Origin of the sequence: Phaeobacter italicus, assembly GCF_001258055.1 — a bacterium.
GTDB classification, from domain to species: domain Bacteria; phylum Pseudomonadota; class Alphaproteobacteria; order Rhodobacterales; family Rhodobacteraceae; genus Phaeobacter; species Phaeobacter italicus.
In genome coordinates this window covers 284,047-341,717 of the sequence record NZ_CVRM01000031.1, presented here as the reverse complement: position 1 = coordinate 341,717, position 57,671 = coordinate 284,047, and the positions used below count along the sequence as shown (strand labels likewise).

Here is a 57,671-nt window from a genome sequence, read left to right as displayed (position 1 = left end):
CAAACCAGTGTTCTTCGAGATTGGCGCCGTCCCCTATGCGATCAACAACGGCAAAAAGCCCGGGCGCATGAAGCGGCGTCAGCACACCGTGCCAAGTACCCCGATGAAAGTTGATCGCCTGCCCCGGTGCCGTTTCAAATGCCAGCGGCTGCCCCGGCTTTCCCGCATCGTCCGGCGCCACAATCACCAGAAAGCCATGTTCGCTCATGGGGATGAAGGCCTGACTGCCCTCTGGGTGGCGCTCTACCATTTCAAGCGACAACGGCAGATGACGCGGCTCGGCACGAAACAGGCTGATGCCTGCGCGCCCGTCGGCAAAATCCATCTGCGCGCGGTCATGGAACCGACCGCACAGGCCCTGATTGATGATTTTGTCAGCAGCGCCGGAACAGTCGATCAGATCTCCAAACGGCGCAAAGGCCGCTGCGATCATCGGCTGGATTACGATTGTCTGCATGACGCCCCCTGCACGCTGGAAACCGGCCACCGATCCAATTGCTTCATGGCAGCAGATCCATCAGACGAAACTCTGCGATGCGCTCTACCTGCCTGCAAGCCTCGTCAAATTCTGTCGCACGGTCATTCTCGATGCGCTGAACAAACGCCTGCAAAATAGACGCCTTATCGTGATCACGCACCGCAATGATAAAGGGAAAGCCGTGTTTTTCGACATAGGCCGCGTTGAGCTCACTAAAGCGGGCGCGCTCCGCGTCGGTCAGCGCATCCAGCCCGGCAGAGGCCTGCTCTGACGTGCTTTCTGCTGTCAGGCGCTTGGCCGCCGCCAGTTTCCCCGCAAGATCGGGGTGAGCGCGCAAAACGCCCAGACGCTCGTCTTCGCTGGCAGAACGGAACATCCGGCACAGGGCATTATGCAGCCCCGCTGCACGGTCATGGGCTGGTCCCAGTTCGAGATCAAAGGCGCGTTCCGCGATCCAGGGAGAGTGTTCAAAGATACCGCCGTATGCGGCGACAAATTCGTCTCTCGCCATCTTGCTGGGCCGGTCCCGGCGCTGGTGGGGGTGGGTCGCTGCCCAATGTTCTGCAATATCAATGCGGCGCGGGCACCACACGTCAGAGAAACCGCTGATGTAGTCGAGAAACCGCTTCAGCCCTGCTGCTTTGCCCGGACGGCCAATCAGACGGCAGTGCAACCCGATGGACATCATCTTGGGGGCCCCGGCCTCTCCCTCGGTATAGAGCAGATCAAAAGCATCCTTGAGATACTGATAAAACTGCTCTCCGGTGATGTAGCCCGGCGCGGTTGCGAACCGCATATCGTTTGCCTCAAGCGTGTAGGGGATAATCAGCTGGTCGCGATCGCCAAATTCCATCCAATGCGGCAGATCATCGTCATAGGTATCAGAGACGTAGTCGAAACCGCCCTCTTCGGCCACCAACCGCACCGTGTTCTCGCTGCAGCGTCCCGTGTACCAGCCACGCGGCCGTTCACCCACGACCTCGGTATGGAGCCGAACGGCCTCTGCAATCGCCGCGCGCTCATCTGGCTCGGGCATGTCCTTGTGCTCGACCCACTTCAACCCGTGAGAGGCAATTTCCCAGCCCGCAGATTTCATCGCGGCCACCTGTTCGGGAGAGCGGGCCAACGCCGTCGCAACACCATAGATGGTGACCGGGATCCCCGCAGCCGTAAACATCCGGTGCAGGCGCCAAAAACCGGCACGCGCGCCGTAATCGTAGATCGATTCCATGTTCCAATGACGCTGCCCCGGCCAGGGTGCTGCACCGGCAATATCTGACAGGAACGCCTCAGATCCCGCATCCCCATGCAGGATATTGTTCTCGCCGCCCTCTTCGTAGTTCAGCACAAATTGCACCGCGACCTTGGCCCCACCAGGCCAGGCGGCATCCGGCGGTGTCGCGCCATAGCCGATCATGTTGCGGGGGTATCTGTTCATGGAAAGGACGCCTCTTTTCAAACGGTATCAGGACATTACTATGGCAGAAGATCACAGCCATTTTTCAAATTTTCCCGAATACACTATCAGAACACGCATGTTTGCAGCGCCTCGGCGCATCAGGCAGATGCAAAGGGCCCAGCAGGAGGACACTGACGATGAGCACCCAATCAGACGCCGGCTATCTGACCACCCATGTTCTGGATACTTCACGGGGTTGCCCTGCTGCGGGTCTGCAGATCCGCCTGTACCGTCTCGATGAACGCGGCCGGACCGAACTGGCGCGGATGCTGACCAATGCCGATGGCCGCACCGACAGCCCCATCTTGCCGAAGAAGGATTTTGTGACCGGAACCTATGAGCTGGTATTCGAAGCCGGAGAATACCTGCGCGCCAGCGGTCAGGCATCGGGGGAACTTTTGTTCCTTGATGAAGTCCCGATCCGCTTTGGCATCACCGACGGCAGTGCCCACTATCATGTGCCGCTGCTGCTGTCGCCCTTTGGCTATTCAACGTATCGCGGCAGCTGATCCACGGGTTGGGCGAGATCAGTCTGCCCCCGCAGCACCAGACTGGCGCAACACCTCGCTGAGTTGTGCAATCATGTATTCCATGAACAGCCGGGTTTTCGGATCCTGGTGGCGGCGATGGGTGTAAAGACAGGCCAGTTGAACCGGCACAGGTGGGGTTTGGGTGGCGACGGGAACTAGCCGCCCAGAGGTCAGATGATCGGCAACCTCAAACTCCGGCTTGAGGATGATCCCCTCACCCGCCAGCGCCCAATCGGTCAGCACATCGCCATCATCGCATTCGTACCGCCCGCTGACGGCAAAGCGTCGTGGGCCATCCGCTGTCTGCAAGAGCCATTGGAATTCACTTGCTCCCGGATAGCGCAGATTCAGGCAGTCATGGCCATCCCGCAACAAGGCGCTGCCGTCCTGGGGCATTCCGCGACGCGCAATGTAGTCGGGTGCTGCACACAGCACACGCGGACAATCCGCGATCTTGCGGATGCGCAGATTGCTGTCCTCCGGCTGGCCGAGGAAAAAGGCCAGATCCAATCCTTCGCTCGTCAGGTCGACGGCTCGGTCTGACAGGCGCAGGCGCAGGTTGATTTCGGGATATCTGTCCAGGAACTCTGGCACTTGCGGAGCCAAAAGGCGACGCCCCAACCCGAGAGGTGCAGCCACAAACAACGTCCCGCGCGGGGTTTCGGTCAGATGCATGACCTTTGCCTCGGCCTCATCCACCGCATCCAGCACCGCAACGGCCCCATCGTAAAAGGCGCGCCCCTGTTCGGTTGCAGTCAGGTTGCGCGTGGTGCGCTGGAACAGGCGCACGCCAAGATATTCCTCAAGCTGGGAAATTCTGGCCGAGGTCACCGCCGGCGATACCCGCAGATCCCGCCCAGCCGCAGACATGGACCCCAGTTCGTAGACGCGAACAAATGTGCGGATGTTATCGAGATAAGACATGACGCGACCTGCGATTGTTCCAGTTTTTTTGATACAGTTTGGCAGTATATGGGAATACCGAAGAAACACGGGTTTGCCTAGGGTGACGGAACTGCCCTGCCCTCATTCCGCCTAGCCAAAGGCGAGACTGCGCGGGCAGGCCTCATAGCGCAATGCCAAGGATACGAAGGACAAAGACGCAATGTTTGAGCTGTTGATGATGTGGGATTGGCTAGGATTTGCCATCCGCTGGCTGCATGTGATCACCGCGATCGCCTGGATCGGCTCGTCTTTCTATTTCATCGCGCTGGATCTTGGACTGCGCAAGGCACCAGATCTTCCGCCCGGAGCCCACGGCGAGGAATGGCAGGTGCACGGTGGTGGGTTTTATCACATCCGCAAATACCTCGTCGCTCCGGCAGAGATGCCGGATCATCTGACCTGGTTCAAATGGGAAAGCTATTCGACCTGGCTGTCCGGCTTTGCCCTGCTGATGGTCGTCTATTGGGTCGGCGGCGAATTGTATCTGATCGACCAATCCAAAGCGGATCTGGCGCTTTGGCAGGGGATCCTCATCTCGGCGGCGACGCTGTCGATTGGATGGCTGGTCTATGACCGTCTATGCAAATCCGGCCTGGCCGAACGCCCGACGCTGTTGATGGTGCTGCTGTTCGTGATGCTGGTTGCGATGGGCTGGGGGCTGAACCAGGTCTTTACCGGGCGGGCCATGATGCTGCACCTTGGTGCCTTTACCGCGACCATCATGACAGCGAATGTGTTTTTCATCATCATGCCGAACCAGCGCATCGTGGTGAAAGACCTGCAGGAAGGCCGCACCCCCGATGCCAAATACGGCAAGATCGCCAAACTGCGCTCCACCCACAACAACTACCTGACACTTCCCGTCGTGTTCCTGATGCTGTCCAACCACTACCCGCTGGCCTTTGCGAGCGAATACAACTGGGTGATCGCGGCACTTGTGTTTCTGATGGGGGTTACGATCCGGCACTATTTCAACACCCGTCATGCCCGCGCGGGCAATCCGACCTGGACATGGCTTGCAACAGCACTTCTGTTTCTGGGGGTGATCATCCTGTCCTCCCTTGGGCTGGAACATGAAGGCGACGAAGCATTCGAAGAGGCCACGTTGAGCGGCACCGCTCTCGTCATGGCCAACGCCGAGGGTTTCGAGGACGTCCATGAAATCGTCCTCGGCCGCTGCAGCATGTGCCATGCCCGCGAGCCATTCTGGGACGGCATCCGCACCGCCCCAAAAGGCGTTTTGCTGGAAACCGAAGCCGATGTCGCGAGCCGGGCGAATGAAATCTATCTGCAAGCGGGTGTGACCCATGCCATGCCACCGGCCAATATCACCTATATGGAACCCGAAGACCGCGCCGCAATTCGGGCCTGGTTTCGCGCCGCTCAGATGTAGGCACGGACCCGCAAACACCTGCAGTCTCAAGTTATTGTCGTTTTACCGAACCCGGGCCCTATGTTAGCTGTGTTCCTGCCCGGTCGCAGCTGACACAGCGTCACCGCTTCGGCAGGGAAAGGCCATTTCTGCACCCTGCCCGGAGCACCCATGTCACTTTATCGAGTTCAGCGGCGCCGCACCCTTCAATCGCCGAAACATCTCTGGTCCGGTGGGGCCATCGCTCCCCGTCAGGGCTGGGTTCGTACTCTGTGCTCGCTCGCTGTTGCGGCGCTGCTCCTTTGTGGCGGCGCGGGCAAGGCGCTTGCGGTTGAGGCCCGGCTGGATGCGCCGGGTTCGGACGGGGATCTGCGCGACCGGCTGCGCGCCGCCTCTGCCACCCTGTCTGCAAGCGCACGCGGCGAAACCGGGGTTCAGCCGCTTCTCGCAGCGGCTCTCTCTGATTACCGGACCCTGGTGCAGGTGCTTTACGATCAGGGTTATTTTTCTCCCGTCGTGCAGATCCGCATGGATGGTCGCGAGGCAGCCTCCATCCAGCTGCTGAACCCGCCAAGATCCATTGATCAAATTGCCATAACCGTGCGCCCTGGTCGCCAGTTCACTTTTGGGCGGGCAGAGATCGCGCCACTGCCCTCACCGCAGGAAGTGGACATCCCGGAGGCGTTCGCGTCAGGCCGCACCGCAACCACCGCCGTACTGCGCGATGCCGCCAACGCCGGAGTAGAGAACTGGCGTTATGCAGGCCACCCGCAGGCAGATGTCGGTGGGCAGTTGATTACGGCAAATCACGTCGAAGCGCGGCTGAACGCCAGCCTGCGCCTTGCCCCCGGCCCCCGCCTGCGCTTTGGCCAGCTGAAACTCGCCTCGGCCTCTGCGGTGCGCCCCGATGCGATCCAACGCATTGCAGGCTTTCCAACCGGCGAAGTGTTCCACCCTGATCTTTTGTCGCAATCTGCCACTCGGTTGCGCCGCACCGGTAGTTTCGCATCCGTCACCATCCGCCCAGAAGAGCGCGCCAATCCAGATGGCACGCTGGACTATGTCGCAACGATTGAAGACCTGCCCCCACGCAGGCTGACCTTTGGTGCCGAAATCAGCTCGTCTGATGGGTTGGAAGTCAGCGGCACCTGGACCCACCGCAATCTCTTTGGCGGGGCCGAGCGGCTGCGGTTTGAAACGCGTCTTTCCGGCATTGGCAGCGCCAATGATCTGGACGGACGAATTGCGGTTCGGCTGGACCGCCCTGCGGCATTCGGGCCCGACGACAGCCAGTTCTATCTGCTTGAGGCCGAAAAGCTGGATGAAGAGCATTACACCGCCACCCAGGGCTATGGTGCCTTTGGTGTGCGTCGCGTCTATTCCGACAAGCTGTTTGGCGAAGCAGCGCTCGGTTTTGCCAGCACGCTTGCAGAAGACGTGTATGGCAAACGGCGGTTCAAGTTCCTTCTGGGCCGGGTGCGGGTGGAATATGACGGCCGTGACAGCAGTCTGAGCGCCACAAGCGGCTATTACCTGGATGCACGCGTCCTGCCCTTTGTCGGCGTGGACGGAACAAAGTCTGGGGTCCAGCTGCGTTTCGATGGGCGTGCCTATCGGTCTCTTGGCGGTTCTGACAGGATTGTGCTGGCCGGCCGGATGCAGCTTGGTTCCGTCATTGGCCCCAGCGTGTCCGAGGTCTCTCCGACACTTCTGTTTTATTCTGGTGGTGCGGGATCCGTGCGCGGACAGGAATTCCAGTCGCTCGGCGTTCCTGCCGCTGGCGGTATTTCCGGCGGCCGCGGATATCTCGCGCTGTCCGGTGAGATCCGCGCAAGGGTTGCAGAGAAGATCACGCTTGTCGGGTTTTACGACGTGGGGTTTGTCGACAGCGAGAGTTTCGTGTCGTCAGATTCCGCCAGACACGCAGGGGCCGGGGTTGGCTTGCGTTACGACGTGACCGGCATTGGCGCAATCCGACTGGATCTGGCCTATCCGGTCAACGGTGACACGGAAGATGGGCTGCAATTCTACATTGGCATAGGACAGGCATTTTGACCCGCATTCCCGCATATCTGCGCCCGGCCTCCGTGCTCGCCCCCGTGTTGCTGAGCACAAGCCTGATCGGTTCAGCCCCTGTGGCCATAGCCCAGGAGAGCGAGAGCTCTGGCGGGCTCCTTGTCGATTTTCTTGAGGATACGCTGTCAGGGGAAAGCCGGGCAATCCGCGTCACGGGTCTTGAGGGCGCGCTTTCTTCCCGTGCAACATTGGACAAGCTGACAGTGGCAGACGCCGATGGCGTTTGGCTCACCATCGAAGGAGCAGAGCTGGATTGGAACCGCCTGGCGTTGCTGCGCGGGAACTTCTCCGTCAACGCGCTCAAGGCGGATCGCATCCACATCGAACGTGCACCCACAACGCCGCTGGAAGACCCGGATCTGCCTGCACCCGAAGCCACTCCTTTTCAGCTCCCCGAACTGCCGGTTGCCATCAAGATCGGCGAGCTTTCGGTGGCAGAGCTGACGCTTGGAGAACAGCTCGCCGGGGTGGCCGCGGTTCTGGATGTGGATGGCACGCTGACGCTTGCCGATGGTGCACTGGACAGCCAGCTGACCATTACCCGATTGGACCGCGCAAGCGATACGCTCGATCTCCGCGCAGGGTTTGCCAACGCCACGGGCAACATCACGCTGGACATGACCCTGCACGAAGATAATGGCGGCCTGGTATCTAGCACGCTGAACTTGCCGGGGGGGCCGGATATTGATCTGGTCCTGACCGGCAAGGGCCCCGTGTCCGATTTCAATGCGGATCTTGTGCTCAAGACAGATGGCAGCGAACGTCTGACAGGTCAGGTTGTACTGGCCGCAGCAGGAGAGCCCCCCTCGGAGGGAGAAATCGACGCCCGCCCGATCGAGTTCTCTGCGGATCTGACCGGCGACATCACCGAACTGGTTGAACCTGTCTACCAACCTTTCTTTGGCCCCGACATGCAGGCACGGTTGCGCGGCCAGACCAAAGCTGCGGGTGGCCTTGTTATCGACAACCTGCTGCTCAGCACCCAGGCCCTGAACGTCAGCGGCGGCGTTGAAATGGCGGCTGGCGGTATGCTGCAACAGGCGGACATTCGCGCCGATATTACGCCGCCCAACGATCAGATTGCTGTCGTTCTTCCCGTATCTGGCGGATCGACCACCGTTTCTGCCCTGTCACTGCACGCCCGCAAACCCGAAGGTCGGGAGTGGGTGATTGCTGCGCAGGCCGACCGCTTCAGCACGCCGGACGTTTCGCTTGCTTCGGCAGAACTGCAAATGACAGGCACATTGGATCAAAGCCCGGCCTTTGCATTGGACGGGCAGATCACCGCCTCGCTGAACGGTCTTGCCCTCACCGACCCGGCTTTGGCGCGTGCTATTGGCGACAGCCTGCACTTTGAGGGGCGGGTCACAACTGATGGCCCTGGGGCAGTCCGCATCACCAGCATGGATTTGTCCGGAACAGACTATCAGGCCAGTGGCGATCTGACGCTTGAAGGATTGGAAAGCGGCCTTCGGGTTGCTGCCGATTTGCGGGCAGGATTGCAGGATATTTCGCGCCTCTCCGATCTGAGCGGTCAATCCCTGTCAGGGCGCGTCACGGCAACCGTTTCCGGCTCTGCCACCCCTCTTTCTGGTGCTTTTGACGTCGACCTTTCCGTGCTGGGGCAGGATCTGTCTTCCGGTCTCGCTCCGGTCGATGACCTGATCGGTGGCACCAGCACAATCGCCTTGCAGGCGGGTCGCGACGAAAACGGACTGCGGATCGACCATTTCGATCTCGCGGCCAAAGCCCTGGCAGCCAACGCCCAGGGAACCCTTGGCAGCACCAGCGGGCAACTGACCTTGGGCGCCACGCTAAAGGAGCTGGAGAAGATCCTTCCGCAGGCCCCCGGCGCGCTGGAGTTTTCAGCGGATATCACGCGTGATCACGACATCTTTTCCGGGGTCGCACAACTCCGCGGCCCACGGTCGTCGCTGGCAACGCTATCGGGCGATGTAAACCTCAATGGTGATAGCAACCTGACAGTTGATGCGGCAATCAACGCATTGGAACGCTTTATCCCGACGCTCGCTGGCTCTCTTGAGGTCAAGGGCACCGGCGCGCGCAGGGCTGGCGTCTGGACCTTTGACGGCAACGCTGATGGCCCTGCGGGGTTGTCAGCGCAGCTTGAGGGCCGGGTGAGCGAGGACAAGGGCGACGCTGACATTTCGTTTGACGCCCTGGTCGCGCAGGTTCAGCGGTTTGTGCCCGAGCTGGCAGGCCAACTGACGGCAACCGGCACCGCCGAGAGACGCGCAGGGGTCTGGACCATCGACAGTCGCGCCGAAGGCCCGGCCGGCGTGACCAGCACAGTGCGCGGCACCTGGGACGAAGTCGCCGGAACCGCAGATATCGATGCAAACGGTCAGCTACGGCTGGAAGGGATCAACCCGTTTATCGCGCCAAACCTGTTGCGCGGGGCGGCGCAGTTCGACCTGGCACTGAACGGCCCCCCGGGTCTTGGCGCGCTCAGTGGTCAAATCAGAACCAGTGATGCCTCACTTGCTATTCCTGCTGCAGCCCAACGGATAGACGGCATCAACAGCACTGTCTCGATCGCAAACTCGCGCGCAAGCATCACCCTGAGTGCGCGCCCCCGTGACGGCGGCCAGCTGCAGATTTCCGGCCCCATTGGCCTGACGGCCCCGTTTGACGCCGGTCTGAATATCTCCCTGTCTGACGTGGTGCTGAGCGACAAGCTGTCCTACGACACACGGCTGTCCGGCGCTCTCTCCCTGCAAGGCGGGCTAATCGGCACCAATAGGCTGTCTGGTCGCATCAATGTGGGGGAAACCAACATCAACCTCGCCACCGCCGGCGGCTCTGTCACCGCAGCCCCCATTCCCGAGATCCGCCATGTTTCTGAACCCAAGGCTGTCCGCACCACCCGCGCGCGTGCAGGCCTGCTGAACAGCGGCAACAATGCAAGCGGTGGCAGCGGTCGGACGCTGCTAGATGTGATGATCAGCGCTCCAAACCGGATATTTGCGCGTGGCAGGGGCGTACGCGCCGAACTGGGGGGCCAGATCCACCTGCGCGGCAGCACCGCCAACTTGGCACCGGCAGGCCAGATCAGCCTTATTCGGGGCACCTTTGACATTCTGGGCCGTCGGCTCGCGCTGGACGAGGGGCAAATCACCCTGCAAGGAGATCTGCGCCCATATCTGTTGCTGCGCTCCTCTGCCACCACCTCGGAAGGCACCGCGACGCTTGAAATCTCAGGTCTGATCGACAGCCCGCAAATCAAGGTGACTTCTGACCCTGAACGGCCAAGCGAGGAAGCACTGGCGCTCTTGCTGTTTGGCGACAACATCCAAGATCTGTCGCCACTCGCGCTTGCCCGTTTGGCAGGCTCTGTCGCCCGCCTCAGCGGTCAAAGCAGCGGAGTCGAAGGCGCACTGAGGGACGAAACTGGCGCCAGCAACGTCGAAGTCGGGCTCGACAACCTCGGATCCGGCCTGCTGGATATCGGCGGCTATATCTCTGACAACGTCTACACCGACTTCAACGTCAACACCCGCGGCGAAAGCGAGCTGAGCATCAACCTCGATGTCAGCAAGAGCGTCACCGTCACCGGCAAGGTTGATGGCGAAGGTGAAACCGGGTTTGGCCTGTTCTTCAAGCGGGACTACTAAACCCGGGGGCATTCCCGCAGGTCACAAAAAATCCCGGTGGATGCCACCGGGATAATTCACCCCAAGCCGAAGCGGACAGATCACTCTGCGGATTTGGCGGTCTCGATTGCAAAACGGGCCGCACCGCTGACCCCGGCGGCATCATCTGTGATCACCCAAAGTGGTGTGGTTTCGCAGCGCGCCTGAACACCTGTTGCCGGCTGCAGGAACTGCTCCAGAAACACGTCGCGCGCAGCGGTTCCCAGAATGCCGCGCGCAACACTTCCTGCAAAGAAAATCCCCATGCCGGGCATGTAGGTCGGCACCAGTTCCCGCGCGAACTGCCCCAGCAGCTTTGCCCAGGTGATGACGGTTTGTGCCTCTGGGCTGTTTTCGTCTTCTAGGAAACGTGCCACGATCTGCGCGCCGCCTTCGGGTGCGGTGCCATGCATTGCCTGGTGATAGCGCACCAGCCCCCGACCAGAGAACAGATCTTCGTTGGTCGCGAACCCAGCGGCCCGGTCATCGCCCAGGATGTTCCTCAGCAGGTCAGCCACGGGCGCTGCGAGGCTCGCATGGCCCATCTCAGCCTCAGCCGTGTTGCCATCCGCAGTAAGGGCAACGTTGAAGCCCGTTCCAATCCCCGCAACCAACGCCTGATTGCCCCGCTGGTGCCCTGCCCGCAGCGACGACAACTGGCCCGGAATAAGCGCAGGCACTGAATGGCCAAGCGCGGCAAGATCATTGATCACATCAACGCGCCCGCCCTCACCCAGGTTCAGCTGTTTTGCCAGGTCATCTGCCGTGCCGTGCCAGTCGCGGTTCGTCAGACGGTATTCATTGCCGTAAACAGGGCCGGCAACTGCAATGCAGGCGCCAGCCAGGGGCGGCAGATCAGGCTGTGCACAATAGGCGGCAAGCACATCATCAAGGCTCGCGAAACTGTCGTTGGCAAAGCTCTGCAGGGCGGTCACACCAATTTCAGGCCCGGCAAGGGCCAGCCGGGTATTGCTGCCACCCACATCGCCAACCAGCACTGTCACGTCCGAGCTCATATGCTCTGCCTTTCGAATGTACGAATTTTGCGAGACAGTGCAGTATTCGGCGGTTAAATGCAATTGGACGCAGGGCAAAAGTTTTAGCGCTAACATAAAAAATGTAGCGTGAGACTGCGGACCAACTGCTAAACCGAAGAAAGCAACAGATCGACGTACCGCGACCAACAACAGGAGAGACAGATTTGAGCGGCAACAAGGACATCGCAGGCCACCCCGATTCCGACGCCATGCAAGTGCCCGGCCTGGCGGCGCGGGCGGTTGATCGGCTCGGGGGTATTCTGCAGCGCCATGTCCGGGCCCGGATTGACCAGCTCAGATTTGACCGCTCGCTGCGCCATCTCTCCGGCCCCGTTGACCCGCAAGGAATGGCAGACGATGTCACCGTGGTCGCCCTCGTACGGGATGGAGCCTATTATCTGGATGTCTTTCTTGACCACTACCGCAGCCTTGGCGTGCGCCACTTTGTGTTCTGCGACACGGGATCAACAGATCAAACCCTGTCACGGCTAGCCGCTGAACCGGATGCAAGCGTCCTGCAATCCACCCTTCCTTGGGGGCGGTTCGAGAACCTCTTTCGCGGGCATGCCGCGACCCGGTTCAGTCGCGGACGTTGGTGCCTTTTTGCCGACATGGATGAAATCCTCGACTTCGACGGCCGCTCCGAGCGCGGGCTGCGTGGGCTGACGGGGTACCTGGAGCGGTACGGCTACACTGCGATGATGGCGCAGATGCTGGAGATGTTCCCCCGATGCGCGCTGCGCGACACTGCAGACCTGACCTACGCCGAGGCACAGGATGAGTTCTGCCACTACGATCTCACGGCAGTGCGCAGTTTGGCCTATCGTGATCGTGCAACTGGGCTTTCCGATCTCTTGCGCCTCAACACAGTGCCGGATACCGCCGCCCCCCGGTTTCAGTTTGGCGGCATCCGCGCCAGCGCCTTTGGTGAAAACTGCTGCCTGAGCAAGCACCCGCTGGTCAAGGTCGTGCAGGGCGTCGCGCCTGCGGTGCATCCACATCTGTCGACGGGTGTCAGAGTGGCAGACGCCATGGCCGTGCTGAAGCATTACAAATTTGCAAATGACCCGATCGGCCGCGATCAGGCGAGCCTTGCGAGCAAGTCCATTGGCCACGGAGAGGACGCATTGCGCCTGGCCGGTTTTGATGCCCGACCAGACCTTTCCTTGTGGTCTGAACACGCCGAGGTCTACGACGGACCCGCTGCCCTGCGGGCTGCGGGCTTTTTGCAGGTGTCCGCGCGTTTCGTGGAGGAGATGTCGAATTGACCACCGATCCCGACCTGCCGGTCAAGGCTGCCCCCCATATCGATGCGGTCGTCATTGGCCGAAATGAGGGCACGCGACTGATTGCCTGCCTGACCAGTTTGCGAGGTCAGGTGCGGCGCCTGATCTATGTTGATAGCGGCTCTACCGATGGTTCAGTTGAAGCCGCCCGCGATCTCGGGGCCGAAGTGGTCAGTCTGGATATGTCGCAGAAGTTCACCGCCGCCCGCGCCCGCAACGCGGGTCTGGCCCATCTCGATGGCGACAGCACATACGTGCAATTGGTAGATGGTGACTGCGAGATTGTGCCGGGCTGGATCGACGCTGCGGTCACCAAGTTGGAGAGCGACCCAAAACTCGCCGTGGTCTGCGGGCGTCGGCGCGAACGCCATCCAGAGGCTTCGGTCTACAACCGGCTTTGTGATCATGAATGGGACACGCCTGTGGGCCCGGCAAAGGCCTGCGGGGGGGATGCAATGATGCGGCTTTCAGCCCTGCGCGAAGTCGGCGGTTATCGGAATGATCTGATTGCCGGGGAAGAGCCGGAACTCTGCCTGAGTCTGTCGCGCGCCGGATGGGGGATTTGGCGTCATGAAGCGGAAATGACGTTGCATGATGCGCAGATGATGCGGTTTGGCCAGTGGTGGCAGCGCAGTCGGCGTGCCGGATTTGCCTTTGCCGAAGGGGCCGCTCTGCATGGCAACGCGCCTGAGCGGCACTGGGTGCGCGAAACCCGCCGCGCGTTGATCTGGGGCGCTGGATTGCCTCTTGCCGCGCTGGCCCTGTCCGTGGCCTGCACCGCTTGGGCGGCAGTGCTGTTGCTCGCGTATCCTGCGCAGATCATCCGGCTGTCCCGCCAGATGGGACTGCAGCGGGCGTGGTTTTCTGTCATCGGTAAATTTGCCGAAGCCCAAGGCGCACTGGAATATCACTGGCTGCGGATGCGCGGCCGATCCCGTGGTCTTTTGGAATATAAGTAGCGCGTCTAAGGATGACGCAGTCTCAGCGCGTGCAGCAGCTGACCGGGCAGGATCGCAAGGCATTTCAGATATCTCGGGCCTAGCCGACGCGGGCTCCAGAGCCAACGCCACGCCCATTCCAGCGCAAGATCCCGCACCAGTTTTGGTGCGCGCTTCTGGTGCCCGCCCAGAAAATCCAACCCGGCCCCGACAGAGGCAAATCCCACCTCGGGCGAAAGGGCACGACCGCGCGCGGCCATCGCCTCTTGCTTTGGGGCTCCCAGCGCCAGAAAACAAAGACCGATCTTCCGACGGGCGAGCTCTTGCAGGATGTCGGCAGCTTCATCGCTGGCAGGATCAAACACACCCGAGGGCGCATGACACCAGTTGACCTCCAGCCCCGGCACTTCAGCTTTCAGCGCCTCGGCAGCGTCGCGAAGGGCAACATCTGTGCTACCCACGAATGCGACCGGCACCCCGGCCCGAGCGGCCCACTGGCACAATGGTACCACCATGTCAGACCCCGGCATGAGCGACACGGGCCGCTGCGCGAGCCGTGACAGCCAGACGATCGGTCGACCATCTGCCACCACGAAATCCTGCGCGGCATAGGCTTTCAGAAAAGAGTCCGAGGCCTTCATCTTGACCAGATGATCGAGATTCACCGTGGCAAGAGCAAACCCGCGGCGCGTCTGGAAATGGCCCATGACCGCCTGCTCCAACCGGGTGCGGTCAGCGATATTGACGTCAATCCGAACGTCCTTGAAATCAAAATACACGACCTTGCCCCATTTTCTGCCCCAGAGCCTGCATCCGACACGTCCTCGATCACACGGACACCACATCCGAGCAAGAGTTTACCTCTATAGACGAATGCGCGCGACAGATGCGGGAACTATGGTTAAACTTAACGATTGAAACGGCCAGATTGCGCCAGAACTGAGCCCATACCGAGACCATTCGGCCCAGCGCCTGTTAGGTCGGACAAGACGAGGCCACAAAGACGAGCAATGCCCAATGCGCTGGCATATCTGATGCTGATCGCCTGGCCGGCGGTTGCTTTTGGCTTGTTTCAACGGCTGTCGCTTCAGCACGCCATTTTGTGGACAATCATCGGTGGCTATCTGTTCCTGCCCCCGATCGCCGTATTCGACCTGCCGTTGGTTCCGGACATGGACAAGGATTCCATCCCGTCTGTCGTGGCCTTTGTCATCTGCGTCTACCTATTGGGCAAAAAGGTCGAAATCTGGCCCCGCCAGCCCATCATGCGTGCGCTCGTCGCGTTGTTTCTCGGCTCTGTCATCGCGACAGTATTGACCAATGGGGATCCGATCATTTTCCGGGTTCTCGAGGATGCGGCGCCTATCGTCTTCCCGACCTACGCTCTGCCCGAACTCCGCTGGCGGGATCTGGGGTCGGTGATGATCAACCAGTTGATTTTCCTGCTGCCTTTCTTTCTTGGCCGCCGCTATCTATCAAGCGAGGCCCAACAGAAAACGCTTGTGATGACGCTGATGGTGGCTGGGTTGGTGTATTCCATCCCCTCACTGTTCGAAGTCCGTTTCAGCCCGCAGCTGAACACCTGGATCTACGGTTTTTTCCAGCATGACTTCAGCCAGACCATCCGCCAAGGTGGTTTCCGACCCATCGTGTTCCTGCCTCACAGTCTGTGGCTGGCACTGTTCGTCCTGATGACCCTTTTGTCGGCCACCGCTCTGGCCCGGGCGGCCGATGGGCCAGACAAACGTCGCTTTGCCTTGGCTGCTGTCTACCTTTTCGGTGTTTTGATCCTGTGCAAGAGCATTGCATCCCTGGTTTACGGCCTGATTTTCACACCCTTTGTCGCGATGGCCTCTTATCGTTGGCAGATGCGGCTCGCGCTGACGCTGGGCATCATAGCGATCGTCTACCCGATGTTGCGCAATTTTGGTGTGGTGCCCGTTGATGCCATTCTCGCCAAGGCTCAGGCCTTCAGCCCCGAACGGGCGCAGTCGCTCGGCTTTCGTTTCACCAACGAAGGCCTGATGCTTGATCGTGCAGCAGAAAAGCCGTGGTTTGGATGGGGCGGCTGGGGCCGCAATCTGGTACGGCACAGCGAAACAGGCGAAATCGTCTCAATTCCTGACGGGCGTTGGATCCTGGTCTTTGGCACCTACGGCTGGGTGGGCTACATCGCGGAAATGGGGCTCTTGGCTGGCCCACTTGTGCTGCTCTGGAGCGAGATCCGCAAACGCGCGCCTGCCGATGTGTCTCCATATGCGGCGCCGCTGGCCCTGATGCTGGCAGCCACCCTGGTGGATATGCTCTTGAACGCCACGCTGACACCGGTGACCTGGCTGTGTGCGGGATCTGTGCTCGGCTACGCAGAACGATTGCGATACCCCGGCCTGTTCGAGCCGAAGCGCGCGTTGTTCGAGGGCCAGCAGGCAATGGCCCAACAAGGGGTGACAAACAAGCCCCGCAGCGTGATCTGACTCCTCGGCTGCGGCGCCTTAAACTCTTCGTTTTTTTGGCGCAATTGGACACATTTCGTCCCTAACGTTACCGTATAATTTAGGCACGGTGCGCTATGCGCTCGGGGTGGATGTCGGCAAGGGGGCTGACGTGCGTACGCTCTGTTCACATGTTGGGGACCAATTTGTGCCACCATTGCTGGATCTCTGCAGAGGTCTGGCCTGTGTTGTTGATTGGTAGCGAACCTGCCGCGACCGGCACGCCGGATCGGGGCACATGATTTAAAGGCGATTGGGGCATTGGGAAATTCTGGATCCAAACCGTTTGACGACACGCGCTACAGCGGCGACATCGCTATTGTCGGTATGTCCCTGTGCGTGCCCGGAGCGGCGTCTCCGGCTGAATTCTGGAACAATTTGCGCGATGGAATCGAGTCCATCCGCCCCGTCACCGATGAAGAGCTGATCGCCGCCGGGGAAGACCCCGACACGCTGAGTGACCCCAATTATGTCCGCGCCACTGCATCACTGGATGGCTATGCGGAATTTGACGCAGACTTCTTTGGCTTCAGCCCCAAGGAGGCCGCAATCCTTGACCCTCAGCACCGCAAGTTTCTTGAAGTTGCCTGGGGGGCTATGGAAAACGCAGGCCACCCCCCAGAGAGCCTGAACGGCCCCATCGGGGTCTATGCGGGCTGTGGCATGGGCAGCTATTTCTATTTCAACATCTGCTCAAACCGTGGATTGGTCGATGACGTCGGCATGTTCCTTTTGCGTCATACCGGCAATGACAAGGATTTCCTGTCCACCCGCGTCAGCCATGTCTTTGATCTCAGCGGCCCTTCGGTCAACATTCAGACCGCGTGTTCCACGTCTTTGGTCGCGGTCCACTACGCCAGCAAGGCCCTGCGCGAAGGCGAGTGTGAAATGGCAATCGCCGGTGGCGTGACGATCGAACTGCCACAAGGTCGGGGATACCTGTTCAAGGAAAACGAAATCCTTTCACCCGACGGGCATTGCCACGCATTCGATCACCGCGCGCAGGGCACTGTGTTCGGTTCTGGCGCGGGGGCGGTTGCCCTGCGTCGGCTGGAAGACGCAATCGCAGACGGTGACCACATCTGGGCCGTTATCAAAGGGTCGGCGATCAATAACGACGGGGCCGATAAGGCGGGCTACCTTGCGCCCTCTGTCGGCGGCCAGGCCAAGGCCGTCCGCAAGGCGCTGGATACAGCAAAAACACCGGCCGAAACCATTGACTATGTCGAATGCCACGGCACCGGCACCTATCTTGGCGACCCGATCGAGGTTACCGCTTTGACGGAAGCCTACCGCGACAGCACCGACGCCGCGGGCTTTTGCCGTATCGGGTCGGTCAAAACCAACATTGGCCACCTCGATACCGCAGCGGGGGTGGTCAGCCTGACCAAAACCGCACTGGCACTGCACCACGGCGAAATCCCCCCATCGTTGGGGTATGAGGCCCCCAACCCAGCCATCGACTTTGATGGCTCCCCGTTTCGCGTCAATTCTGCGCTGACGGCCTGGACGTCCCATAAGGGACCGCGCCGCGCCGGTGTCAATTCTCTCGGCGTGGGTGGCACGAACGCCCACGTCATTCTGGAAGAGGCCCCTGCCCGCCCGCCTTCCGAGGAAAGCGATTTCCCATTCCACATCCTGTGCATTTCCGGCCAGTCCAAAGCTGCGCTTGATGCAAATGCCAATGCCCTGGCCGACCACCTGAAGGCCAATCCCGGTCTTGATCTGGCAGATGTCGCCTACACGCTAAAGGAAGGGCGACGCGGTTTTGCCAAACGCCGCACTCTGGTTGCGGAAACCGCCGAAGAAGCGGCCGCGCTGCTGACAGAGGCTGATCCCCGCAAGGTCTTCACCCATGACCGTCTGGACGGCACGCCAGAAACCGTCTTCATGTTCCCGGGAGGCGGCGCACAATACGCAGGCATGGCCCGCGATCTTTATGAGACAGAACCGGTCTTTGCCGATTGGATGGACCGGGGGCTCGACCATCTGCAAAACCAGCTGGACTATGACATCCGCGCAATTTGGCTGGCAGAGGATGGCGACGAGGCGGCAGCAAATGCCCGCCTGCAACAACCCTCCGTACAGCTGCCGCTGATCATGATTGTCGAATACGCCCTTGCTCAGTTGTGGATCAGCTGGGGCGTGCGCCCGGCGGCACTGGTCGGGCATTCGATGGGCGAAAACACAGCCGCCTGCCTTGCCGGCGTCTTGTCGTTTGAGGCCTGCATCGACCTGATCCTGTTGCGCGGTCGTCTCTTTGACAATGTGCCCGAAGGCGGCATGCTTTCGATTTCTCTTCCGCTGCAGGATGTCGAGGCCCTGATCAGTCCTGATCTTGATATTGCCAGCGTCAACGCCCCCAACCTGACAGCCGTGTCCGGACCGCAAGATGCCCTTGATGCGCTGTCTGCGCAGCTGACGGCCAAAGATATCGATCACCAACGCATCCAGATCGACATCGCTGCCCACAGCCGGATGTTGGACGGCATTCTGGAGGAGTATCGCCAGTTCCTGAAGGGTTTGACGCTCACGCCGCCAAATCTGCCGATTATCTCAAATCGTAGCGGCAAGGCGCTGACCGCGTCAGAGGCGACGGATCCGGACTATTGGGTCGGCCAACTGCGCAACACTGTGATGTTTGCCGATTGCATCGACACGCTTGCCGCGGTTCCCAACCGCATCTTCCTTGAGGTTGGTCCCGGCAAAGCGCTGTCATCACTGGCTCAGATGGCGCCACAGGTAAAGCCGGGACAGGTGTTATCCTCCCTGCGCCACCCGGAACAGGACGTCGCGGATGATGCCTACTTCTTTGGTGTGATCGGCCGTTTGTGGGCCTGCGGTTACGAGGCGGATTGGGATCAGATCTGGGGCGATGCACGCCGCAGCCGCCTGCCCCTTCCCACCTACGCCTTTCAGCGCAGTCATTATTTCATCGAACCGGCCAAGGAAAAGGCAGCGGAACAGACCTATAGCGCCCCCGCCCGCCACGAGGACATCCGCGACTGGGGATATCGCCCAGCCTGGCGGCCTGCCTTTGCAAGCTGCGATATTGATGTCGAGGACGATCTGAACCGCCACCCTGAAACCTGGCTGTTCTTTGAGGATGACACCGGACTCGCCGCAGCGCTTGCCAGCAGGCTTGAAGACGCGGGACACAGGGTCGTGCACGTGGTTCCCGGCGACACCTACGCAAGGCTGAGCGAAACCCGCTTTATGCTTGCTCCCGAACAGGGACGCGCAGGCTATGACGCGCTGTTCTCCGATCTGGCAGATGGCGATCTGATGCCAACCCGCATTGGCCATTTCTGGCTGGTCACGCAGAAAGAGAGCTTCCGCCCCGGTGCGTCCTTCTTTGACCGCAATCTGGAGATGGGGTTTTACGCCCTGACAGCACTTGGTCAGGCGCTTGCTCAAATTGATCTGCCCCATCCCATCCACCTCTGCGTCATGACCACAGGCGCGGCCCAACTGCGCGACGAACCCCTGCCCTATCCGGAAAAGGCAATGATTGCGGGGCCCGCAGGTGTTCTGCCCCGCGAGGTGGCCGGGCTCACCTGTGCAGCGTTGGACATTGAGCTGCCACAGCGGCCTACCGGGCTGCGCCGACTGTTGTCTGATCAGGAAACAGAACTGCCATTGTCGCCACTTCTGGAGGATCTACTGGCAGAGCCTGCAAATGACATCGCGCTGATCCGGGATGGGCGGCGTCATTCTCTGCGCTGGCGAACCATTCCTCTTGCAAAAGCGGATGAGACGGACACGGACGCACCCTGCTTCCGAAATGGTGGCACATATCTGATTACCGGGGGCTACGGCGGTATTGGGCGCACGATCGCAGCCGATCTGATGCGGAACTATGCCGCGAATGTGGTGCTCATTTCGCGTGCGGGCCTGCCCCCGCGCGAGACTTGGGATACCCATCTGAACCGCCACAGCCCCGCCAATGTACAATCCCAGCGCATCCGCGCAGTGCAGCAGCTGGAAGCGATCGGCAAGGGACGTGTCCTGTCGCTGGCTGCGGATGTCTGCAACAGCGAACAGATGCGCGCGGCCGTCGCCAGTGCAGAGGCCGAATTCGGTCCCATCACGGGCGTCATTCATGGCGCAGGTCAGATCAACGATGCGCCGGTTCTTGCCAAGACCGAGGAGGACATCGCACAGGTGCTCGCCCCGAAGGTGAGCGGGCTGCGGGTCATCTCGGACCTGTTTGGTCCGGATCAGCTGGAGGTCATGGTCCTGTTTTCCTCCTCCTCTGCGGTGACGCGACCCATCGGACAGGTCGATTATGTGGCGGCCAACGAATATCTCAATGCCTTTGCCCGCCACCATGCCGCGCGCCGTGACAGCAAAACCAGAGTGCTTGCGATCGATTGGGGGGTCTGGGCGGATGTCGGCATGGCCGCAGACGCGATGGATGCGCGCTCGGGAAGCGAGACACCACAGGAACAGCCATCCAGCCAACCGCTGTTTGACAGCCGTCAATTTGCCAGCGATGGCGCTGTCCTGTTCCATCGCCGCCTGACAGACGATCAATGGCTGCTTGCGGAACACAGGACAAGGGAGGGCACCGCATTGGTGCCTGGCACCGGCTATATCGAGTATGCAGCCGAAGCCCTGGCAGAGCTGGGCCACGAGGCGCCATTTGAGATCCGTGAGCTGTATTTTCTGCGCCCGCTGATTGTCACGGCAGCCCGCCCTGTCGGCATTGTCGTGCGCCTGACCGCGGTTGAACAGGGCTATGAGTTTGCCGTGTTCAGCGAAGTTGCTGAAGGCTACGCCCTGCACGTCCAGGCGGTGCTGGTCACCGACGCAGCACCGGAACACCCCGCCCCGCTGCCGATTGCTGAGATCAGCGCGCGCTGCAGCGCAGTTGCCGATGCCGCTGGTGATCGACTGATGGCCCCGCAAGAGGCCAACCTTGACTTTGGTCCGCGCTGGCACGCGCTGCAGGAGATGCGGCGCGGCAACGGCGAAGGTCTCGCGCGTCTGCGCCTGCCGGATGCTGCCAGCGCAGACGCCACCTTGCTACCACCTGGCTTGATGGATCTGGCCACTGGCTGGGCCATCGACCTCGCGCCGACTTACCGCGATGCTTCCCTGTGGGTGCCGGTGTCCTATGACAGCCTGTGTATCCATGCCGCCCTGCCCGCCACCAAAGGGTCCGAGATTGTCAGCCACATGCGCCTTCGCGACAGCGCAGCTGGCGCCGCGCGCTTTGACATCACCCTTTGCGCCCCGGACGGCGCTGTTCTGGTCGAAATTCACGGCTTCCGAATGCAACAAATGAGCGGGCCGGTTGCCTCTGCGCCTGTCAACACGGTGGATGCCACAACAGCGGATCTGGGGCTGGCCAGCGCCAATCACGCGCAGCCCCTTTCCCCCGAGGAACGTCGTCTGCACCGCAATATCGCAAACGGCATCCGCGCCGAAGAGGGACCAGAGGCACTGCGACGCGCGCTTGCGACCGACCTGAGCCAAGTGGTCGTCTCTTCGCTTCATCTGCCGGACCTGATTGCCGAGGCCGATCAACCACCCAAGGCACAGGCCACAACCGATCAGAGCTTTGCCAGACCGCAGCTCGATACCGACTACATCGCGCCTCGCAACGCGGTAGAAGAAGACATCGCCGCACAGTTCGCCCGTCTGCTCGGCGTCTCACAGATCGGGGTGGAGGACAGTTTCTTTGACCTTGGCGGGCACTCGCTGATTGCCGTGCGACTGTTTGCGCAGATCAAACGCACCTTTGGCGTCGATCTGGCCATCTCCACCCTCTTTGAGGCCCCATCAGTGGCAAAACTGGCCGAGATCATTATCGCCCGAACCGGCGGGGGGCTGACAACAGATGCATCCTCTGACGATGAAGCCGGATCGACACAGGACGCGGCACGCCACACCCATCTGGTGCAGCTGCACCCCGGTGATGGCACCGGCCGGCGGCCTTTCTTCCTTGTGGCGGGCATGTTCGGCAATGTCCTGAACCTGCGCCATCTTGCCCTGATGGTTGGCAAGGACCGCCCGGTCTATGGGCTGCAGGCCAAGGGCCTGATCGGAGAGGAGGCGCCGCATGACCGTCTCGACGATGCTGCGCGCGACTATCTCGCTGAAATTCGCAGTGTCCAACCCGAAGGCCCCTATCTGCTGGGCGGCTTCTCTGGCGGGGGGCTGACCGCCTATGAAATGGCGCAGCAGCTCAAGCAGGCAGGCGAGGAAACCGATGCCCTGATCCTGCTCGATACACCGCTGCCGATGCGCCCTGAGCTCAGTCGTCATGACAAGGCGCTGATCAAATGGGCTGAACTACGTCGCAAGGGACTGGGCTATCTCGGCGAATGGCTGAGCAACCGGATCGCATGGGAGATCGAAAAGCGTCGCGACCGCCCCGCAGAAGACGGCACTCTGCCCGCTTTCAACAACCGAAAGGTCGAACTGGCGTTCCGGGCCGCGCTGCCGGTTTACGATTTACGCCCATGGGAAGGACCGCTGACGCTGTTCCGTCCGCCACTGGATCGTCATTGGCCGGTGTCCGGGGGCAATTGGGTCAGTGCCGAACGCGAATATGTCTTTGAAGACAACGACTGGACCCGCTTTGCCCGCAACATCGAGGTGGTCGAGGTGCCGGGTGATCATGACAGCATGGTTCTGGTTCCAAATGTCAGCGTACTGGCCGCAGAGGTAAAAGCCCGCCTCGACGCTGCCGACCGGGATGCGTTCCGACAGTCCAGTGCCTCCCGACAAGCGGAGGCCGCAGAGTAGCCTATGCTCGACACCACGCACGATATCCGGATCCTCACGATTATCCTGAACTACAAGACGCCACAGATGACGCTGGATTGTGCGGCGGCGGCGCTGGTTGAAATGGCGGAGCTGCCAGGGGAAATCGTGATCATCGACAACGGGTCGGGCGATGGATCGTATGACACGATACTGGCCGCTGCCAAGGATCGCGGCTGGCTGAACACAGGTCGCTTGCGTGTCATTGCCAGCGACAGAAACGGTGGCTTTGGCGCGGGAATGAACATCGGCTTCCAGCTTGGTCTCTCGGATGGCAGCGCACCTGCGTTTTACTATCTGCTGAACTCTGACGCCTTTGTGCAGCCTGGCGCCATTCGCTCCCTGCGCGACTATCTCATTGCCACACCACGGGCCGGGCTGGTCGGCTCTTATGTGCGCGGCATGGACGGCGAACCGCACTGTACGGCGTTTCGCTTTCCCTCCATCGCTGGAGAGTTTGAAGGCGCCATACAAACCGGGATCATCACACGCCTGCTGCGCAACTCTGTTGTGCCGATGGCGTTGCCAAAAGAACCGGCACAGCTGGACTGGACCGCGGGAGCCAGCCTGATGATCCGACGAGAGGTGATTGAGGCCGTTGGCGGATTTGATGAGGCCTTCTTTCTTTATTTTGAGGAAACCGAGCTGTGTCACCGGGCTGCTCGCGCGGGATGGCAGACGCATTACCTCCCCGCGAGCGAAGTCGCCCATGTCGGGTCGGCATCCACTGGCATGAAGAACTGGCAGCGCACACCACGCTACTGGTTCGACAGCCGCTTGCATTACTTTATCAGCACCCGTGGCCGCACCTATGCAGCGCTTGCCACGGCTGCACTTGTCGCAGGCAGTCTGCTTTATCGTCTGCGACGGGTTATTTCGAACAAGCCTGCAACAGATCCCCCCCATTTCCTGCGGGATCTGCTTGCCCATCACACACGTGCGCTCTTTCGTCCGCATGTGACCCGTCTTATGGAAACGCGCCCCACCCCGTCTTCTGCGGAGGAACCCAAATGACACCCTTCTCCTGTATCGTGCTTGGCAATGAATCACTGCTGATCGCCTGTGCGGACAGCCTGCTGGCAAGAGGCCATCAGATCAGCGCCGTTGTCAGCCGCGACGCCGAAATCAGCGCCTGGGCTGAAGGCAAGGGGCTGCCGGTTCTAACAGATGCGCGCACGTTTGAGGGGGACGTGGACTGGCTGTTGTCGATTGCCAATCTCGACATCATTCCAGCCCCCGTGCTGGCCCGTGCTCGCAAGGGAGGCGTGAACTTTCACGACGGCCCACTGCCGCGTTATGCCGGTCTCAACACTCCGAACTGGGCCCTGATCGAGGGTGCCGATAGCTATGGCATCACCTGGCACATGATCGAGGGTGGCGTGGACGAGGGGGATATCCTTGCCCAACGGTTGTTCGATATCGCAGAAGACGAAACCGCCTACAGCCTGAACGCAAAGTGTTACGCCGCTGCGATGGACAGTTTTGGCGAGGTGCTGGCGCAACTGGAAAGCGGCGCACTGGACCGACAGCCGCAGGATTTCACGACACGCAAGCTATATACCCGCGCCGATCGCCCCGCAGCCGGCGGTGTTCTGGATTTCGGGCAACCGGCAGATGATCTCCTGCGTCTGGTTCGGGCTCTGGATTTCAATGGCTACTGGAATCCGCTGTGCACGGCCAAGATCATGGTTACCGGTACAGATGGGCAGGCTGACGTCTTGAGTGTTGGCACCGCAAGCCGCGCAGAGGGCGCAGGCGCTGCGGGTGAGGTTCTGGCTGTCTCGCAGGACCGGCTGACGGTGGCCTGCGCCGAAGGGGCGCTGCATCTCAGCGCAGTAAAACGCAGCGATGGCTCTGACATCGATCTCGCAACCGTGGCCAAGGTGGGGGATATCCTGCCCCAGCTTGATGCGACGGCGCGCACGACATTGGGCGATGCGCTCAGTTCGACCCAGAAAGGCGAAACGAAGTGGCGCGCGCGACTGGCAGATCTGCCAGCTGATGATTTCGCGCTGATCTCCGCTCAGGCGACAACAGGCCACGTCAACCATGTGATCCCCGTTCCCGCCGATGCAGCGCTGACGCCGGCGGACGCGGTGCTGGCAACCGCCGCGCTGAGCCTGCGCAGCAGTGGGGCAGAAACAACAGGTATTGCCCTGCGCACCAGCCGCATTGCGCAAATGGCGCGTCCCGGTTTCATCAGCGACTGGGTGCCTGCCCAGATCGCGCGCACGGACGATCTGCCCACGTTGCGCGCAGGGCTTGCAGCTGAGGTCGAGACCGCAGATCAGCTGGGAGGCTTTGCAGTCGACCTGCAGCAACGCGCACCGGAACTGCGCGCCCGCGGCCCCTTGCAGCCGACCTTTGGCTGCGCCCTGGACACAAACGCACCAATTGCAGGCTGTGCTGTGACGCTGTGCCTGACGGATGCCACGCTGACCTTGATCCTTGATAGCAGCCAGTTGGACGAAACCGCCCAGGAGCTGTTGGTGGCGCGCGCCAACCTGTTGGTCACCGCATTGCAGGAGGGGTCATGCCGCACCATCAGCGACCTTCCTGCCCTGCCACAGGACGAGCGTCGCAAACTACTGGTTGAGTGGAACGCCACAGCGTTTGAGGGCACAACAGACAGCACAATCCCGGCAGAGTTCGCAGCCCAGGTGGCTCGCACACCTGACGCAACTGCGCTGGTTTTTGAACATGACAGCCTGAGCTACCGCGACCTTCAGGAGTGTGTTGACGCGCTGGCTGCTGTGCTGCGCCAACAGGGTGTCACACGCGGGGACCGGGTCGGAATTTATCTGCATCGCAGCATCGACCTGGTGGTTGCCGCGCTGGCGGCCATGCAAACCGGCGCCGCTTATGTGCCGTTGGATCCGGCCTATCCCGCCGATCGCATCGCACATTTCATCACCGACAGCGGCGCATCCGTCCTGCTCACCACCAGCGCCCTGCAACCACAGCTGCCGCATCGCGCAGCTGCAATCGTTGTGGCGCTGGATGACCTCCCATCGCGCACAGTGAACGGGCAGGACGCAGGCGCCCAGCCCCCCCGGCCAGAGGATCTGGCCTATCTGATCTATACCTCCGGCTCTACTGGCACCCCCAAAGGGGTGATGGTGCGTCACGGAAATGTCGCCAACTTCTTTGCCGCAATGGACAGGAAAATCCCGCATCAGCCGGGGGACTGTTGGCTTGCAGTGACGAGCCTGTCGTTTGATATTTCCGTGCTGGAACTGTTCTGGACGCTGTCGCGCGGGTTGAAGCTGGTGTTGTCCAGCGATGAAAGCCGGTTGCAGCTCTCAAACGGGCCGATTTCCACCAGTGATCGTGGCATGGACTTCAACTTGTTCTATTGGGGCAATGACGATGGTCCTGGCCCGCGCAAATACGAACTGCTGCTGGAGGGCGCGAAGTTCGCAGATCAACATGGGTTCAACGCGGTCTGGACACCAGAGCGGCATTTCCACGCCTTTGGGGGCCCCTATCCGAACCCATCCGTGACCGGCGCCGCGGTTGCAGCTGTCACGCAGAATATTGGCGTGCGGGCAGGATCCTGCGTCGCACCACTGCATCACCCCGCTCGGATTGCCGAAGAATGGTCTGTCATCGACAACCTGACAGCAGGGCGCGCAGGTATTGGGTTTGCCTCTGGCTGGCAGCCGGATGATTTCATCCTGCGGCCTGAAAACACCCCGCCCGCAAACAAGCCCGCAATGTTTGAAGCCATCGAAACCGTACGCAAGCTGTGGCGCGGCGAAGAGGTGAGCTTTGCGCGCAAGGATGGTGCCTTGCACAGCGTGATGACGCAGCCGCGACCCGTCTCCAAAGAGCTTGCCGTCTGGGTCACAACCGCCGGCAACCCGGACACCTGGCGCGAAGCAGGCAGCATCGGGGCCAACGTATTGACCCATTTGCTCGGCCAGAGCATCGAAGAGGTCGCTGGCAAGATCACCATCTATCACGACGCACTGCGCGCTGCGGGATATGATCCGCGCGACCACAAGGTCACCCTCATGCTGCACAGCTATCTTGCCCCGACACGGCAAGAGGCGCGTGAGACCGCGCGCGAACCGATGAAGGACTACCTGCGCGCGGCCGCCGGGCTCATCAAGCAATATGCCTGGGCCTTCCCCGCCTTCAAAAAACCCAAGGGCGTCTCAAACCCGTTTGAGATGGATCTTGGCATGCTCTCGTCAGACGAGCTCGAAGCCATCCTCGAATTCGCCTTTGAGCGTTACTTTGAGGATTCGGGATTGTTCGGCACGGTCGAAGACGCGCTGCAGCGGGTTGAACAGCTCAAACGCATCGGGGTGGATGAAATTGCCTGCCTCATCGACTACGGCATCGCGCCGGAGGTCGTTTTGGAAGGGTTGAAACCGCTGGCTGAGGTGCTGCGCCTGTCAAATGCACCACAGGAGTTGGCGGCTGATGACGTATCGCTCGCGGCGCAGATCCTGCGCCATGGCGTGACCCATATGCAATGCACCCCGTCGATGGCACGGATGATCGCGGCTGACAGTGATGCGCGGCCCGTTCTGGGACGGCTTTCCCAGCTGCTGGTTGGTGGCGAGGCCTTGCCGGGTGATCTGGTTGGTGACCTGCGTGGCGCAACCGAAGCCACCATTCACAACATGTATGGCCCGACCGAAACAACGATCTGGTCCACCATGCAAACCCTTGGCGATACGCCAGCAGGCACCGCCCACATCGGTGCCCCCATTGCCAATACCACCGTTTATGTCGTGGACGATCAGCTAGAGCCGCAGCCGGTTGGTGTGCCGGGGGAGTTGATGATTGGTGGCGCAGGGGTCACGGCGGGCTACTGGCAACGGCCGGAGCTGACCGCCGAACGCTTTGTTACTGATCCTTTTGCCAAGGCTGCAACAACCGGCGTTGCCTCCTCTCATCTGTACCGGACCGGCGATCTCGTGCGTTGGCGCAGTGACGGCCAATTGGATTTCCTTGGCCGCAGCGACCATCAGGTCAAGATCCGCGGCCAGCGGATCGAGCTGGGCGAGATCGAAGCAGCGCTGGCCGGGCTGCCGGGTATCACCGCAGCGGTGGTGGTTGCGCGGGACATGGCCACCGCTGGTGTGGCGGCTTCTGACACACGGTTGATTGCCTATGTCACCGGACAGGCGCCATTGGATCAGGCCGCGATCAAGGCCGCCTTGGCTCAGCAGCTGTCCGAGGTCATGGTGCCAAGCCACATTGAGCACCTTGATCATTTCCCTCTGACGCCCAACAAAAAAATCGACCGCAAGGCATTGCCGGATCCGACCCCCGTGAAGATCGCCGTGCCCGTCCACTCTGCGCCCCCATCGGGGGGTACGCAGGCCCAGATCGCCGAGATCTGGGGCCGCATTCTGGGGCTGGAAGGCATTGGCGCCGAGGACAATTTCTTTACGCTCGGGGGGCATTCGCTGCTGGCGGTTCAGGCGCATCGCGACATTCGGAGCACACTGGATGTACCAAAACTGTCGATCACGGATATTTTCCGCTTCCCAACGCTGTCTGGTCTGGCGGGCCACATCGCCACGCTGACCGGTGACAGCCCCCCTGAAGCAGAGCCGACGGCGACCGCTGTTGATGCGGCGACCAAGTCCGACATGATGTCAAAACGCCGCGCGATGCGGGCCAACAGGCGGGCGCGTCAGGGATGACGGCCACTCTGGACAGCCAGCGCAGCGCCCGCCACCAGGCGCTGATACGGCCCTTGTTTGCCGCATCTGTTGCGGTGGAAACCTGCGATCCGCAAGACGACCCGCCCGCGCCCTTCCCGTCTGAAGCTGCATGTCTTTCGCCAAATGCCGTCGACAAGCGGCGGCACGAATTTGCAGCGGGGCGCGCTGCAGCGCATCGGGCGATGGCGGCGCTTGGTCTGACAGCTGAACCGATATTGATCGGCCCCAAACGGGCGCCAATCTGGCCAACCGGGCTCATTGGATCCATCAGCCATTGCCGCAGCGCTGCCGTCGCCGTGGCAACCAAAGGAGAGGACATTCAGGCCCTTGGGGTAGATCTGGAAGAGGACACACCGCTTTCCGATGATCTGATACCGCAGATCTGCCGGCCTGCAGAACGCGCCTGGCTCAGCAGGCAGGCCAATCCCGGTCAGCTTGCCAAAGTGATATTCTCCGCCAAGGAAGCCGCCTATAAATGTCAGTATCACCTGAGCCAGCAGTTTTTCGGATTTGAGGGAATGGAACTGGACGTGACATTGGATAACAGCGCCTGTGCGACGTCACCACACGCCCATGTCACGCTTTGTGGCCGGTTTTCGGCGTGTTTCACAGCGGAGCGTGCACCATTTTTGACCGGTGACCGGATCGAAGGGCGCTTTGCTATTGGGGAGGGGTTGATCGCAACTGCGGCGCAGCTCCCGCGGGTGCGATGATCGGACGTCGCGGTTTTCTTGCATTTCTGGCTCTGCTGCCGCTTGGCTCTGTTCAGGCGACCCCTTTCGCCGTACCCGAACTTGCCCCGCCATCCGGTGCTATGACGGTCTATCATCTGGGGCATTCACTGGTTGGGGCCGACATCCCACATATGCTCGCGCAACTGGCCCCCAAGGAACATGCCTACAACACGCAATTGGGGTCCGGCACACCGCTGCAACAGCATTGGGAGCCAGATCAGGACATCCTGCATTTCGATCAGGTCAACCACCCTCCAATCTGGCGGGATGCCCGCGAGGCGGTGGGCTCGGGTGATTATGATGCCGTCATCTTGACCGAGATGGTCGAGCTGCGGGATGCCATCCGTTATTTCAAAGGCGCGCGCTACTTCCGCCGGTGGGCTGATCTGGCACGGGCCGGGTCTGCCGATACACGTCTCTATCTCTATGAGACATGGCACCCTCTGGATACGCCCGATGGCTGGCTTGCTCGAATTGACACTGATCTGGAACAGCTATGGCTCGGCGGATTGGCGGGCTCAGACACCCGGCGCAACCCGAACCGCCCGGCCTATCTGATCCCCGCAGGTCAGGTCATGGCCGCCGTCGTGCGCGCGATCGAGGCGGGAGAGATCCCCGGCCTGTCACGACGCGAGGATGTGTTCGCCATCACCCCTGACGGAGCGCAGGACCAGATCCATATCAACGATCTGGGCGCCTACATTGTCGCACTGACCCATCTAAGCGTGCTCTACCACGTGAACCCGGCAGGGCAGCCCCATCAGCTGACACGCGCAGACGGTAGCCCAGCGCAGGCCTTTTCTGCAGAGGCTGCACGCAAGGTTCAGGAAATTGTCTGGACGGTGGTGACGTCCCATCCCCGCACCGGGGTCCGCAGATGACACTGGCAGAGCTGGTCACAAGCGTCGTGATGGTCGGCCATTCCCTGTTTGGGCCGGACAATCCCGTCATGCTGAACCAGCTTTTGTCAGAACAACCCGGCCGCGAAACCACACAGCCCGTCACGGTTGAGGCGCAGATCATCAACGGCGCTCCTCTCAGTTACAACTGGACCCATGCCGCACGTGCGGAAGGCATCAACGCCCGCGAGCGGCTTCAAGAGCCCGTCGATGCCCTGATCGTGACCGAGGCCATCCCGCTCGCAAATCACCTGAAGTGGAGCAACACCGAGGCTGCGCTAGGTGATTTCTATACCCTTGCCAAAACGACCAATCCGGAGGTGGAGGTCTACCTGCAGGAGACCTGGCACTCGTTGCTGAGCGGCAGCGGGACAGAGGTGCCTTTTGACGCTGACGCCTCTATCCCGTGGCGCGACCGGTTGGAGGCAGACCTGCCCCGCTGGCAAGGCGTGGTTGACGCCGTCAATCGCGAGACCGGAGGGAATATTCGCCTGCTCAAGGCAGGTCAGGCGATGGCGCGGCTGGATGACGCCATTCGCGCGGGAACAGTTCCCGGGCTCAACCGGATTGAAGATATCTTTGACGATGACATTCACCCCAATGATATCGGCTTCTACTTTCTCTCCGCTTTTCAATATGCCGTTCTGACCGACCAGTCCCCGGTCGGATTGCCCCATCAGCTGCGTAATCGATGGGGGCAGGCATACGCGGCCCCCACCCCGCCCCTTGCCCGGCGCCTGCAAATGATTGCATGGGAGGCAGCCCAAGAAACGTCTATTCGCGCCGCCCTGCCCGCTGACCCTCTGCCGATGCCCACTGACCCGACGCTGCCGGTTCTGAATGCCCCGGTTCAGGCAAAGGTTGGCGCCACGGGCGAGGCACCCACTCTGGCGAAATCGGATCCTGTCCCGCGCCAACCGATTGCCATGAACCTCGCGGCAATCGCGGACTGGAGCCCACAGGCCCCGTTTCTGGACCACTTCAAAACCGCACGCCCCTGGATCGGTCACCTGCCCGGCCAATGGGGCGGGGTCGATCACCCGGATTTGGCCGCTGCCGGATACCTGGACGAGTACGGCTGGCCCACATCGCTGCCTCCTGAGTTGGGGTCAATCGGCACATTGATCCTGACGGATCTGCCGCGCACGGCAACAACGCTGGCGGGGCGCTATGTCCTCCAGTTTGACGGCGACGGGATCATCGAGGTCGCAGGCCGCGCCGAAAACATCCGCTACGGGAGCGGTGAGATCCGTTTCGACTATACTCCCGGCCCCGGTGCAGTGGACATTCGCATCCAGCGCAGCGACCGCCGTGGCACTGGCGATTACATTCGCAACATTTCTGTCGTGCAAGAACGTCACCTGCCTCTGTGGCAGCGGGGAGAGCTGTTCAATCCCGATTGGCTGTCTTTGATGCAGGGTTTTGCGGCTCTGCGGTTCATGGACTGGATGGCAACGAATGACTCCTCACAAATCGGCTGGGAAGACCGCCCGCACCCGCAGGATTACACGTGGGCCCAAGCAGGTGTCCCCGCCGAGGTTCTGGTTGCATTGGCAAACCAGCTGAAAACCGCGCCTTGGTTCACCCTGCCCCATATGGCGGATGACAGCTATATCCGGAACTATGCCCGGCTGGTGCAGGATCAGTTGGATCCGGATTTGCGCGCCTATGTGGAATACTCCAACGAGGTGTGGAACTGGCAGTTCGAGCAGGCGGTCTGGGCAGATGCGCAGGCAAAGGCGCGCTGGGGCGGCTCAGACCTGTGGATGCAATATTACGGCGGTCGGGCAGCCGAGGTTGCCGGGATATGGAGTGAGGTCTTTGGCGACACCACACCAGAGCGCCTGGTACGCGTGCTCTCCACCCAGACCGGCTGGCTGGGCCTGGAAGAGCAGATCCTGCAAGCACCACTCTGGGTGGCCGAAGATCCGGCCCGCCGCCCACCAGCCCAGAGTTTTGACGCCTACGCGGTCACTGGTTACTTCGGCGGCATCCTTGGCCTGCCTGAGCGCGCGGCCACGCTGCGGGCCTGGATTGCACAAAGCCACGAGCAGGCCGAGGCGACGGCAGCAGCCCGCGGGCTGGAAGGAACCGCCGCAGCAACGTTTGTCACCAAGCACCGATATGATGCGGCCAGCGCACTGGCCGAGGCCGAACTGCGTGACGGGCTGGTGTCCGGCTCGCGCGAGGACACGATTACTGACCTGCTAGAGCGCGTCCTGCCCTATCACGCAAAAATCGCGGCCAAGCATGATCTGGATCTCATAATGTACGAGGGTGGGAGCCATGTCGTTGGCCTCGGCCCGATGGTGGATGATGAAACGCTCACGGCGTTTTTCAGTCATTTCAACTACACCGAGGAGATGGGCGCGCTCTATCGGTCGCTGTTGCGGGGGTGGCCCGAACTGGGCGGTGCGCTGTTCACGGCCTATTCCGACGTTTCCACCCCCGGCAAATGGGGCAGCTGGGGCAGCTTGCGCACGCTGAGCGATGACAACCCGCGATGGCAGGCACTGGAGGCCGCGAAATGACGCCAACAGGACTTGCTCCGACGCTGAGTGTTATCATCCCGGCGCATAACGAAGCAGGCTATATTGGCCCTTGCCTCTCTGCCCTGTTTGAAAGCGCTCCGCTGCCCGACCAAGCCACCGGCGAGGTCATCGTGATGGCCAATGGCTGCTCTGATGCAACTGTGGCAGAGGCACAGTCGGTCCCGGTTCCCCATCGTTGGGACTGCCATGTGATAGATCGCGCGGAAGGGGGCAAAATCGGCGCCCTTCAAGATGGAGAGACACGTGCGCGTGGCCGTGTGCTCGTTTATCTTGATGCAGATGTCATCGTCTCACCACAGCTGTTGCCGCTCATCTGTGCCACTTTGGACTGCAACGTAGCGCGCTACGCCAGTGGCGAGCCGCAGCTGATGCGCGCCAGAAGCACCGTGAGCAGACTATATGCCCGGTTCTGGGAGACATTGCCCTTCGTGCAAAAGGGTGTTCCGGGGTTTGGGCTATTTGCGATGAACAAGGCCGGGCGCGCGCGTTGGGAGGACTGGCCCGATGTCATTGCCGACGACATCTTCGCCCGCCTCAGCTTTGCCCCGCAGGAACGTCAGCGTCTGGCGGCATCCTATCAATGGCCTCTGGTCGAAGGGTTTCGCAATCTGGTCAGGGTTCGGCGCAGGCAGAATGCAGGCGTTGACGAAATTGCATCCCGGTTTCCGCAATTGCTGGCAAATGAGGACGTGCGCCGGCCGTCTCTTTCACATATCGCAGGGCGCGCGTTGCGCGACCCGGCTGGTTTTTTGACCTATGCGGCAGTTTCCGTGGCGGTGAAATCGCCACTTTATCGCGACAGCCGCGCCAATCGCTGGACGCGCGGGCGGTAGGCCCCGAAGAAAGCAGGCGGTGTGGCAGTCAGGGGCGACGCGCGCGGATAGCCTCTTCAAAGTGATGCACCAATTTGCCCGCCTCGATCTCACTATCGTGCCGCTGCAGCACGCGGGTGCGCCCCGCCTGTCCCATCCGCCTTAGTGTTTCGCTAGGTGTACCCGCGAGATCCGCTATCGCCTCAGCCAGAACGTCGGGGTCGCCAGCTGGCACCAGCCACCCTGTCTGCCCCGGCACCACCAGTTCGGGCGTCCCTGCGATATAGGTTGCCACCACCGGACGGGCAGCTGCCATTGCCTCCATCACCACCATTGGCAGGCCTTCTGCAAAGGACGGCATGACGAGCGCATGCGCCTTTGCCAGCTCCGCCCTTACGTCCGCCTCTGACAGCCAACCGGTCAATGTGACGTGGCGCGAAAGGTCATAACGCGCGATCGCAGCCTCAAGATCCTGGCGCATTTCTCCATCACCGATCAACGAAAGGTGCAGATCCGGGTGGGTTTCGACCAGTTTTGCGAGCGCGTGGATAAGAACCATCTGCCCTTTTTGTTCAACAAACCGGCCAATCGCAGCCAGCCGCAATGGCCCCTCTGGCAGTGGTTGCGGTTCAGAAAACCGCGAGGGTTCAATGCCGCAATGCACCACCTTCAGCCGTGCCCAACTGCCAAATGCGGCCCAGCGGCTCAACTGGCTGCGGCCAAAGCTGCTGATTGCGACGGCGAAGTCGGCCGTGTCCACCTTGGCTCCCAAAGACAGCACCTGCGGCGCGTCAAATTCCTCTGGTCCGTGAGTTGTAAAACTGTAGCCCAACCCGCCCGGCACATCAGCCAGCATCGCAGCCAAAAGCGCAACCGTGGTGGAGTTGGTGCCAAAGTGAGCATGGAGATGGTCTATCCCCTCCCCCTCAACCCGGTCAGCCACATAGGCCGCTTCGGCCAGATAGATCAGATGTCGCAGGCGACCAACCTGAGAGCGGCCACCCATTTCCCAGGCCTTCGCCAGGGCAGATCGGAACCGCCGGGGACTGCGCCACATGCGCCGCACAAGGCCAGCGACCAGCCGCGCGCCCCCCTTGGCAAGGACATAGTCGGTGCGCCCCTGTTCATCGATGTCACCCGGATCCACCAATGGCACATCAGCGGGGCGCATGGCGATGCGCTCGATCTCGACGCCGTGCCGTTCCAGCGCCTGTACCTCGCGGCGAATAAAGCTGTGGGACGGCTGAGGGTAGGTGTTGAGGATGTAGGCAATTTTCACGAGGACACACGCCCATTTTGTGCAAGAGTTGCCGCAGGGTATCCGTAGTTCACCCAGTTGCCCAGCATTGCCGCGAAGGTGCCGTCGAATTGTCGCCTTTCGGGATCAGGCAGATCGCAAGAACCAAGACCGAGAGACATGTCATGCAGCAGGTTTTGTCCCTATTCAGCGGCGAAGGGCTGGCAGCACGGGTGCTGCGGTCTGCCTCCTGGCTGATGATCGGCTATGGCGGCAGTCAGGCTCTGCGCCTTGCCGCCAACCTGCTGATGACGCGGCTCCTGTTTCCCGAAGCCTTTGGTCTGATGGCATTGGTCAGCGTGGTGACCACGGGTCTTGCGCTGTTTTCGGATATCGGCGTGGGCCCGTCTATCGCTCAGAGCAAACGAGGCGACGATCCCGACTTTCTGGACACGGCCTGGAGCGTTCAGGTGGTGCGGGGTTTTATCCTGTGGGGGATGACCCTTTTGCTGGCCTGGCCGATTGCGGAGTTTTACGACGCGCCAGAGCTGATGTGGTACCTGCCAATTGCCGGTGCGGCCCTCGCGATCAACGGGCTCGACCCGATCCGGGTAGAAACTGCGCATCGCCATCTGTTGGTCGGGCGGCTCACCGCGCTGGAGCTCATCAGTCAGGCGATTGGAATCGGCGCCATGGTGCTGATTGCCTGGTGGACCCAATCGGTCATGGCGTTGGTGCTGGGCAGCGTCATCCAGGCGACTGCTTTTCTAATCCTGGTCTGGCGTGCCCTGCCCGGTCGGCGCAGCCGGTTCCACTGGGAACGACAAGCGCTCGGTGAACTGTTGCACTTTGGAAAATGGATCTTTCTCTCGACCGCGTTCTGGTTTCTGACCTCACAGGGGGACCGGGCGATCCTCGGCAAGTTTGTCCCACTGGAAGTTCTGGGGATCTACAACATCGGCTTTTTTCTGGCGAGTTTTCCCATGGCTCTGGGGCACGCTGTCAACCAGCGCCTTATGATCCCGGTCTATCGCGACAAACCTGCCCAGGCGGATCCACGTTATAAGCGCAAGCAACGCCAACTGCGCGCTGGTCTCAGCGCCTTTATCCTGTCGATGCTGCTGGGCATGGCGTGGTTGGGGCCGTGGCTCGTCGATGTGCTTTACGATGATCGATACCTGCATGCAGGCGCAATGATCGTTCTGATTTCGGTCGCTTTGGCTCCTGCGGTTATCACCATGACCTACGATCAGGCGGCGCTGGCGGCGGGCGACAGTCGATCCTTCTTTGTCTTTACCGCCAGCCGCGCGATTGCCCAGACCGCATTGTTTCTGATCGCCGTCATGATGTTTGGCCTGCCGGGAGGGATCGCCGCGCTGGCGGGGGCAATGATCCTGGCCTACCCGGTGATGGTCTGGCTTGCGCGCAAACACCACGTCTGGGATCCTCGCCATGATCTTGGCTTTACCCTTCTGACGGTAGGTATTGGCGGTGGGGCCATCTGGTGGCACCAGTCAGCCATTGCCAAGATGATCGCGGCGGTCAGCTGATTGTAGATGCGCTGCTCAAGCGCCGGAGGATGCCCCCATGCCACCGCGCCCGTTGCGTGAAAAAAGGCCCCGTAGCCGATCCAACAGACCGCGTTTGCGTGGTCGTGTATCCAGCAGGGGGATCGCCACAACTGGTGTAAGCCCGGTCTCTCGTTCCATCTGCGCGACCGACCGCAAAACCGGGTGGCGCAGCTCCATCAGGAACGCGACACCCATCGCCATACCGATACTGGCAATCAGCCCCATCAGGGCCAGTTTCTTACGTCCGCTGGTGATTGGATAATCCGGCAGTGATGCAGGCTCGATCACGGTCAAGCGCTCAGCCTGACGGGATGACTCCAGCCGGAACCCCACTTCGGCTTCGGCCAGCCGTTGGCTGATGGTCTCCAGCTCTCCCTGAAGTTGGTCCATGCGCCGTTCATAGACGCCCAGCTGACGTTCCACCTCTGGCGTAGTCTGCAGGGAAGCTTCTAGCGCGGCGCGGCGCTCAAGCAGCAGCTCTCGCTGCGCTTCCAGTGTGGCCAGCTTCTCTTCGAAAACCGCAAGCATCCGCTGGGCAGTTGCAGGCCGCTGGTTCGATGTCGTCTGATCCGCCTGCCTGCGCAGTTCGATCTGCTCGCGCTCGATTTCCAAAAGACCGGTATTCAGGGACGAAATCTCCTCCCGGCGCATTTCGATCCCACCGGGCAGAGCCACGTTGTTGGAATTGCGATAGGCGGTGATCTCATCTTCGAGAGCCGCAATTTCAGCGGTCAGGGCGTTGGCCTTGTCCGTGAAAAACAACAGCGTTTCGCGGGCCTGTTCGATCCGCGAGCTCTGGCTCAGCTCGATCGTGCGGCTGGCAAATTCCCTGGCAACGGCCTGTGCCTGTTCCGGGGTCGGCATCTGGGCGGTGATGGTCAAAACCGAAATGGTGCCATCATCGGTAAACCCTTCGCGCGCAGCGGCCACGCCGGTCAGCAGAACCGACTCCCGCAAAAGCGCCACTTTCTCCGAGGGGTGCAGCGGCAGATTGCCGTAAAGGCCAAACTTCTCGATGATCTCTTCCACTGAGCCGCGCGCCATCAGCCGCTGTTCGATCAGCTGCAGCCTGCGCGCAGAGGAACCGTCAACGGTTGATTTTGCCAGCTCGCCTGCGATCTTGGGACGGGTGATCTGCAAGACGGCCGCGCTTTCGTAGCTGTGCTGCTGTTTGAGCGCGACCCAAACCGAAACCATGGCCCCGAGAACCACGATCCAAAAGATCACAAACGCCCTGCGGCGCAGCATATCAAACAGATCTTCGAGTGTGCGGATCGGTCCCATTTGGTTTGCTGGTCTCTTTGTTGAGTGAATGGGCTGGGTTATTGGCCATGCTGAAGCAGCCCGGCACCGCGCGCGCGGTTCAGGCTCACCCCAAGAAGCTGCGTCTGGCCTTTGAACATCTGCTCGCAGGCCGCGAGATGGGCGGCAGTCGTTCGGGTGCCGTCTGCAACCAGCAAAACCCCGTCGACCTGTGGCAGAAAGGCTGCCACATCATCATGTTCCAGAACTGGCGGAAGATCGAACAGAATAACATCGGCCCCAATGGTCAGCGTCATGTCATCCAGGACCTGCGCGCAAGTTGGATCGTGCAGGATTTCGGCGGCATTGCGATCTGGCGCGGCAGTCAGCCCGACCGCAAGGCTTTCAGCGGGGCGCACCAGATGTTCCGGCATGCTCAGCTCCCCGGACAAAAAGCCACGCATATCCCCCGCTGCGGGCAGCCGCAGAGTTGCAGCCACCGCGGGGCGGCGAAAGTTCATGTCCATCAGGATCGTGCGGGTGTTCGGAACACGCGCCAGGCTGAGCGCCAGATTAACAGCCGTAAACGTCGCACCACATCCCGCAGTGGGTGAGGCAATCGCGACCCGTTTCCAACCATGCGCCTTGAGGCTGTGCAGCAAGCGCGTGCGCAGCAAATCAAACGCCTTCGCGGTGGGTGAGCTGCGGAAAAAATTCACCAGCGGCGAACGCGCGACCTGATGGCTGCGCATATCCATGGGAACGCGATGAATGCGTTCCCACATTTCGGGCAAAGGTGCGGGCAGCTGCTGCTGAGAAACAGGCCCCGTGCGCAGCTCATCTGCGGCACCCCTGACCTCCGGTTTGTCCTTTGTTTCAGGACGGCCGGAGAAACCTGACTGGCGCTGGGTCTTGTCACTTGGTCGCGCCTTTGGCTTAGGCGACAGACGATCGGGCGACGTGCCGGGCTCAACCCGACCGTCCAGAACAGATGGCTGTTCCGGCTCGCCCTGCGTCCGCCCCTTGCGGCGACGAAATCGTTTGAAGCCCTGCTGCGTCATTGCGGGTGTTTCGTTTCCTTCAAAATCCTGTGCTGGCCAGGTCAGAGACTGGGTATCTGTCAGAGTGTCTTTCATAACCGCCTCCGCATTTCTACCACGTCCGCCTTAGCCCGCCTATAGGACGCGGCCCAACCGGAATGGCGCAAGAAGCATCCATCCCGACTAAGCCAAAGCCGTTAATATCCGGTGCCTCGCAGCACCACGCCCACGGTGCGCCAAAGGATTGCCAAATCCTGCCGGAATGAAAGGGTGCGGCAATAGCTGGCGTCCGAACCTGCACGTACCGCAAAGCCACCTTCGTTGCGCACCGACACCTGCCAAAGCCCGGTGATCCCCGGTTTCAGCAAGAAATAGGGCCGCGCGTCCCCATAAAGGGGCAATTGGTCCGGCAGCATCGGACGTGGGCCAACGAGGCTCATTTCTCCGATGATGACATTCCAAAGTTGCGGCAACTCATCGAGCGAGGTCGTACGCAGAAAGCGGCCAACCGGCGTTATGCGGGGATCATGCTTGAGCTTCTGTGTTTCGTTCCATTCGCGGCGCATTTCGGGATCACGCGCCAGATGTTCCTCAAGAAGCTGGTCGGCGTTTCGCACCATCGTGCGCAGTTTGAGGATGGAGAACACCCGTCCCCGCTGCCCCAGACGGTCCTGTGTGTAAAACGGCTGTCCGCCTTCAAACCACAATGCGAGCGCGGCCAACAAGATCAGCGGCAGCGTGATCGGCAGGGCAATCAACACCAGCAGGATATCAAGCACGCGCTTGCCAAATCGTCCGTAGGCCCATGCACGGCGATCCCGCTGGGCCCAGTCGACAATCTGGCTCGGCTGCCGACTGATGGCAGTGTTCAGATTGGCGATAAGCCTTGGCTGTTCGACCCGCTGAAATGGCCTGCCCGCATAGAACATGCGCGAGCGCGGCAGCATCATCGTCCGGCCAGAGCGCAGTGGCGGATGCACCGCCCCATCATGCACAAAGTCCTTCATTTCCAACCCCAATCTAAGGCCGCCCCCGCAGCCCCCAACTTTTCGCTGAACACAGCTTTTCCGGTCCGCCGAAGCGGAGACACTCGTATCAATTCGACTGGCCGGGAACGGCAGCGCCCCGGATCTCACGTCAGTGCAGTTCGATGGTTTGTTTCCGGCCGCACCCCCATGCGGCCGACACCTTCGTCCCAATCAACCGGCCCGTTTTGGGCCGTTTACAGTCCGCTGATGCGGTAAAACCTTAATAAAGCAATTTTACACAAATCTCAGTAAATTCGGTGAGATCCAGCATTTCGCGGCCTGTGGAGTAAATCAGGCGACATTTGTGGAAACAATTCCTCATAAGGATAGGAACTGTTCTGCGAAACTACCCAAAAGTATAAGGAATCAAGAGCAATACTCATAACAATTTGAATCACCTTCGAAGCATCAGCGCAGACCTGTTAACCATTCCACACCCCGGCTGAGCCACTTTCTGAAGAGGCCGTGTTGATCAAAGGGTCGAAAATTGGCAATGAGACAGCCCCGTCCAACCGACGCCAGTTTGACCGAAGGACCGAAACAATGAGCGCTAGCATGACCGCCAAGACAGAATGTTGGATTGCCGCCGATTTTACCGACGGACATCTCGTTATCTGGGCCATGACAGGTGAGACGGTGTCCGAGCGGGCTGAGACTTGCTGCCCGGCCGACGGCATCATGACCGCTTTGGATGATCTCAGGGCCCAGCTGGGCGCGGCACATGCCACGGCGCCCGTGATGTTGTCCGGCGCAGAGACAACAGCCGCCATAGCGGTCCCCGCCAAACCAGCAGAGCTGCCGGTCGTGGCGATGGGCGAAACAGATGTTCACCTGATTGCCGGGCTCAGCCAGAACAGCCCTGTGGCGCGAATGGGTGGGGCCGCAACCCGGATCGCGGGGTTTCTGTCGTTGAACCCCAATTGGGATGGGGTCGTCTGTCTTCCCGGCGAGACAACCCACTGGGCTCTGATCAGCGCCAATGAAGTGGTGAGTTTTCAAAGCTTCCTGACCGCAGGACTGTGGCGCGCGCTCGCGCCTCAGCTGGGTCTGGATCCGCTGGAGTCAGCAGCCACAGCCGCAACGTCGGCTTTGACCGGCGCGATGGAAAACGTTCAATCCCGGCCCGAAGCGATGGCCGCACGGGTTGCCGAACTGCAAGCAGATCAATCCGGTTCGCCGCAAGATCGTGCTGCGCGCCTTTGGGGGCTGCTGTTGGGGGCCGAGCTATCTGCAGCGCGCCCTTATTGGCTGGGCCAGAACATCGCACTGGTTTCCCCATCCGAAATTGAGCCAGCCTACGCCGCAGCCCTGGGCCATCAGGGCATTCCTCTGACCCGGACAGATGGTGAGCGAATGGCGCTGGCCGGTCTGGTCAGCGCCTGGCGCACCCTGTCTGCCTGATCACAAAGGTCGATCAGGGAAGCGGGGCCGTTTTGAACAGTCGGATCTTGAGCCCGCCGTGGGCCACCGGCGGACCATAGGGCAGGAACGGCAGATCCGTGGCCTTTGCCAGTGACGTTTCGCTGGTGACGATACCAACGCGCCAGCCACTAAAGCGGCTTTTCAAGGTCTCCCCGAGCGCCGCATAAAGCGCATAGAGCAGCTTTTTGTTGCCAATCCGCGCACCGTAAGGTGGGTTCACGATCACAAGGCCAGGCTGCTCTCCCTCTCCCAGATCAGGGGGTGTCAGATCGCTGACAGCCTGCTGTGTGATCTGAACAAGATCCGCAACACCCGCTCGCTCTGCGTTGGCAGCGGCCATCTCGACGGCGCCGGCATTTCGGTCTGATCCGTAGCACCGCACGTCCGTGTCTTGGGTGGTTGTGACATCTCGCATTGCCGCCCAGGCATCGGCATCAAAGGTCGCCAGCTGTTCAAACGCAAAATTGCGGCTGCGACCGGGAAGCAGGCCGCGCGCGATCTCAGCCGCTTCAATCATGAAGGTGCCGGAGCCGCACATGGGGTCCACCACGGGTTCCGTGCCTGTATATCCGCAGTCCCGCAGAAACAATGCGGCGAGGTTTTCGCGCATGGGCGCCTTACCCACAGCAGTCTTGTGGCCACGTTTGTGGAGCCCTTCGCCCGATGTGTCGACGCTGAAGGTGCAAAGATTGTCTTCAATGCGAAGTTTGATCGTGATCCCCGCTTCTGCGCTGATTTCGGCGCCCAGCTCTTCGGTGATGGCACGTTCGATCCGCTGGGTTGCGGCGCCCGCGTGATAGATCTTGGACTTTTTATTTGTGGTCGTCTCGACCCGGACAGGCACATCTGCACGCAGCACTTCGGACCAGGGAAACTTGCGCGCCCGCTTGTCCAGCTGGGCGAGGTGAAAGGCCCGAAAGGAGCCGATCCGCGCCAAGACACGCGCGGCGCCACGCAGACAAAGATTGGCGCGCCACACATCCGGCCAGCCCCCCTGGACAGTCACGCCACCGGGGACCGTTTTTGGCTCGGCAAAACCCAGCTCCTTGGCTTCGTGCAAGAGAGTTTGCTCCAATCCCGGTGGGGCGGTCAGAAAGATCTCGAAGGTATCAGTGTTTTCCATGCGCTCTCCATAACCGCAAAACCCAGCCTCAGCGACGACAAACTTTGACACTTGCGGCGCCGTTGCCATTTTGTGCGCGATATGACCAGCACACCCACAGGTTGCAGATTGCCGCATCGCAGCAACGAAATCCCTCGGCAGGCGAGTCCCTCGCCCAAATCAGGATTTCTGAAAAATCGTTTCCAAACATTACATTACGTCATACTAAAAAATTAGTTTGACAAGACCAGCCGCTGTGTGAAACCTGAATGACAGTCAGGTGCCGTGTGGCATGTCTGGCGACACAATCACTAGGGAGGAGAAAGATGCGCAAGTATCTTTTGTCCGCAGCCGCGGTTATTGCCGTGGTCGCGGGACAGGCAGCCTATGCCGATGAGGCAGCTGCCAAGAAATGGATCGACGAAGAGTTCCAGCCCTCGGCTCTGACCAAGGACGAGCAGATGTCGGAGATGCAGTGGTTCATCAACGCTGCTGAACCGTTCAAAGGCATGGAAATCAACGTCCTGTCCGAAGGCATTCCGACGCACAGCTACGAGTCCGAAGTTCTGACCAAGGCGTTTGAGGAAATCACCGGCATCAAGGTGAACCACCAGATCCTCGGCGAGGGCGAAGTGGTTCAGGCCGTGCAGACCCAGATGCAGACCAAGCGGAACCTCTATGACGCTTACGTCAATGACTCCGATCTGATCGGCACCCACTCGCGCCTGCAGCTCGCCTACAACCTGACCGACATGATGGAAGGCGACTTCTTTGACGTCACCAACCCCGGTCTGGACCTGGGTGACTTCATGGGCACCCAGTTCACCACTGGTCCCGATGGCGACCTGTACCAGCTGCCCGATCAGCAGTTCGCGAACCTCTACTGGTTCCGCAAGGACTGGTTCGATCGCGAAGATCTGCAAGCCGCCTTCAAAGAGAAGTACGGCTATGACCTCGGCGTGCCGGTCAACTGGTCCGCGTATGAAGACATCGCCGAGTTCTTCAGCGAAGACGTCAAGGAAATCGACGGCACCGCAATCTATGGCCACATGGACTATGGTAAGCGCGCGCCTGACCTTGGCTGGCGTATGACCGATGCCTGGCTGTCTATGGCCGGTGCCGGTTCGAAAGGTGAGCCGAACGGTGTGCCGATCGACGAATGGGGCATCCGCATGGAAGCGGATTCCTGTAACCCTGCCGGTGCAAGCGTGACCCGTGGTGGTGCTGCCAACGGTCCGGCTGCTGTCTATGCGATCCGCAAGTGGGACGAATGGCTGCGCAAATACGCGCCTCCGGGTGCTGCGTCCTATGACTTCTACCAGTCGCTGCCCGCACTGGCGCAAGGCAACGTGGCTCAGCAGATCTTCTGGTACACCGCCTTTACCGCCGACATGGTAAAACCGCAGTCCGAAGGCAACAACACCGTCGACGAGAACGGCACCCCGCTGTGGCGGATGGCGCCGAGCCCGCATGGCCCCTACTGGGAAGAAGGCCAGAAGGTCGGTTATCAGGACGTAGGCTCCTGGACCTTCCTGAAGTCCACTCCGGTTGATCGTGCGAAAGCTGCTTGGCTCTATGCTCAGTTTGTTGTGTCCAAGACCGTTGACGTGAAAAAATCCCACGTTGGTCTGACCTTCATCCGTGACTCCTCTGTGAACCACGAGAGCTTCACCGAGCGTGCACCCAAGCTGGGTGGTCTGGTCGAATTCTACCGTTCGCCCGACCGCGTTGCATGGTCCCCGACCGGCGTGAACGTGCCTGACTATCCGAAGCTGGCCCAAATCTGGTGGCAGCAGATCGGTGACGTGAACTCCGGCGCCTTCACCCCGCAGGAAGCCATGGACCGTCTGGCCGAAGAAATGGACATCACAATGGCCCGTATGCAGCGTGCAGACGAGCAGGCGAATGTCTACGGCGGCTGCGGCCCGCGTCTGAACGAAGAGAAAGACGCTGAGTGGTGGTACGCCAACGGTGGCGCCAAGCCGAAACTGGAGAACGAGAAGCCTCAGGGCCAGACCGTCAACTATGACGAACTGGTTGCCCGCTGGGCCTCCCAGTAACCTCTCCTCCCCGTGGGGAGCGTGCGGATCTTCCGTTGCGCTCCCCGCTTTCGCCCCGGAGCGTGGCTGGCCCTCTCCGGGGTATTTTGTCCCCAAAGATCGCGCATGCCGCGCGCAACAGGCCGCCCGCCGGAAAGTCAAAACAAGATGGCACTCGAACTCAGAAACGTGACCAAGCGTGTCGGCGCCCAGCTGCATATCAAGGAAACCTCCCTTGTGCTGGAACCGGGTCACTTCAACGTCCTTCTGGGCGCCACCGGGTCTGGCAAGACCTCTCTTATCAAGATGATGGCCGGGCTTGACCCGATTGCCAGCGGACAGGTGCTCATGGATGGTCAGGATGTGACCGCCCTTAGCACCCAGAAACGCAACATCAGCCTGGTGCACCAGTTTTTCATCAACTACCCGCATATGACCGTCTACGAGAACATCGCCTCGCCGCTGAAAGTGGCTGGCATGGCGAAATCCGAGATTGAAGGTCGCGTGGAAGAAGCTGCGGACATCCTGCAGCTGCGTCCGATGCTTCACCGCCGCCCGCATGAATTGTCTGGTGGCCAGCAGCAGCGAACCGCGCTGGCCCGCGCAATTGCCAAGGAAAGCCGCGCTGTTTTCCTGGATGAGCCGCTGGCGAACCTTGACTACAAACTGCGCGAGGAGCTGCGCGATCAGCTACCTGAACTGTTTGCCGGTCGCGGCGCGGTTGTTGTCTATGCCACATCCGAACCGGAAGAGGCGCTTTTGCTCGGTGGCAAGACCGCATTGATGCAGGACGGCCGCGTCACCCAGTTCGGCACGACCGCTGATATCTATCGCAACCCCGACAATGTCGCGGCAGCTCGGGTCTTCTCGGATCCACCGATCAACACCGCCCCGATTGTGAAACAGGGCACAACCGCCCGCCTCGGCAATAACGTCAGCTGGTCCTTGACCGGTGCGGCAGCAGACTTGGCTGACGGCCCCTATACCATCGCCATCCGCCCCTATCACGTTCTGCCCGTTGCGACGCCCCTGACCACCGTGCAGCTGTCGGGGCAGGTTCAGGTGACAGAGCTTTCGGGATCCGAAAGCAGCGCCCATTTCGACATGGGTCTGGACAGCGATCACGGCAGCTGGGTTTCCCTTTCTGCTGGCGTTCACCCCTATGAGGTGGGTGAGCATCATGACTTCTACATGGATCCATCGGCAGCCTATGTGTTTGCCCCCGATGGCTCCCGCGTGGCGTGAGGCGCAAATGGCTAAGATTACTCTCTCGAAACTGCGGCATAGCTACATGCCGAATCCCTCCAGCGCGTCCGATTATGCCCTCAAGGAAATCGATCTCGACTGGACTGATGGTGGCGCCTACGCCCTGCTTGGTCCGTCAGGCTGTGGCAAGTCCACCCTGCTGAACATCATCTCGGGCCTTCTGGTGCCATCCGAAGGGCAGATTCTGTTTGACGGCAAGGATGTCACCAAACTGCCCCCGGACCAGCGCAACATCGCGCAGGTGTTCCAGTTCCCGGTGATCTACGACACCATGACCGTTTACGACAACCTCGCCTTTCCGCTGCGCAACCGCGGTCGGGACGAGGCCACGGTCAAGGAACGCGTCATGGCGATTGCCGAGATGCTGGAGGTGACCGATCTTCTGGACACGCGCGCTGCGGGTCTGAGCCCGGACAACAAGCAAAAAATCTCCATGGGCCGTGGCCTTGTACGCGAGGATGTGAACGTCGTCATGTTCGACGAGCCCCTCACCGTGATCGACCCGCATCTGAAGTGGAAACTGCGTTCCAAGCTGAAAGAGCTGCACCAGCGCGTAAAGGCCACGATGATCTATGTGACCCATGACCAGACAGAGGCGCTGACCTTTGCCGATCAGGTTGTGGTCATGCAGCTGGGTGAAGTCGTTCAAATCGGCACGCCGGTCGAATTGTTTGAGCGTCCTGCCCACACGTTTGTCGGCCACTTCATCGGCTCGCCGGGCATGAATGTCCTGCCCTGTGAGCTGCGCGCCGGCCAGCCCTACATCGGCAGCCACCCCATCGCACTGGAAGGCCCCATCAAAGGCGACGCTGCAGGCAAGACCGAGGTAGGCATCCGACCCGAATTCGTGTCCCTGGCCGACAGTGGCCTGCCCGCTACCGTGACCAAGGTTTCGGATGTTGGCCGCCACACAGTGGTGGAGTGCGAGGCCGAAGGGCATCGGATCAACGCCGTGGTCGAAGGTGCGGGGCCAAACAAGGGCGACACCGTCCATCTGGCGTTCCGTCAGGATCAGACCCGACTGTATGTCGACGGCTGGATCGCAACCGAAGCGGCTGAATCTGCGGCGCAATCCCAAAGTGCGGAGGAGGCACGATGAAAACCGAAAACCAAAAGGCGTGGTTCTTTGTTCTGCCCGTTCTGCTGCTCGTTGCATTCAACGCGCTGATCCCGATGATGACTGTGGTCAACTACTCCGTCCAGGAGACATTTGGCGACAACGTCTTTTTCTGGCAGGGGCTCGACTGGTTTCAGCAGATCCTGCGCTCTGACCGGTTCCACGCGGCACTTGGCCGCCAGTTCATGTTCACCTTCCTGATCCTGATCATCGAAATCCCGCTTGGCATTGCCATCGCACTGTCGATGCCGCGCAAGGGGTTCTGGGTACCTGTCTGTCTGGTCTTGATGGCGCTGCCGATGCTGATCCCGTGGAACGTGGTTGGTGCAATGTGGAACATCTTTACCCTGCCCGACATTGGCCTGCTGGGGTATTTCCTAAACCACACGCTTGGCATCAACTATGATATGACTCAGGATCCCGTTGCCGCATGGATCACCATCGTGACCATGGATGTCTGGCACTGGACCTCTCTTGTGGTGCTTCTGTCCTATGCTGGCCTCGTGTCGATCCCGGACGCCTATTACCAGGCGGCCAAGATCGACGGCGCCTCCAACTGGGCTGTGTTCCGCTTTATCCAGCTGCCAAAGATGAAAACCGTTCTGACCATCGCGATCCTTCTGCGGTTCATGGACAGTTTCAACATCTACACCGAGCCGTTTGTTCTGACCGGCGGTGGCCCTGGCAACTCGACAACACTGTTGTCCATCGACCTGGTTAAAATCGCGCTTGGACAGTTCGACCTTGGTCCGGCGGCAGCGATGAGCCTCATCTACTTTGCAATCACACTTCTGGTCAGCTGGCTGTTCTACACCGTCATGACCAAAGACGATCAAAACTAAAGGAGGATACTTCGATGCAAAAACGTACCATCGTCCCCATCGTTTATATCCTGTTCCTCATGCTGCCGATCTATTGGCTGGTCGCGATGAGCTTTAAGACGACAAATGAAATCCTGTCCGGCTTCTCGCTGTTCCCGCAGACTTTCACGCTGGAAAACTATGCAACGATCTTCACCGATCCGAGCTGGTACTGGGGCTACATCAACTCGATCATCTACGTGTCGATCAACACGGTGATCTCTGTTGCTGTCGCGCTGCCTGCGGCCTATGCGTTCTCGCGCTATCGCTTCCTTGGCGACAAGCAGCTGTTTTTCTGGCTGCTCACCAACCGGATGGCGCCAGCCGCAGTTTTCGCACTGCCATTCTTTCAGCTTTATTCGGCGGTAGGCCTGTTTGACACGCACCTGGCTGTTGCGCTGGCACACTGCCTGTTCAACATTCCGCTGGCAGTCTGGATCCTTGAGGGGTTCATGGGGGGCATCCCGAAAGAGCTGGACGAAACCGCATATGTGGATGGCTATTCCTTCCCGCGCTTCTTTGCGACGATCTTCATCCCGTCGATCAAGGCCGGCGTCGGTGTGGCAGCGTTCTTCTGCTTCATGTTCTCTTGGGTGGAGCTGCTGTTGGCGAAGACACTGACAGCGGTTGCCGCCAAACCAATTGCCGCCACCATGACCAAAACCGCCTCAAGCGCGGGCTATGAACTGGGCCTGCTGGCGGCTGCGGGTACACTGACAATCATTCCGGGCGCGATCGTGATCTACTTCGTCCGCAACTACATCGCAAAAGGCTTTGCGATGGGGAGGGTATAATGCTGAGTTGGATGGCTTGGACCTGGCCCACGGCCCTGGTCTTTATCGGGATCTTTTCGGCCATTGGCCTGCTGATCGTTCTCGAAATCCGCAGCCCCGGTGGAGATGCCCGCAAAGGCGTGCTGGGACTTGTCACAACCCGCGGGGACCGGCTGTTCATCAGCCTCCTTGGGACATCCTATATCTTCCTGGCGTGGCTGGGACTGGTCGGGATGCCCCTATGGTGGCCGCTGGGTCTGTCGATTGTCTGGTTCATCTTCACCTTCTGGAAGGTGTGACACAAAATGGGGGGTCCTGTTCGCAGGGCCCCTTTTCCCTTGCCGACCAAGACTAGATCGGCCGACGCGACGATGAACTTCTAAAAAAATAGTTTTCAAACGCCCCTGCTATCCCCTAGCATGACAAAAGCCCAAGAGGACCGGACACCAAGTGATGCGAAAGAAACAGGACAACCCGCTTTTGACCGAGGTAGAGCTCGAGTTCATGACAGGTGTCTGGGAAACGGGCGGCGGCACGGTACGGGAAATCCTTGCCGAGCTGAACAAACGGCAGGAACGCGCCTACACATCGGTCGCGACTGTCCTGAAGATTATGGAACAGAAAGGTTTTCTGACCAGCGAACGCGCTGACAGATCGCTCGTGTATCGCCCGGCGGTACCAAAAGCTGACTATCAGAAAACCACCCTGAAGAACCTTTCGAGCAAGCTCTTCAATGGCGCCCCGGCGGCTCTCGTAGCCCGGCTGGTGGATGACGAAGATGTCACCGACGAAATGCTCGTGGAAATGCGGGCCTTGCTGAATGAAAGGTTGGGGGACGATGAACGCTGAAGCTTTTTTAAACGCTTATATTGATCTCAATCTATTGCTCTTTGCTGGGATTGCCCTTTGGCTTGGATCCCGTGCCGTTCTGACCCGAAGCCATCTGGGCCCTGCATTTCGCCCTCAACTGCGCCTGCTCAACGGCATGACGCTTTTGCTGACTTTGTCCCCGTTCCTCGTTGTCGCGCTGACGACTTATGTTGTGTCCAAGCCTCCGACCCTGTCGGACATGCTGGTGGCGCAGTACCTTCAGGGCAACGTCAACATGAGCGCCACCCGTTTCGAGAGCATTCTGGGCCTGCGCGAAGATCTGGTGCGTGACCTGATGGCCCAAACCAGCCTGTGGGCCCAGGCTGCGCTGGCGGTTTTGATTCTTGGTGCTGCCATGTCGGTGGTACAGGTCGCAATTTCGGTTGCCCGTCTGCGCCGTGTTATCAAGAACGCTTATGTCTGGAAACGGATCGGTCGCCTTCAAATCCGCTTTAGCGACAGCAGCAAGGTTGCCTTTTCGACGCGCGGCCTATGGACCCGTTATGTCGTTCTGCCGACAGCACTGGCTGAAAATCCCGCGGATCTGCGGCTGAGCGTTGCGCATGAATTGCAGCACTTCCGGCAGCGCGACGTGGAATGCGAGTTTCTGTTAGAAGCCCTGCGCCCGTTGCTGTTTTGGAACCCGGCCTATCACATCTGGCGCCGCGAGGTGCGTATGCTGCGGGAATTCGCCTGCGACCAGGCCCTTGTCAGCCGCGGCCAGCGGGACGTACGGGCCTATTGCGAATGCCTGATCCGTGCCTGCGTATTGGCGGCTCAGGATCCGATCCGATTTGTTCGTCGCAGCCCATCCGTTGCGCTGGTTGACCGCCGCGAGGTGCGCCGTGGTGCGACTTTGGAAAGGCGGATCCGGGCCGTTACTGCGGCACAGCCACAGGACGGTCATGTTCTGAGTTGGATGTTTGTTTCTGCCCTGCTGGCAACTGGTGTTATGGCAACAGCCCTGCTGATGCAGCGCCCAGGTGACTGGAGCCACGACCGCATCATGCTCTCTACCATTGTGAACCTCGAGCGGATGGCGCATCGCAATGCCATGCCCGAAACCACCCACACCGCTGTCACTGCGCTACAGGGTGGTTTCATGACGCTCAGCCAGTAACCGGCAGCAGAACAAAAAAGCGCTCCGAGCGCACAACCATCACAGGACAAACAGTCAAAAGACAAAAGGCCCGGTCTGCCGTCAGACCGGGCCCTTCCCCCTAACTGGCATGTCCCATCAGCCGTAGGCCGTCTGAGGACCGCCATGTTCGGTCTGGGACCAGTCCACATCCGCGCCGCTCATTTCCTCGACCACGGCAGCGGTCTGTTTGGCGGCTTGCTCTTCGCGCTCGGCGGCCTCATCCGCCAGAACAAGCTTGTCCCTGAAGGTATCCAGACTGCGGGCCAGATCACCCAACTCGTCGCCACGCTTGCGACCGGCGATATCAACGCTGTAATCCTCATCTGCCAGCGCGTTCGTGGCCTCGCGCAGGGCAAGAATGGGTTTGGTGACGTGACGCGCAGCGATAAAGGACACCACAATCGCGATCAGCACCGAAACGCCGATCATGAGTACCGCAACCAAACGGATCTCATTCACCTTTGCGAAGGCCGTATGTTCATCTGTTTCCAGAACCAGAGACCAGTCAAAACCTGTGATATCAAGCGGTTTGACGAGGGCAATCACCTGCTCTCCAGCTGTGGAGGTGATCCCCTCAAACAGGCCACCTTCCCCTGTTCCGGCAGCAGCGATATGGGTTGCGTCGGGAAGACTGTCGCCAACCGCAAATCGCCCCTCCAGCACAGACGGGCTGCGCGCAATCCCGTCTGGACCAACAAGAAAAATGTTCTGGTGCCCGCTGCCATCCAGATTGGAGGTCAGCGCAGACACCACCGATGCGCTAGACAGTTGGACAGCCAGCACACCGATCACCTCTTTTTTCTTGTTGAGAACAGACACCCCCATAAAGGCACCGGCTCCGCCGCCACCTGGTGCGTAGACTGCAAAATCAGAGGTCACGACCTCACCCGGTTCAGCTGTCAACGCAGCCGCAAACACCTGACCCAGGCCGCTTTCGGCATTGGGGCCAGAGCCGAACTGTTGAATGAAATCGTCCCGTTTCTTGACGGAATACAGCAGCTGACCAGCCGCATTCAGGAGATACAGATCTTCATACCCGTTGACCTGCAAGGACTGAAGAAACGTCGGATGGTAGGTTGCATGAGACTGGCTGTAATAAGAACCGTCACCGGGATCGACCAGTTCGTATCGCTTGTCGGCCTCATGCGGATTCTGTTCGATGTAGTGGCGCCGCAGGAACCCGGTCGGTTCCTCCTCGATCATTGTGTAGACACGGTCAAAATTGTTGATGGCGCGAAACACGGTCGGCTGCGAAGCATTGACCGCAAGATCCTTGCGGGCAGCATCGACCATGAAGGTAAGCGCCTGCTCTCCAGATCGCGCAGCCGTTTCCTTTGACGCATAGACAAATTGCCGGATGCTTTTTTCAGCCATCGAATAGACCAGGAATGAAACCGTCACCAGAAAGGTGGCCGTCAGCGCCACCATGATAAGTGGCAGTTTCAGCTTCAACGAAAGTTTCCGGGTCTTGGGCATGACGCGCATGTCTCCTATTTCAGTGCCGATTCCGTCGTAATACGACCAAATTCAGCTCAAAATAGGCATGTAAATCCTTCCAATTCGTTCACGCTCTCTTTGCGCAGAGCCCGCTTGGGGCAGCCAAAAGCGCGCACTCATCAGAATTTCAGACCCAAGTGCAGAGGTTTCAGAACCGATCTGCCCGGTAAGGTGCCATATCAATCAAAGACTTACGTCCCTGCAACAAATCGACAGCCAACTCCGCCGTGCCAGCGGATTGCGTCAGCCCAACATGGCCGTGGCCAAAGGCATAGACCACGTTCTTGTGGCGACGGGACTGGCTGATTACCGGCAGACTATCTGGCATTGACGGGCGATAGCCCATCCATTGGGTGCCGCCTGAAATATCCAGGCCAGGCATGAAACGGCTCGCTTTGGCCAGTAGATTGTCAGCTCGCTTGTAATTGGGTGGCAGCTCCAAACCACCCAGCTCGACGGCTCCACCGACCCGCACCCCGCCCTTGATCGGGCTCACCACGAACCCGTGTTTGCCAAAGCTGAGGGAGGTCCGCAGGTCAAAGGCGCCAGGCGGTAGCGTTGTGTTATAGCCTCGTTCCGTCTCCAGCGGGAGCGGGTCGCCCAGTCGTTTGGTCAGATGGTGTGACCAGGCGCCAGCTGCGACAACCACCTGATCAGCCCTCAGGGTCGTATCAGCGGTCTTGAGCACGACCTCGTCATCAGACGCTGCGATATCGCGCACCTCGGCCTGTTCGAACCGACCGCCTCTTTGCAGGAACGCCGCGAACAGATGTTCTACCCAGGCCTTGGGGTCGATGGTACTGTGCCAACCTGGCGTAAACCCACCATGGGTGAAATGACGGCTGAGACCTGGCTGGATCTCTGCGATCTCGTCGGGACCGTGCAGCAGAGTATAGTCGATCCCGTATTCATCACGCAGATCCCAGCTATGTTTGCTGGCCCGAAACGCGGCCTCGGAATCATAAAGCCGAAGAGCGCCCAGTCTCTGAATCAGATGCTCGCCGTCCGTGCGGGCAATCTGACGTTCTGTCGCTTCCTCGCAGTGTTTCATGAGAGCCGCCTGCGAGACGATGGAGGCGCGGTAGCGATCTGGCAGGCTGGCCCGCCAGAACCGAAGGAGCCAGGGCACCAATTTGACTGCGTAGCTCGGCGGAATGGACAAGGGGCCAAGCGGATCGACCAACCAACCTGGCGCCTGTTTCATGATGCCGGGATGGGCAAGAGGCTCTACATCGGTAAAAGCAAAGGCCCCCGCATTTCCCTGCGAGGTTTCGGCAGCGACACCTTTCCGGTCCAAAAGGACGACCTGATCCCCCTTTCCTGCCAGTTCCTCCTGCAGGCGCAGGGCCGTACTGACCCCAATTACACCTGCGCCGATGATCACAACCGTCCGTGTCATATCGCACTGCCCTCGTACATGTGGCGAGGCTCCCACCTCGCCACGGACTCACTTTTATGCAAACGTATAAGAGGTTTTGATTTTTGAATAAAACTCTTTTGCATGAGCTCCTTGTTCACGCCCGCCAAAGCTCGACCCTTTGGTGCCCCCAAACGGAACATGATAATCCACGCCAGCGGTAGGTAAGTTGACCATGACCATGCCGGCCTCTGCGTTGGCCTTGAAATGGGTCGCATGTTTGAGAGACCCGGTGCAGATCCCAGCACTGAGACCAAACGGCGTGTCATTGGCAACCTGTAGCGCCTCTTCGTAGTCTTCAACACGGATCACGGAAGCAATCGGTCCAAAAACCTCTTCTTGATTGATCCGCATCCCGCTGTTTGTCTCCGTGATCAGAGCAGGTGCCAGAAAGAATCCATTGGTGGTGCGCTGAAGGGTCTGTCCCCCAAAGACCTGCCCACCCTCTTTTGCGGCGATATCAAGATAGCTCAGATCCTTGTCCAATTGGCGGCCATCCACAACCGGCCCGATTTCGGTTGCCCGATCCAACGCATTGCCAACTCGCAACGCAGCAATGCGGCCCGTAAGAGAGGCAACAAACCGGTCATGAATGCCGCCCGCGACAATCAGGCGCGAAGATGCAGTGCAGCGCTGTCCGGTCGAATAAAACGCCCCGTTCAGACAGGCCTCAACAGCGAGGTCGAGATCGGCATCGTCCAGAACCACCATAGGGTTTTTGCCACCCATCTCCATTTGGAGTTTCTTGCGCAGCCGACCACATGTGGCAGCAATTTCGCTGCCCGTCTCAGCCGAGCCGGTAAACGAAATCGCATCTGTATCGCGATGCTCAACCAAGCGAGCGCCAGTCACCTTGCCCTTGCCCAGGACCAGATTGAACACCCCATCAGGTAGCCCCGATCGCGCTATGATTTCTGCCAGCGCATGGGCACATCCCGGTGTCAGCTCTGCGGGTTTCAGAACAACCGCATTGCCGTATGCAAGCGCTGGCGCAGTTTTCCATGCAGGAATTGCCATGGGAAAATTCCAAGGGGTGATGAGACCTACAACCCCAACCGGACTGCGCGTGATTTCCACGCCAACGCCCGGCCTGACGGAGGCCATTGCCTCCCCGCCTCCGCGCAAGGCCTCTCCTGCGAAGAACTTGAAGATCTGACCGGCACGGGCGGTCTCCGCAATGCCTTCAGCAAGCGTCTTGCCCTCTTCCCGCGCCAAAAGGCGGCCCAGATCGTCCTTGCGAGCCAAGAGTTCAGAGCCGATAAAATCAAGCACATCAAACCTCTGCTGTGGGGTGCTTGCCGACCAGGGCACGGCCGCGGTCTTTGCCGCGCCAACTGCGTGATCGATTTCCGCTGCATCACTTTCAGCCGCGTAGCCGATCACATCCGAGATATCCGATGGGTTGATATTGGCGCTGGCTGCTGCGGTTTCACGCCACTCGCCCCCGATGAAATTGCGAAACTCCATTAGTGCCTCTCTTCTAGAATGATCCCGGTCCGATAGGGATCAGATGGCTCGAAATGCAGAATGCTTTCTGCAGTGACAAAGGCGCTGCCCGTGATTGTTGTGACGACCCCACCAGCAGGGCCAGGTCGATAACTCATCGTGTAGGTGCTGCCGATGATGCTCTCCTGAACCCACCGCTCCCCCGGCGCGAGCAGGCCATCTGCCGCAAGACAAGCGAGCTTGGCCGAACTTCCGGTCCCACAGGGAGAGCGGTCATAGGCGCCACCGGGGCAAAGCACGAAATTACGACCATCAGCGTGGGCTGACGGCGACGGGCCAGTCAGTTCGATATGGTCGATCAACGCCCCGCCCTCTCCGGTGATGCCTGCCTGCTCGAGCGCCTCTTTCAGCGCCGTTGAAAATCGTGTCAGCGGGGCGATTTGCTCCGAAACGAGCGGGATCTGGCATTCCTTAGTGAGAAAGAACCAATTCCCCCCCCAAGCCACATCGCCCCTCACAGGCCCCCAGCCGGGAACCTCCACCACCACATCAGACCGATGGCGAAACGCCTCGACGTTTTCGACCGAGACCCGATTGTTCGTTTCAAGACTGACCTCAACAGGGCCTACCGGCGTGTCAAACCGATGCACCCCCGGTGAAAGCCTGCCGCAATGGGCAAGACTGACGGCGGTGCCGATCGTCGCATGACCGCACATCCCCAAGGGGCCGGCCGGGTTGAAATAAATCACCCCAGCCGCACAATCCGGCGCATTTGGAGGCAGCAATAGCGCCCCGACCATCGCCTTGTGCCCACGCGGCTCGCACAGGACGCCCCGGCAAAAATCCGCGTGATCGCGAAACAACCGATCCGCCTGTTCCGCAAGGCTCCCCGAATCCAGATCCGGGCCCTGATCAAGGACCAGTCGTGTAGGCTGCCCCTCGGTATGGCTGTCGATTACCCGCACGATGCGGCGACCTCTGGCTGGGTGATCCAATCCGCATACCACGCCTTAAACAGGGTGTACTGTGTCTCTACATAGGTTTTCTGGCTCGCAGTAAGCGCGTCGCTTGCATTGAAATGCAGACGGTATTCCTGGTCTCCGTTCAGCACCATCAGGTGTTTGTAAAAGAGAACGAGATCAGCCCCCTCATCAAATGAGGACAAAACCCCAAGCGCGGCTTCCAACTCGAGTGCGAGCCTGCGAGCCGTTGCATCCCCCCGCGCCGCCCGCTGGCACAGAGCCACCAGATGCAGCACTTCCTTGGGCAGCGCATTGCCAATTCCAGTGATGGCGCCGCCCGCCCCGCAATTGACGAACCCATGAAAGACGGTGGTATCCACCCCGATCATCAGCGTGACATCCGCATCGTGCGACGTAATGTTTTCCGCCGCATAGCGCAGATCAGCCGCGCCTCCGAATTCCTTGAACCCGATCAGGTTCGGGTGCGACTGGCGCAAGTCAAAGAACAGGTCGGCCCGCGTCGCAAATCCGTAATATGGGCTATTGTAGATCACCGCTGGCAAGTCGGGCGCTGCGGACAGGATGGCGGAAAAATGCGCCCGCTGCGCCGCAATCGAGCTGCCCCGTGACAGAACTCGAGGAATGACCATCAACCCGTGCGCACCCACCTCAGCTGCATGCGCCGCATGAGCAACGGCTTGCGCAGTGTTCACTGCGCCCGTCCCCACGATGGTCGGCACCCCCGCCTTCACCAGACGCGCCACGCCCTCCATCCGATCAGCATCACTGATCAAAGGCCAGTCGCCCATGGAGCCGCAATAGACAACCGCCGACATACCCGCCGCCATCAGCTCCTGCCCCTTGCGCACCAAGGCATCAAAATCCGGCTGCCGCTCGGCAGTACAGGGGGTCATGAGGGCCGGAATACAGCCGGAAAAAACGAGGTCGGTCATGGAGGGCTCCTTTATCATCACTTGAATGGCTCAACTGCCTCAATGCATATTCCATATTGGATCCAATATTCAATAAATAGTTTTTGGATCCTTTTGCTCCTGCAGTCTTCGGCGCTATAACGGTGCAGAGGAGAGCCCGCATGAAGTTGAAATCCGTCGATATTTCCAAGACCGCCTCGGCCGCGACCATTGTCTTTGACGCATTGCGCAAAGCCATCATCGAAGGCGATCTGAAGGAAGGGGAACCCCTGCGTCAGGACGAAATTGCCCGGATGTTCAACACCAGCCGAATCCCCGTGCGGGAGGCAATTTCCCGTCTAGAGGAACAGGGGTTGGTCAAAACGCAGCGCTACAAGGGCGCCGTTGTCTCTGGCCTCTCTGCGCAGGAAGCACAGGAGATTTTCGACCTGCGCGCAGTTCTGGAGCCAGAGGTCATCCGCAGAGCGGTTCCTCGCATGTCCAAAGAGGCCCTCGCCCAGGCCAAGGAGTGCCTCGTGGCCTTCTCGCAATCCTCAGATCCGATGACCTGGGGCGATCTCAACCGTGATTTTCACGCAACTCTCTACCGCGAGGCTGGGTTGCAATATCATATGGATGTCATCGACAATGCGATGGACCGGGTCGACAGCTACCTGCGCGCCCAGCTCGTTCTGTCCAATGGCAGTGAGCGTGCAAACGACGAACACATCGCCATCTGGGAGGCCTGCGCTGCTGGCGACGCCGACCTCGCCGCCGCACTCACCCGCGAACACATCACCGGCGCCTGCGACGCCTTGCTGCAGACACTCAACAAGCTGGGATAAGAGAGAACCGATGCGTGGGTGTTGGGGGAGCTGCTGAGGAAGACAGCAGCAATAACAAGCGCGGGTCTAGGCGCCAACATACTACAGCAGGCCGACCGCCAGAACATGAGCGACAATCAATGCGATCTTGCCAATCAATGAAAGGATGGCGGAGACGAAGG

At 60.3% G+C, this 57,671-nt stretch carries 40 protein-coding genes and 1 tRNA gene (2 of these 41 only partly in view); 25 read left to right on the top strand and 16 right to left on the bottom strand.

What is annotated here, in order from left to right; genetic code table 11:
* Positions 1-457 carry the 5' portion of an ureidoglycolate lyase gene (locus tag NIT7645_RS12880; RefSeq protein WP_008561464.1) on the bottom strand. 29 nt of this gene lie to the left of the window's left edge, so 457 of the gene's 486 nt are visible here — the first part of the coding sequence; it begins with the start codon at positions 455-457; the stop codon falls past the left edge of the window.
* A 43-nt stretch (positions 458-500) separates the two neighbouring features.
* On the bottom strand, positions 501-1,916 hold the full coding sequence (gene puuE / locus NIT7645_RS12875) for an allantoinase PuuE (RefSeq protein WP_008562455.1): 1,416 nt from the start codon (positions 1,914-1,916) through the stop codon (positions 501-503).
* A gap of 158 nt (positions 1,917-2,074) precedes the next feature.
* On the opposite strand from puuE, the gene uraH reads away from it, so the two are divergent.
* A complete protein-coding gene (uraH, locus tag NIT7645_RS12870) occupies positions 2,075-2,446 on the top strand; it encodes a hydroxyisourate hydrolase (RefSeq protein WP_008559496.1) in 372 nt (123 codons plus the stop codon).
* Between the two features lie 18 nt (positions 2,447-2,464).
* On the opposite strand, the gene NIT7645_RS12865 is transcribed toward uraH, so the two are convergent.
* Entirely contained in the window at positions 2,465-3,391 is a 927-nt protein-coding gene (locus tag NIT7645_RS12865) for a LysR family transcriptional regulator (RefSeq protein ID WP_008560531.1), read from the bottom strand.
* A 181-nt stretch (positions 3,392-3,572) separates the two neighbouring features.
* Here NIT7645_RS12865 and NIT7645_RS12860 point away from each other — a divergent pair, with 181 nt between their 5' ends.
* The 3 genes from NIT7645_RS12860 (at position 3,573) to NIT7645_RS12850 (ending at position 10,495) form a co-directional block, all read left to right on the top strand.
* Positions 3,573-4,805: a urate hydroxylase PuuD gene (locus tag NIT7645_RS12860; RefSeq protein WP_008560209.1), complete on the top strand. Its 1,233-nt coding sequence runs from the start codon at positions 3,573-3,575 to the stop codon at positions 4,803-4,805.
* Between the two features lie 150 nt (positions 4,806-4,955).
* Positions 4,956-6,839: an autotransporter assembly complex protein TamA gene (locus tag NIT7645_RS12855; RefSeq protein WP_008561303.1), complete on the top strand. Its 1,884-nt coding sequence runs from the start codon at positions 4,956-4,958 to the stop codon at positions 6,837-6,839.
* On the top strand, positions 6,836-10,495 hold the full coding sequence (locus tag NIT7645_RS12850) for a translocation/assembly module TamB domain-containing protein (RefSeq protein WP_082204884.1): 3,660 nt from the start codon (positions 6,836-6,838) through the stop codon (positions 10,493-10,495). The genes NIT7645_RS12855 and NIT7645_RS12850 overlap by 4 nt, the downstream gene beginning before the upstream one ends.
* Before the next feature lie 80 nt (positions 10,496-10,575).
* Here the strand turns inward: NIT7645_RS12850 and NIT7645_RS12845 are convergent, their stop codons facing one another.
* Complete coding sequence (locus NIT7645_RS12845) at positions 10,576-11,529, bottom strand: glucokinase (RefSeq protein WP_008563009.1); 954 nt, start codon at positions 11,527-11,529, stop codon at positions 10,576-10,578.
* A 185-nt stretch (positions 11,530-11,714) separates the two neighbouring features.
* Here NIT7645_RS12845 and NIT7645_RS12840 point away from each other — a divergent pair, with 185 nt between their 5' ends.
* Positions 11,715-12,818, top strand: a complete 1,104-nt coding sequence (locus NIT7645_RS12840; RefSeq protein WP_008562661.1) for a glycosyltransferase family 2 protein — start codon at positions 11,715-11,717, stop codon at positions 12,816-12,818.
* On the top strand, positions 12,815-13,795 hold the full coding sequence (locus NIT7645_RS12835; protein ID WP_050687224.1) for a glycosyltransferase family 2 protein: 981 nt from the start codon (positions 12,815-12,817) through the stop codon (positions 13,793-13,795). Before NIT7645_RS12840 ends, NIT7645_RS12835 begins: the two co-directional genes overlap by 4 nt.
* Positions 13,796-13,800: 5 nt before the next feature.
* Here the strand turns inward: NIT7645_RS12835 and NIT7645_RS12830 are convergent, their stop codons facing one another.
* Positions 13,801-14,553 (bottom strand): WecB/TagA/CpsF family glycosyltransferase, encoded by a 753-nt coding sequence (locus NIT7645_RS12830; RefSeq protein ID WP_008561990.1) that lies wholly within the window; start codon positions 14,551-14,553, stop codon positions 13,801-13,803.
* A 231-nt stretch (positions 14,554-14,784) separates the two neighbouring features.
* Between NIT7645_RS12830 and NIT7645_RS12825 the strand changes: the two genes are divergently transcribed.
* From NIT7645_RS12825 to NIT7645_RS12790, 8 genes are all read left to right on the top strand, one after another.
* Positions 14,785-16,248 carry an O-antigen ligase family protein gene (locus NIT7645_RS12825; RefSeq protein ID WP_008559333.1) on the top strand — a complete coding sequence of 488 codons (1,464 nt, stop codon included), beginning with the start codon at positions 14,785-14,787 and terminating at the stop codon, positions 16,246-16,248.
* Positions 16,249-16,527: 279 nt separating this feature from the next.
* Positions 16,528-23,022, top strand: a complete 6,495-nt coding sequence (locus NIT7645_RS12820) for a type I polyketide synthase (protein WP_050687222.1) — start codon at positions 16,528-16,530, stop codon at positions 23,020-23,022.
* 3 nt (positions 23,023-23,025) lie between these two features.
* Positions 23,026-24,054 (top strand): glycosyltransferase family 2 protein, encoded by a 1,029-nt coding sequence (locus NIT7645_RS12815; RefSeq protein WP_008562119.1) that lies wholly within the window; start codon positions 23,026-23,028, stop codon positions 24,052-24,054.
* The gene (locus NIT7645_RS12810) at positions 24,051-28,706 is read left to right on the top strand and encodes a MupA/Atu3671 family FMN-dependent luciferase-like monooxygenase (RefSeq protein WP_008562993.1); all 4,656 of its coding nucleotides are present in this window, start codon (positions 24,051-24,053) and stop codon (positions 28,704-28,706) included. Before NIT7645_RS12815 ends, NIT7645_RS12810 begins: the two co-directional genes overlap by 4 nt.
* Positions 28,703-29,440, top strand: coding sequence for a 4'-phosphopantetheinyl transferase family protein (locus tag NIT7645_RS12805; RefSeq protein WP_050687221.1), 738 nt, complete (start codon positions 28,703-28,705; stop codon positions 29,438-29,440). Before NIT7645_RS12810 ends, NIT7645_RS12805 begins: the two co-directional genes overlap by 4 nt.
* A complete protein-coding gene (locus NIT7645_RS12800) occupies positions 29,437-30,342 on the top strand; it encodes a hypothetical protein (protein WP_008559413.1) in 906 nt (301 codons plus the stop codon). Before NIT7645_RS12805 ends, NIT7645_RS12800 begins: the two co-directional genes overlap by 4 nt.
* The gene (locus tag NIT7645_RS12795; protein WP_008560602.1) at positions 30,339-32,891 is read left to right on the top strand and encodes a hypothetical protein; all 2,553 of its coding nucleotides are present in this window, start codon (positions 30,339-30,341) and stop codon (positions 32,889-32,891) included. Before NIT7645_RS12800 ends, NIT7645_RS12795 begins: the two co-directional genes overlap by 4 nt.
* Entirely contained in the window at positions 32,888-33,745 is an 858-nt protein-coding gene (locus tag NIT7645_RS12790; RefSeq protein ID WP_008559471.1) for a glycosyltransferase family 2 protein, read from the top strand. The genes NIT7645_RS12795 and NIT7645_RS12790 overlap by 4 nt, the downstream gene beginning before the upstream one ends.
* A gap of 28 nt (positions 33,746-33,773) precedes the next feature.
* On the opposite strand, the gene NIT7645_RS12785 is transcribed toward NIT7645_RS12790, so the two are convergent.
* Positions 33,774-35,003 (bottom strand): glycosyltransferase, encoded by a 1,230-nt coding sequence (locus NIT7645_RS12785; RefSeq protein ID WP_008562593.1) that lies wholly within the window; start codon positions 35,001-35,003, stop codon positions 33,774-33,776.
* 143 nt (positions 35,004-35,146) lie between these two features.
* On the opposite strand from NIT7645_RS12785, the gene NIT7645_RS12780 reads away from it, so the two are divergent.
* Positions 35,147-36,511: an oligosaccharide flippase family protein gene (locus NIT7645_RS12780; protein WP_008562293.1), complete on the top strand. Its 1,365-nt coding sequence runs from the start codon at positions 35,147-35,149 to the stop codon at positions 36,509-36,511.
* A gap of 15 nt (positions 36,512-36,526) precedes the next feature.
* Here the strand turns inward: NIT7645_RS12780 and NIT7645_RS12775 are convergent, their stop codons facing one another.
* The 3 genes from NIT7645_RS12775 to NIT7645_RS12765 all read right to left on the bottom strand — a co-directional run bounded on the left by NIT7645_RS12775 (position 36,527) and on the right by NIT7645_RS12765 (position 39,821).
* Positions 36,527-37,816, bottom strand: coding sequence for a GumC family protein (locus NIT7645_RS12775; protein ID WP_008559166.1), 1,290 nt, complete (start codon positions 37,814-37,816; stop codon positions 36,527-36,529).
* Positions 37,817-37,854: 38 nt separating this feature from the next.
* Entirely contained in the window at positions 37,855-38,910 is a 1,056-nt protein-coding gene (locus tag NIT7645_RS12770; protein ID WP_050687220.1) for a CpsD/CapB family tyrosine-protein kinase, read from the bottom strand.
* A 101-nt stretch (positions 38,911-39,011) separates the two neighbouring features.
* Positions 39,012-39,821 (bottom strand): sugar transferase, encoded by an 810-nt coding sequence (locus NIT7645_RS12765; protein ID WP_008560781.1) that lies wholly within the window; start codon positions 39,819-39,821, stop codon positions 39,012-39,014.
* 564 nt (positions 39,822-40,385) lie between these two features.
* On the opposite strand from NIT7645_RS12765, the gene NIT7645_RS12760 reads away from it, so the two are divergent.
* Positions 40,386-41,243: a 2-dehydro-3-deoxygalactonokinase gene (locus tag NIT7645_RS12760; RefSeq protein WP_037302555.1), complete on the top strand. Its 858-nt coding sequence runs from the start codon at positions 40,386-40,388 to the stop codon at positions 41,241-41,243.
* A gap of 13 nt (positions 41,244-41,256) precedes the next feature.
* Here NIT7645_RS12760 and NIT7645_RS12755 read toward each other — a convergent pair whose 3' ends face one another.
* Complete coding sequence (locus tag NIT7645_RS12755; protein ID WP_050687274.1) at positions 41,257-42,387, bottom strand: THUMP domain-containing class I SAM-dependent RNA methyltransferase; 1,131 nt, start codon at positions 42,385-42,387, stop codon at positions 41,257-41,259.
* Between the two features lie 305 nt (positions 42,388-42,692).
* On the opposite strand from NIT7645_RS12755, the gene NIT7645_RS12750 reads away from it, so the two are divergent.
* The 8 genes from NIT7645_RS12750 (at position 42,693) to NIT7645_RS12715 (ending at position 50,411) form a co-directional block, all read left to right on the top strand.
* On the top strand, positions 42,693-44,426 hold the full coding sequence (locus NIT7645_RS12750) for an ABC transporter substrate-binding protein (protein WP_008559243.1): 1,734 nt from the start codon (positions 42,693-42,695) through the stop codon (positions 44,424-44,426).
* Positions 44,427-44,573: 147 nt separating this feature from the next.
* The gene (locus NIT7645_RS12745) at positions 44,574-45,650 is read left to right on the top strand and encodes an ABC transporter ATP-binding protein (protein ID WP_008560506.1); all 1,077 of its coding nucleotides are present in this window, start codon (positions 44,574-44,576) and stop codon (positions 45,648-45,650) included.
* A 7-nt stretch (positions 45,651-45,657) separates the two neighbouring features.
* Entirely contained in the window at positions 45,658-46,770 is a 1,113-nt protein-coding gene (locus NIT7645_RS12740; RefSeq protein ID WP_050672900.1) for an ABC transporter ATP-binding protein, read from the top strand.
* On the top strand, positions 46,767-47,630 hold the full coding sequence (locus tag NIT7645_RS12735) for a carbohydrate ABC transporter permease (RefSeq protein WP_008561161.1): 864 nt from the start codon (positions 46,767-46,769) through the stop codon (positions 47,628-47,630). Before NIT7645_RS12740 ends, NIT7645_RS12735 begins: the two co-directional genes overlap by 4 nt.
* 14 nt (positions 47,631-47,644) lie before the next feature.
* Positions 47,645-48,442: a carbohydrate ABC transporter permease gene (locus NIT7645_RS12730; protein ID WP_008561997.1), complete on the top strand. Its 798-nt coding sequence runs from the start codon at positions 47,645-47,647 to the stop codon at positions 48,440-48,442.
* A complete protein-coding gene (locus NIT7645_RS12725) occupies positions 48,442-48,720 on the top strand; it encodes a DUF2160 domain-containing protein (protein ID WP_008558858.1) in 279 nt (92 codons plus the stop codon). The genes NIT7645_RS12730 and NIT7645_RS12725 overlap by 1 nt, the downstream gene beginning before the upstream one ends.
* 154 nt (positions 48,721-48,874) lie before the next feature.
* Positions 48,875-49,270, top strand: coding sequence for a BlaI/MecI/CopY family transcriptional regulator (locus NIT7645_RS12720; RefSeq protein ID WP_050687218.1), 396 nt, complete (start codon positions 48,875-48,877; stop codon positions 49,268-49,270).
* Positions 49,260-50,411, top strand: coding sequence for a M56 family metallopeptidase (locus NIT7645_RS12715; RefSeq protein ID WP_050687216.1), 1,152 nt, complete (start codon positions 49,260-49,262; stop codon positions 50,409-50,411). The genes NIT7645_RS12720 and NIT7645_RS12715 overlap by 11 nt, the downstream gene beginning before the upstream one ends.
* Positions 50,412-50,528: 117 nt before the next feature.
* Here NIT7645_RS12715 and NIT7645_RS12710 read toward each other — a convergent pair whose 3' ends face one another.
* From NIT7645_RS12710 to NIT7645_RS12690, 5 genes are all read right to left on the bottom strand, one after another.
* Entirely contained in the window at positions 50,529-51,908 is a 1,380-nt protein-coding gene (locus NIT7645_RS12710; RefSeq protein ID WP_242656098.1) for a HAMP domain-containing protein, read from the bottom strand.
* A gap of 169 nt (positions 51,909-52,077) precedes the next feature.
* A complete protein-coding gene (locus tag NIT7645_RS12705; protein ID WP_008559670.1) occupies positions 52,078-53,328 on the bottom strand; it encodes an NAD(P)/FAD-dependent oxidoreductase in 1,251 nt (416 codons plus the stop codon).
* A gap of 54 nt (positions 53,329-53,382) precedes the next feature.
* Positions 53,383-54,813, bottom strand: coding sequence for an aldehyde dehydrogenase family protein (locus NIT7645_RS12700; RefSeq protein WP_050687214.1), 1,431 nt, complete (start codon positions 54,811-54,813; stop codon positions 53,383-53,385).
* Positions 54,813-55,757: a 4-hydroxyproline epimerase gene (locus NIT7645_RS12695; protein ID WP_008560708.1), complete on the bottom strand. Its 945-nt coding sequence runs from the start codon at positions 55,755-55,757 to the stop codon at positions 54,813-54,815. Before NIT7645_RS12695 ends, NIT7645_RS12700 begins: the two co-directional genes overlap by 1 nt.
* On the bottom strand, positions 55,748-56,707 hold the full coding sequence (locus NIT7645_RS12690) for a dihydrodipicolinate synthase family protein (RefSeq protein ID WP_008560871.1): 960 nt from the start codon (positions 56,705-56,707) through the stop codon (positions 55,748-55,750). The genes NIT7645_RS12695 and NIT7645_RS12690 overlap by 10 nt, the downstream gene beginning before the upstream one ends.
* 140 nt (positions 56,708-56,847) lie before the next feature.
* Between NIT7645_RS12690 and NIT7645_RS12685 the strand changes: the two genes are divergently transcribed.
* Complete coding sequence (locus NIT7645_RS12685; RefSeq protein ID WP_008562706.1) at positions 56,848-57,510, top strand: GntR family transcriptional regulator; 663 nt, start codon at positions 56,848-56,850, stop codon at positions 57,508-57,510.
* A gap of 146 nt (positions 57,511-57,656) precedes the next feature.
* On the opposite strand, the gene NIT7645_RS12680 is transcribed toward NIT7645_RS12685, so the two are convergent.
* A tRNA-Ser gene (locus NIT7645_RS12680) sits at positions 57,657-57,671 on the bottom strand; it runs 75 nt beyond the window's last position.

What these genes read in the sequence shown, in the direction of transcription:
- puuE (WP_008562455.1), bottom strand. Translation starts at nt 1,916, where the DNA reads ATGAACAGATACCCCCGCAACATGATCGGCTATGGCGCGACACCGCCG.
- uraH (WP_008559496.1), top strand. Translation starts at nt 2,075, where the DNA reads ATGAGCACCCAATCAGACGCCGGCTATCTGACCACCCATGTTCTGGAT.
- NIT7645_RS12865 (WP_008560531.1), bottom strand. Translation starts at nt 3,391, where the DNA reads ATGTCTTATCTCGATAACATCCGCACATTTGTTCGCGTCTACGAACTG.
- NIT7645_RS12860 (WP_008560209.1), top strand. Translation starts at nt 3,573, where the DNA reads ATGTTTGAGCTGTTGATGATGTGGGATTGGCTAGGATTTGCCATCCGC.
- NIT7645_RS12855 (WP_008561303.1), top strand. Translation starts at nt 4,956, where the DNA reads ATGTCACTTTATCGAGTTCAGCGGCGCCGCACCCTTCAATCGCCGAAA.
- NIT7645_RS12845 (WP_008563009.1), bottom strand. Translation starts at nt 11,529, where the DNA reads ATGAGCTCGGACGTGACAGTGCTGGTTGGCGATGTGGGTGGCAGCAAT.
- NIT7645_RS12825 (WP_008559333.1), top strand. Translation starts at nt 14,785, where the DNA reads ATGCCCAATGCGCTGGCATATCTGATGCTGATCGCCTGGCCGGCGGTT.
- NIT7645_RS12815 (WP_008562119.1), top strand. Translation starts at nt 23,026, where the DNA reads ATGCTCGACACCACGCACGATATCCGGATCCTCACGATTATCCTGAAC.
- NIT7645_RS12810 (WP_008562993.1), top strand. Translation starts at nt 24,051, where the DNA reads ATGACACCCTTCTCCTGTATCGTGCTTGGCAATGAATCACTGCTGATC.
- NIT7645_RS12805 (WP_050687221.1), top strand. Translation starts at nt 28,703, where the DNA reads ATGACGGCCACTCTGGACAGCCAGCGCAGCGCCCGCCACCAGGCGCTG.
- NIT7645_RS12800 (WP_008559413.1), top strand. Translation starts at nt 29,437, where the DNA reads ATGATCGGACGTCGCGGTTTTCTTGCATTTCTGGCTCTGCTGCCGCTT.
- NIT7645_RS12795 (WP_008560602.1), top strand. Translation starts at nt 30,339, where the DNA reads ATGACACTGGCAGAGCTGGTCACAAGCGTCGTGATGGTCGGCCATTCC.
- NIT7645_RS12790 (WP_008559471.1), top strand. Translation starts at nt 32,888, where the DNA reads ATGACGCCAACAGGACTTGCTCCGACGCTGAGTGTTATCATCCCGGCG.
- NIT7645_RS12780 (WP_008562293.1), top strand. Translation starts at nt 35,147, where the DNA reads ATGCAGCAGGTTTTGTCCCTATTCAGCGGCGAAGGGCTGGCAGCACGG.
- NIT7645_RS12775 (WP_008559166.1), bottom strand. Translation starts at nt 37,816, where the DNA reads ATGGGACCGATCCGCACACTCGAAGATCTGTTTGATATGCTGCGCCGC.
- NIT7645_RS12770 (WP_050687220.1), bottom strand. Translation starts at nt 38,910, where the DNA reads ATGAAAGACACTCTGACAGATACCCAGTCTCTGACCTGGCCAGCACAG.
- NIT7645_RS12765 (WP_008560781.1), bottom strand. Translation starts at nt 39,821, where the DNA reads ATGAAGGACTTTGTGCATGATGGGGCGGTGCATCCGCCACTGCGCTCT.
- NIT7645_RS12760 (WP_037302555.1), top strand. Translation starts at nt 40,386, where the DNA reads ATGAGCGCTAGCATGACCGCCAAGACAGAATGTTGGATTGCCGCCGAT.
- NIT7645_RS12755 (WP_050687274.1), bottom strand. Translation starts at nt 42,387, where the DNA reads ATGGAAAACACTGATACCTTCGAGATCTTTCTGACCGCCCCACCGGGA.
- NIT7645_RS12750 (WP_008559243.1), top strand. Translation starts at nt 42,693, where the DNA reads ATGCGCAAGTATCTTTTGTCCGCAGCCGCGGTTATTGCCGTGGTCGCG.
- NIT7645_RS12745 (WP_008560506.1), top strand. Translation starts at nt 44,574, where the DNA reads ATGGCACTCGAACTCAGAAACGTGACCAAGCGTGTCGGCGCCCAGCTG.
- NIT7645_RS12740 (WP_050672900.1), top strand. Translation starts at nt 45,658, where the DNA reads ATGGCTAAGATTACTCTCTCGAAACTGCGGCATAGCTACATGCCGAAT.
- NIT7645_RS12735 (WP_008561161.1), top strand. Translation starts at nt 46,767, where the DNA reads ATGAAAACCGAAAACCAAAAGGCGTGGTTCTTTGTTCTGCCCGTTCTG.
- NIT7645_RS12730 (WP_008561997.1), top strand. Translation starts at nt 47,645, where the DNA reads ATGCAAAAACGTACCATCGTCCCCATCGTTTATATCCTGTTCCTCATG.
- NIT7645_RS12725 (WP_008558858.1), top strand. Translation starts at nt 48,442, where the DNA reads ATGCTGAGTTGGATGGCTTGGACCTGGCCCACGGCCCTGGTCTTTATC.
- NIT7645_RS12720 (WP_050687218.1), top strand. Translation starts at nt 48,875, where the DNA reads ATGCGAAAGAAACAGGACAACCCGCTTTTGACCGAGGTAGAGCTCGAG.
- NIT7645_RS12715 (WP_050687216.1), top strand. Translation starts at nt 49,260, where the DNA reads ATGAACGCTGAAGCTTTTTTAAACGCTTATATTGATCTCAATCTATTG.
- NIT7645_RS12710 (WP_242656098.1), bottom strand. Translation starts at nt 51,908, where the DNA reads ATGCCCAAGACCCGGAAACTTTCGTTGAAGCTGAAACTGCCACTTATC.
- NIT7645_RS12705 (WP_008559670.1), bottom strand. Translation starts at nt 53,328, where the DNA reads ATGACACGGACGGTTGTGATCATCGGCGCAGGTGTAATTGGGGTCAGT.
- NIT7645_RS12700 (WP_050687214.1), bottom strand. Translation starts at nt 54,813, where the DNA reads ATGGAGTTTCGCAATTTCATCGGGGGCGAGTGGCGTGAAACCGCAGCA.
- NIT7645_RS12690 (WP_008560871.1), bottom strand. Translation starts at nt 56,707, where the DNA reads ATGACCGACCTCGTTTTTTCCGGCTGTATTCCGGCCCTCATGACCCCC.
- NIT7645_RS12685 (WP_008562706.1), top strand. Translation starts at nt 56,848, where the DNA reads ATGAAGTTGAAATCCGTCGATATTTCCAAGACCGCCTCGGCCGCGACC.